The following is a 57,671-nucleotide window of genomic DNA, read 5'->3' as shown; positions in this document are numbered from 1 at the left end:
ATTGAGTGAGAGCCAATATAAGCACCATCAAGGACGATTGCTCCCATCCCGATCAGCACTTCGTCTTCAATCGTACATCCATGAACAATCGCTCCGTGCCCAACGGTAACCCGATCTTTGATTACAAGAGGATGCCCTACAGAACAATGCAGTGTACAATGATCTTGAATATTAGTTTGTTTACCAATCGTTATTTTTTCCTGATCCGCACGAACGACAGATCCAAACCAAATGCTGGATTCCTCAGCGATTTCAACATCCCCTATCACTTGCGCCGAGTCTGCTATAAAAGAAGAAAAAGAAGATGAAAGATCTTTGCACATCCAGATCACTCCATTCCATTGGCCACCTTTCCAACCACATTCTGGCAACTTCCCCATTTGGATATATCCATGTTTTTTGTGAAACGCAATGCTTCGATCATTCGAATCGGTAATACAGGAAATCATCCAGCGAAACGAGTTCTCCCGACACGCATTTTCTAATGTCTCCAGCAAATTAGAAGCCATTCCATAATGATTTCCTTCTCTAAAATAGATCGTTACTTCTACACAATACTGATATGCCTTTTTCTGAAAAGCCGGATGCACATAAGCATAACCTAGGACTTCATCTTTGTACGTTGCCACATAAAAAGGATATGTTCTCGCTATTGCTTTCATTTCTTGACAAAAAACTGTAAAAGGTTTCGGTTGATCATCAAAATTATAAGCCGTTGTGTTTACATAATGAGCGTAGATCTTATAAATCGCGTCTAAATCTGTTGTGTGAATTGGTCGGATCATGTCGTTTCTCCTTCATTGCCCTTACTCATCCTCTTCTTTCGAAAATTGAAGATGGTAGTATCGGGCATAAGTTCCATTCTTTTTCAAAAGTTCTTCGTGAGTTCCTTTTTCTTTCATCCCATCCTGATCGATCACAACGATCTCATCAGCATTCTGAATCGTCGATAGACGATGAGCGATCGTTATACACGTCCTTCCTTCACTCAAGCGATCCAAAGAACTTTGTATGATCCGTTCACTTTCATTATCCAAAGCGCTTGTTGCTTCATCCAAGATTAAAATCTTTGGATTTTTCAAAAAAACGCGAGCAATTGATATACGCTGTTTTTGCCCGCCGGATAAACGAGCGCCTCTTTCTCCAACATAAGTATCATAACCCTCAGGAAGAGATTGAATGAATTCGTGAATATTCGCTTTTTTAGCAGCCTCAACGATTTCTTTGGTTGTCGCATTCGGTTTGCCATAACGAATATTTTGCTCAATCGTGCCTGAAAATAAATAAACATCTTGAGAAACTAAGCCAATAGCCTGTCGCAAAGATTTCAATTTTAAATCCCGGACATCTTGTCCATCCACTAAAACACGTCCTTGGTCCACATCATAAAACCGGGGAATCAAAGAACAAAGTGTCGTTTTACCACTGCCGCTTGGCCCTACTAAAGCTAATTTTTGACCTGCAGGTATAGTCAGATTCACGTGTTCTAGAACCGATTCTTCTTTATTATATGTAAAAGAAACATCTTCAAAACAAATGTCTCCTCGAACATGTTCCAAATCCTTCGCATCTTTGGCATCCTGGATTTCTGGAATCTCCTTCATCACTTCTTCAAAACGCTTAAACCCCGAAAAACCTTTTTGGAACATTTCTGTAAATTCAACCAAAATATCAATTGGAGCTACAAAAATGTTGATATAAAGTGCAAACGTGGCCAGTGTCAAAGGACTCAGCTCTCCTTGAGCTACAAAGAGACCACCTGCCACGATCACAGTCAGATAAAGCATTCCTTGAAAAAAATTGTTAAAAGAATAATACGTTCCCATGACATGATAGTTACGCTTTTTAGACTCCAAGAATTCATCATTAGAATGTTCAAATTTTGTTTTTTCAATCTCCTCATTCGTAAAAGACTGAACGATGCGTATTCCCGCTAAAGAATCTTGTAAAGATGCATTCACTTCCCCAATCTTACGACGGTTATCCATAAAGGTCTCCTGCATCTTTTTGTTCTGAAAATAGCTGAAAACCAACATGATCATCGTTACCAAAAACAGAATTAAAGCCAGCGGCCAAAAAATAAAAGCTAAGATCACAAATGAACCTATAATCTTGACTAAAGAAATGAAAAGATTTTCAGGGCCATGATGTGCAAATTCGCAAATTTCAAATAAATCACTGACAACGCGCGACATCATGATTCCCGTATTATGACGATCATAATAAGAGAAGGACAATCTTTGATATTGATCAAAGAGATCCTTTCGCATATCGCGTTCCATATAACTTCCCATGATGTGTCCCTGGGCACTGACATAGTATCGGCAAACCGCACGAATCAAATACATGCCGAATAAAAATAGGCCGAGTATCAAAAGTCCGTCCAAAATTTCGGCCGATTTTTGAATGAATAAGACATCGGTACAATATGTCAAGATCAAAGGAAATGCTAAATCGATAACAGAAACTAAAAAGGCACAGAATAAGTCTAAGAAGAAAACGCCTAAATATGGTTTATAGTATGTCAAAAAATGTTGAAAAGTTTTCATAATCTCACCGCGCTTTATTATACCAAAACCAAGGAAAAAAAGAAGCCGCACAAGACGACTTCTATTTGAATCATTGTTCTTTTTGATGTGCTTGAACGATGCGGCTAGCCTGTGGTTCCGGCACCGGATCATAGCGATCCATTTCCATGGTATATCGTCCAAGCCCTTGTGTCATAGAGCGAAGTTCGATAGAATAACGTGCCATCTCGGCCATTGGTACCTGCGCTTCAATGATTTGGTCACCATCTTCTGGCGTCATCCCCATAATAGCCCCGCGACGTTTATTCAGATCTCCAATTACGGCTCCCGTATATTCATCCGGAACTGTAACAACGATATTCATGATCGGCTCTAACAAGATAGGATGACATTTGGTCATTGCATCTTTGAAAGCAAGACGCGCTGCCAATTTGAATGCCATCTCACTGGAGTCCACATCGTGATATTTTCCATCCGTCAACGTAGTTTTGATATTAACCATTTTATATCCGGCTAATGTGCCTTCGTTGCAGCATTCACGTAATCCATTTTCTACAGCTGGGAAATATTGTTTCGGAACTGCACCGCCGAAGACACGCTCATCAAATTCCATTTCCTCAACTCCCGGATTCGGTTCAAATTCAACGAATACATGTCCAAACTGTCCATGTCCTCCAGATTGCTTCTTATGGCGTCCTTCTCCCATGGCTTTTTTCGTAATCGTTTCCCGATATGTTACTTTTGGATCTTGAAGAATGACTTCGGCCTTATATTTATTCTTTAGTTTATTCAGCATGACATCCAAATGCTGGTCCCCAATTCCATAAATAACAGTTTCTTTGGTTTCAGCATTGTTAACGACTTTAAATGTTGGATCTTCCTCTACTAAACGGGCTAAACCATTTGAAAGCTTATCTTCGTCATTTTTCGATTTTGGAAAAATGGCTTGTCCAAACATCGGTTCATCAAATTGGATTGGATCGGCGATCAAGAGCTTTCCTTTTTCACACAAAGTATCATTTGTCTTTGTATTCTGCAGTTTGACCAAAGCTCCAATATCACCTGTGAATAATTTTCCTGCCGCAGTCTGGTGCTTTCCTTTGATCGTATAGATCGAACTTATTTTTTCTGGTTTTCCATTGTTGGCATTAACTAAAACAGAATCAGAACTCAGAACTCCACTCAAAACCTTTAAATAAGAGATGCGTCCTACAAATGGGTCTACGATCGTCTTAAAAACTTGGGCTGTTAATGTTTCTGTTTCAGAGGTCAAAAGTTCAACCTTTACACCATTTGGTGTAGTCGCCGTATACATTCCCTTCTCTGAATAGGTTGGGAAATAAGAGATGATCAAATCCATCAGACGTTGGATCCCTATGGATTGAATAGCACTTCCAGAGAATACTGGACATATTTCGCCATTACGGACACCGATACGGACACCTTTTGTCAATTCTGCATCCGTGAATTCTTCACCTGAGAAGAACTTTTCCATCAACTCGTCATCACCCATTGCCACGGCTTCTGCAATTTGGTCTTTATACATACTGACTTCATCAACCATATCTTCTGGAACCGGCTGAGCCATTTCGGAATTCGCTTTAGGGCCCTTATAGTACCATGCTTTGTTTTTGATGATATTGACGGAACCTACTACTTCACCGTTTTCAACAATCGGAACTTCAAATGGGATGATCGATTTTCCAAACTCTTCATGAAGCTGTCCATAAGCATCTGCAAAGTTTGTATTTTCTTCATCCAATTTATTGATAAAGAAAATCGTTGGTTTTTTGGCTTCGATTGCTTGTTTAAACGCTATTTTTGTCCCTGATTCTAAGACATCTTTCGCATTGACAACAATCAGGCAGCTGTCTCCTACCGCAAAACCTGCTTGTTTCTCACCCACGAAATCTAAATAGCCTGGCGTATCGATAAAATTGATTTTGCACTCTTCCCACTCAATCGGAACAATCGATGTATAAACTGAGATTCCACGTTTGATTTCTTCTGAATCAAAGTCGATCATGCTGCTACCATCCGATGTTTTCCCAAAGCGATCCGTAGCTTTTGTATAGTAGAGCATAGCTTCCAAAACACTCGTTTTACCGGCTCCACTATGTCCGATCACGCTTACATTGCGGACTTCAGAACTTAAATAATCTCTCATGTCTGCATCCTCCTACTTTAAGATCGGCTCTAGTTGAGCGCGGCAATGTTCGCGTACATAATCTAGTGCAACGTTCCCTTGTTTATCTTGCATATCTTTGTCAGCTCCATAAGACAATAATTTTTCAACAAGGCTTGGATATCCTCCATAAGCGGCACGCATCAGAGCTGTACATCCATTATTATCAAATAAATTCACGTTGGCATTTCTTTCTAACAAAATTGAAATCGTATCCCGCTTAAAAGCTATACAAGCTTCCATTAAAGCAGTACGCCCTACTTCATCCTGAGCATTGATATCCGCTCCGGCATCCAAAAGAACTTGTACACAACGATCTTGCCCTAATAAGGCAGCACGCATCAAAGCGGTACGGCCGCGATCGTCTTTTGCATTCACGTCTGCTCCGGCATCTAATAAAGCTTTACAAATCGTTTTATTTCCTTTTTTGGCAGCACCCATCAAAGCCGTTTTTCCTTTATTATCCACTAGATTCACGTCCGCGCCATTATCAATGAGCACTTGCACTACATCTTTCCGATCACGTTTTGCGGCACGCATCAGGGCCGTTCTTCCATCTCCGTTTTGATAGTTTACATCAGCACCTGCTTTGATCTGTCCGCAGACCATTGGGAAATCTCCATTGGCACAAGCATCCCAGAATACCTTGTTGAAATTTTGATCCATTTTAATTCCTCCTCTTTATTGTATGATCAAAAAACAGAAAAACTGGAATGAATCTAACATCCCAGCTTTATCCTCTATAAAAGAAGTATATGACTTGATTGACATTTTTTACATCTTGAACTGTTGCCATCGTCACCACTTCCTCTTCTTGTCTGCATTATAACAAAGCGTGATCAAAAGACAAATCAAGAGCCAATCTAGACAAATTATGAACCAAACAAGACATCATTTTCGAAAAATAGCATCCAACTCATCCATGGAAGTAATAAAATAAACCCTATTGATCATCTCGGCACTTAAAAACCCACATTCTATCATGCGGTCTAACTGATCTTTCAACGGCTGATAATATCCATCCAAATTCCATAGAACACAAGATCCAGAAATACGATTGAGCCGAATTAAAGAAATGATCTCTGTTACTTCTTCCAAAGTCCCAGGTCCACCAGGCAAAGCAATAAAGCTTTCTGCCTCATCGATCATCTTTTGTTTTCGTTTAGACATCGTATCGACCATATACAACTCATCGATCGCCGGATAAAGTTTTTCTTGTTCCAATAAAAATTCAGGCATAACACCGATGATCATCCCGCCTTTTTGATGAACTGTATCGGCCAAAACACCCATTAATCCTTTGCTTCCAGCTCCATAAACCAAGGTATGCTTGTGTTCGACCAGCCAATTTCCGATCTCTTTTGTCAATTTCGAATATTTTTCATCTATTCCCGAACTGGATCCGAGATATACTGCAATTTTCATAAATTCCTCACTCTTCCTTACATGCAAAGGAAACTTGTCCTTTGAGTTTATCAGCACCGACACAGATTACATCGATTTTCTGCCCCAATTGATATTTTTTCTTGGTCGCCTCTCCTGTCAAACAAGAAGCCATTTCATCATAATTATAAAAATCATCAACTAGACTATGTAAAGGAACTAAGCCTTCTATGGTATTGGGCAACTCTACAAAGAAACCAAATGCTTGTACACTGACGATCTTTCCGGTAAATGTCTGACCAATCTTATCCTCCATATATTCCGCTTTTTTACAATCAGTCACTTCTCTTTCGGTCAAAACAGCCTCATTTTCTCTTTCAGAGACAAAGTAAGCTTGCCGCTCACATTTTCCATAGTCTTTTTCACGCAAAGTGGAATACTTTCTAAAGAGATATCTTCTGAGCATCCGATGGACGATAAGGTCCGGGTATCGACGAATCGGTGACGTAAAGTGACAATACTCTTTCAAAGCCAAACCATAATGTCCTAAACAGGAAGCGTCATAACGCGCTCTTTGCATTGATCGTAAGGCCAATGTACTCATAATCTGCGAAAGATCCAGATCTTTGATAGAATCCAAAAATACTTGTAATTGTTTAGGTGTGACATCATCTGGATAAAATGAAGACTTTATGCCTAATGACTGTGCCAACTGCAATAAAGAAGATAATTTTTCCGGATCGGGTTTTTCGTGAACCCGATAGATTCCAGGAATCTGTAATGAATTCAATGTATGGGCCACGCATACATTTGCACTGATCATCGCCTGTTCGATCATCTCCTGCGCAAATCCTCTTTCTTTACAGCGAACATCAATACATTTTCCTTTATCGTCCAAGATCAGATCCGATTCAACGGTATTAAAATCGACCGTGCCTCGTTCTACAGCACGTTTTTGTAACTGTCGGGAACAAGCTTCAAAATCTTTTAACAACTTACCAATCGATTCATATTCTTTACAAACATCCGGATCTCCTTCTAAAAACGCATTAACTTTTGTATATGTGCATCGCATATCCGAATGAATCACAGAAGGAACGATTCGACTGGAAATAATATGACCATTTAAATCTATATCCATAATACAAGTAAGCGTACAGCGATCAACATGCGGATTCAAAGAACAGATTCCATTACTTAAAGAAAACGGCAACATCGGAACAACACGATCTGCGACATAAATACTCGTTGATCGAGCAAATGCTTCCTGATCGATAAAACTGCCTTCCTTGACATAATAAGATACATCCGCAATATGAACATAAAGACGATATCCGCTCGAAAGACTTTCAATTGAGATCGCATCATCAAAATCACGTGCATCATCCCCGTCGATCGTAACCGTCAACAGATTGCGAAAGTCTTCACGACCAACCAAATCATGTTTGTTGACTTCTTTTTCTAAAGCATTGGCTTGATCCATAACTGGTTCCGAGAAATACTGGCGTACATGATGGCGAGATAAGATAGCCGTAATATCCATTCCTTTCTCATATTCATACCCCAGCAGGCGATCAATTGAGCACACTAAAGGATCCCCATATTTTTCGATCTTGAGAACAGCTTTCATGCGATGAGACAGAGAGTAGTCATCAAGATTACGAATCAAAAAACGAGTATGCATATCTAAATCGCTATAAAAGATAAAATGATCTTTTTTCCAATAAAAGGTGCCTGTAACCCAAGTGATGCCTCGAGAATAGACATGGATAATCTCATTGAATTTTTTTCCTTTATGTACTAAAACCTCATCTTTGTCAAAAATGTTACGAGCATATTTTTTTGGTACATACACTTTTCGATCCTTCTGAATCACCGCAAATTCCCATTTTGAAACATCTTTGACCTTGCCGATCATATATTCGTCATCGTCAATCAAAAAATAAACATTATGGTTGTTACAAAGGAAACGTTCCTGTTCCAAAGCATTGAGATTTTGAATCAAACTTGTAAAATCTTTAGAAGACTGGCACTGGAATTTTCGTTCTAATTCTTTGATCGTCCATTGTTTCTTTTTTCGAAAAGCTTCTATTAATTGTTCTTTTTCCATAAAATCACCACCAAAAAAAGACCTTAACGGTCTTCCTTAAACGATTTGTAATGCAATCACTAAAGCAAAAAATAAGATACCACAAATCAAAGTCATACGAGAAATGACTTTCTCGGGTCCTCTCTCTTTCTGTACTGCAAACAGGTTCAAATCCCCGCTCCCTGTGAACGCAGCACTCAAACCATCGGATTTACCGCTTTGTAATAAAACTAATATAATAATGATCCCTGAAAGAATCATCAAAATCACATTCAAAATATCTGCCATATCCCTCACTCTTTCTAGACGCTACAATTATAACATAAACGATCCAAAAGAAAAGTCCAAACAATCTCTCAGATCCGTAACAATATGATCCGGTTCGATTCCTAAACGCGAGATGTCTTTCACCATATGTACACCTGTCTGTACGAATACCGTTTCTACACCAGCGTTCTTTCCTAAAAGTATATCCGTTTCTAAATTATCTCCAATCAAAATCACATCTTCTTTTTGAAGATCATAGTGCCGTAAACACAGGTCCAGAATTGGTGTATGAGGTTTTGCGATATCCGGTGATTTTTGATTGGATGCATATTCAAACATCGCGACAACACTTCCATTGCCAATTTCGAACCCGTCTGGTTTAGCCAAAATCCGATCCTGGTTCGTTCCAATCAATTTTGCTCCCTGTAAAAGAAAGGTCAACGCTTTTGAATACTCAGCATAAGTCGCCTCTTTATTCAAGCCGACAAAAACGAAATCGGGATCTTGATCCGTAATACGATAGCCTTCTTCCGTCAACGCCTGCCATAGCCCTGCTTTCCCTAAATAATATGCCTTGTTTCCTGTATAATGTGTTTTTACATATTGGACACTCGCCATGGCGCTGTTATAAAACTGTTCGGGTTTTATGCCTCGATAGCCCATTTTTTCCATATGAGAAACATTTTCTTCGCGTGTTCGCATAGAATTATTAGTCAAAAAAATATAAGGGATCTTATGTTTTTGACAAGCTTCCAAAAAAATCTTGGCACTCTCAATGACCGCATCCCCTCGATACATTGTGCCATCCAGATCCAATAATAAGGTTTTCATGTTCATCTCCTTGAAAAAAAGAAAGTCTAGTCGACTTTCTTTAGATCCATATAAGGAATTTCTGTTGGTGTCTCTCTTCCAAACAATATCAACAGCACGGTTGCTTCTTGTTTTTCTTCATCCATCGCTTCAACAACACCTTCAGAATTTTTAAAGGCTCCACTCAAGATCTCCACAGTATCGCCCACTTGGAAATCCACCTGGACATTGACATCCTGACGTCCTAAACGACGCAATACAGAATCAATTTCCTCTTGAGCCACCGGGAATGGTTTTGCCCCTTTTCCGGATGATCCGATAAACCCAGTAACCCCTGGCGTATTACGAACAACATACCAAGCCTCGTCCGTCATGATCATTTGAACTAAAACATAACCGGAGAAGAGGTTTCGAGTCTTTTCAACCGGTTTACCATTTTTATATTCGATTTCTTTTTCTTCAGCAACTACGATTTGAAAAAGATAATCTTCCAGCCCCATCGTGCTGATACGGCGTTCCAAATTTTCTTTTACCCGGTTTTCCTGCCCTGCATACGTATTAACAACATACCATTCTTTTTTTAATTCTTCTGCCATATGCGATCCTCCTCACTAGCCTACGATCACTTGAATCAATCCGCTGGCCAAAATCTCACAGATAAAGAAGTAAAGGCCAAACAAAAGCGTAAACAAGATAACCAGACCGCTAGATTTCATCAACCCTTTAAATCCTGGCCATTGAACTTGTTTTAATTCACGAATAATTCCTTTCGGGGAATATGTACGATATTTTTTTTCTTTCTTTTCTTTATTCTTTGCCATATAGACTCCTTTACTTTGTTTCTTTATGCAGAGTATGTTTTCCACATTTTGGACAATATTTTTTTACTTCTAATCGCTGGGTATTGGTTTTTTTGTTTTTGGTCGTTACATAATTCCTTGAAAGACATTCTGTGCAAGTCAATATTACTTTATCGGCCATATTTCAACACCCCCATAACTTAATCAATTTAACATTTAAACTACTCTTAGTCAATTGAGACTCGATAATTTTTCACTTTTTCTAGGATACGAGCAACTTCATAGACACGAAGATTGAGAATTTGACAAATCTCTTTTCGTTTATATCCCTGCAACCATAACTTCAGTACATTTTGGGCAGTTTCATCCATTTGTAAAAAAAGCTTCTGGATCAATTCATCATACAAAAGCTTATTTACCACTGTTTCATGAAGAGAAAAACGCTGTGCATCGATCTTTTCTACGGCATATTGTGATCTTTCTTCCGAAACCAAATAATCCAGATGAACGATTTCCATGTCTTGCGGAATGGAATTTCTTCGATTTGTTCGACAGATATCTTTGATCTTATTGTTCAAAGAAAACTTATAAAAAGATGCAAAATTATATCTTGTATGAATTCGAAAATAATAAAGACATTTCAATAAGACCATATCTGCTACCATGAAGAAATCACTTTGATTCCATGAGCAATCTGTGGAGTGAACATGAAATGTTCCAATAGTATGATAGATCAGAGGTCTGAAAATTTCTTTTAAGATTAAAAACGCTTCTTCATCTTTCAGAAAAAACAAATAAATATAAAGATTGATATTTTTATTCATTCTTTTGCCCTTTCCAGAGCGAAAAGAAATTACAGAGGATGTCGAGCTTGATAAATCTGATACAACAACACGGCACAAGCCACACTGGCGTTCAATGATGTGATTTTTCCTTCCATAGGAAGTTTGATCATATAATCACACTGTTTTTTCACAAGAGGAGAGATTCCTTTCCCCTCTGAGCCGATAACTAAGACCAACGGTACATCATAGATCCCTTCACGATAATCTCTTGCACCTTCCATATCGCTGCCAATGACCCAATACCCGTTTTCCTTGCATTGATTCAAAGCATTCTTGAGATTGGTCACCGTACAAACAGGGATCGTATAAGCAGCTCCGGTACTCGCCTTAACAGCAGTTGGTGTCAAAGAAACACTGTTGTGTCGACATAGAATCACTCCATCGGCTCCCACGCAATCACAAGTTCTTAAAATGGCACCTAAATTATGGGGGTCCTGGATTCCGTCCAGGGCCACCAGCAATCCCGGACGATCTGCTTTTTGAATCAGTTCCTCTAAACTCAATTCCGGGATCGGACAAACCTTTAAAGCGATTCCGTTATGATGACGATCTTTGACCAGCTGATCCAACTGATTGCGGTCCATATACTGAATATCGCATTTCAGTCTTTGCACTCGATCAATCAGCTTTCGATCACGGATTCCTTTTTGAAGATAGATCCGTTCAATCGAATCAGGATCTTGTTCCAGCTGTGTGAATACATTTTTTCCATATACGATCATAAAGAATCTCCCTTTTTTAGAATAGCCTGCAGACAAACTTCCAATCGATCAGCATGTCCATAAAGATACAAATAGCCTAAAAGGGCTTCCAAAGCTGTCGCTTCTAAATAAGTCTTGCCATCGGCATTCTTGGCTTTTGAATGAATTGTGGCGTTTCGGCCTCTTTGAAGAATTTGCTGCTCCCTTTCCGTGAAAAAAGCTTCTTCCTTCAATGCCTCTAAGATTCTTGCCTGCGCTTTGGCGCTGCAGATTCTTGCGCTTTTCTTTTGCAGAATATCTGGTTTTTGATATCCCTGATTCAAAAGATGTTCACGAACCCGCAATGTCATTAAAGCATCTCCCATCCAAGCCAAGCTGGTTGCGTTATGTGTGACAACCTCCATTAGAGGATTCCCTTCTCCTGAAGCTTGGAACGATAAGAATCAGCTACCGAAAATTCTTTTTCTTTGACTGCTTTGCGCCAATCACGATACATTTTTTTATCTTCTTCACTAAGAAGGATCGCATCCAATTCAATGCCCAATACCGAAAGCATCGTTTCTAGCGCTTTTGTGCTGGAAGCCAGTTTTTCCGTTGGCATTGGACGAGAACGCAATGTTTGATTGATCGTTTTTACCACTTCATACACCACAGAAATCGCATTCGGTGTATTTAGATCATCATTCAATGCATCGATAAATTCTTGCATCATTTGCGGATCCGCTTCAACTTTCGGAGCATTTTCTAACTGCAGCTTTACAATAGCTTGTTTATATGCCGTCTGAATCTTTTGAAGTTCTTTTTTAGATGTTTCAATGGCTTCTGCGCTTAAATTTAAAGGAGCGCGATAATGTACTGAGATCATCATCCAACGAATGACATTCCCACCATGATCACGAATCAGATCCTTAGCCCACCAAACGTTGCCTAAAGACTTAGACATCTTTTCATTTTGAATATTGATCATCCCATTATGTACCCACATATTTGCGAGTGGTGTAGATGAGCACATACGACATTGCGCCATTTCATTTTCATGATGAGGGAATTTCAAATCCAATCCCCCGCCATGGATATCGATCAATGATTTTTGGAAAACATCTTGGATCATGACCACACATTCAGTGTGCCATCCTGGGCGTCCCTTTGACCAAGGAGAATCCCATTGGATGCCTTGATCTGTCTTCTTCCATAAAGTAAAATCCAGAGGATTCTCTTTTTTCGTATTTTCATCAATACGAGCACCAACCATCAAGTCTTCCATTTTTTGATGAGATAATTCTCCATATGTATGATCGCTCATGACCCGGAAGTAAACATCCCCATCCACTTGATAAGCTGCTCCACGGTCGATCAATTTTTGAATAAAAGAAATGATTTCATCCATTGTTTCTGTAACACGAGGAGCTATATCTGGCAAATCTGCGTGCAAATCCCTTCGAACGCGATTATAAGCCTCGATATATCGATCTGTAATTTCTTTTTCACTCACGTTTTGTTCAATTGCTGTTTTGATGATCTTGTCATCCACATCTGTATAATTACTGACAAACATCACTTCCATTCCCTGCAGTTGCAGAGCTTTCTTCAATGTGTCAAAAACCACAATGGGCCGGGCATTCCCAACATGAGGCTCATTATATACGGTTGGTCCGCAGACATACATGGATACCTTTCCTGGTTCAATAGGCTTTAAAGGTTCGATAGTCTGAGTATAACTGTTATAAAGATTCATTTTTTTCCTTCTTTCTCTGTAAAAAAACATAGACGCGGGTCTATGTCAGTCTTCTGTTTTGTTCTCGAGAGTCAGATCACGAAATTGTTCCAATAAATCACGGTCTACTCCTAAATCTTTCAAAGTTTGGATATAGGCAGCATCCAGATCGTCTACATCTTCTGTAAGTTCGTCTCGATCATCTTCTACTAACCGTTGTTTGATTGGCATACTCTTTCCCTCCAGTGTACATTTAGAATACCTTAAAACTACCTATATTTCAAGGAAAGCAAATTCACAAAAAAAAGGATCCCGAAGGATCCTGTAATGAGTTTCTTAAATCAAATCTTATCCTAATTCAGAGAAGTATTTGATTGTACGAACCATCTGGCTCGTGTAAGAATTTTCATTGTCATACCAAGAAACAACCTGAACTTGAGTATCACCATTTTCCATTTCATGAGCCATTGTTTGAGTAGCATCGAACAATGAACCATAACGCATACCGATGATATCACTAGATACTAATTGTTCTTCCGTATAACCGAAAGATTCAGTGGCTGCAGCTTTCATAGCAGCATTGATTTCGTCAACTGTAACTTTTCCTTTACATACAGCTACTAAGATCGTAGTTGATCCTGTAGGAGTTGGAACACGCTGAGCAGAACCAATCAGTTTTCCGTTCAATTCAGGGATAACCAAACCGATAGCTTTAGCAGCGCCTGTAGAGTTAGGAACAATGTTAACAGCAGCAGCACGGCTACGACGAAGGTCACCTTTACGCTGAGGACCATCCAAAGTCATCTGGTCACCAGTGTATGCATGAACTGTAGTCATGATACCAGATTCGATTGGTGCTAATTTGTTCAATGCGTTAGCCATAGGAGCCAAGCAGTTTGTTGTACAGCTAGCTGCAGAGATAACTGTATCTTCTGGAGTCAATGTTTCATGGTTTACATTGTAAACGATCGTTGGAAGATCATTTCCGGCTGGAGCAGAGATAACAACTTTACGAGCACCAGCTTTGATATGAGCTTCAGCTTTTGCTTTTGAAGTATAGAATCCTGTACATTCCAAAACAACATCTACGCCCAGTTCTCCCCAAGGCAGTTTAGAAGCATCTGCTTCTGCATAAATTGTGATTTCTTTTCCATCAACAGTGATAGAGTTTTCACCAGCTTTAACTGTATCAGCTTTTGCATAAGTACCCTGAGTAGAGTCATACTTTAACAAATGAGCTAACATTTTAGGGCTGGTCAAGTCGTTGATAGCAACAACTTCATACCCTTCGGCACCGAACATCTGACGGAATGCTAAACGTCCGATACGTCCAAAACCGTTGATTGCAACTTTTACTGTCATATCAGTAAATCCTCCTTTAAATTAACAACATCATTATAAAAACTAAAGTCTTTTTTGTCAATCAGTGACCCTTTTGTTTCAGACTGATTTTACGCCCATTTTTCATTCGATCCCTGTCCATTTAAAAGGATGGAAAGGAAGTGCCAATCTTTTGATTCTGTGCTAGAATAGTGATTATACTTCAGGAGGTGTACGTATGAATCAAGGAACCATTTTAGATTTATTAGAAAACAATGCCCGCCTGACCAGTCAGGATCTGGCCGACATTCTCAACGAGGATAAAGATTATATCGCGCAGCAGATCGAACAATTAGAAAAAGATAAGATCATTTGTGGCTATCACACGGTCATCAATTACAACAAAGCACAAAAAGATCAAAAAGTGATGGCTTATATCGAAGTCAACTGTACTCCACAAAGAAATCAGGGCTATGACAAAACCGCACTTTTAATTGCGAAATATCCCGAAGTGGAAACGATGTATCTTTTAAGTGGCGATTGCGATTTCTTATGCTTAGTCTCAGGAAAAACCATGTTTGAGGTAGCCCGCTTTGTCTCCGACAAAATTGCCTGCGTAGAAAATGTGCAATCCACTAAAACCCTTTTTGTTTTAAAGCAATATAAACAAAGTGGTATTTTAATGCAAGATGAAGTCCAGCCGGAAGAACCTAGACTGGTGGTGACACCATGATCAAATCCATCAATCCTACCGTTAAGGCAATGAAACCTAGCGGTATCCGAAAATTTTTTGATTTGGCAAATACTATGAAAGGCGTTATTTCTCTGGGGGTCGGCGAACCCGATTTTGATACCCCGTGGCATATCTGTGAAAACGCCATTCATTCCATGTCGGTAGGAAAAACACACTATACCGCCAATCGAGGTCTTTTAGAACTGCGTCAAGCAATATGTCAATTCCATGCCATCCGCTATCATCAAAACTATGATCCCAAGACCGAAACGCTAGTGACCGTGGGCGGTAGCGAAGCCATTGACTTAGCTATGCGAACACTAGTGGAGCCAGGCGATGAAGTCATTGTTCTAGATCCGAATTATGTAGCATATGCACCAACCATTGAATTAGCCGGCGGAATACCGGTTCCTATCGTTCTAAAAGAAGAAACGGAGTTTAAATGTTTGCCGGAAGATTTAAAAAAGGCCATTACTCCAAAAACCAAGGCCATGATCATCAACTACCCAAGCAACCCAACGGGCGGTGTCATGACAAAGGAAGACTATGAAAAGCTTGTTCCCATCATCAAAGAAACCGGCATCTACGTTGTCAGTGATGAAATCTATGCAGAACTTAGTTTTGACCAAGAATTTGCTTCTTTAGCTCAATTTGATGAAGTTCGTGACCAAATCATTGTAGTCAACGGATTTTCAAAAGCTTTTGCGATGACAGGATGGCGTCTGGGCTATGCTTTAGCAAACCGAGATGTCTCTGATGCCATGACAAAAATTCATCAGTATGTGATCATGTCTGCCCCAACACAGGCACAGTATGCTGCGATTGAAGCCATGACTCACGGATTGGATGATGTCATCCGCATGCGCAACGATTATTTGAATCGTAGAAATTTGTTAGTCAACCGATTAAATCGCATGGGATTGGATACGAATATGCCTCATGGAACATTCTATGTTTTCCCAAACATCCAAAAGACCGGAATGACCTGTGAAGAATTCTGTGAAAAGCTCTTGGAAAAAGAAAAAGTTGCCTGTGTCCCAGGCAACGCATTCGGCGAACACGGTGAAGGTTTTATTCGAATTTCTTATGCATATAGTATAGACCACCTCAAAGAAGCATGTGATCGCATTGAGCATTTCCTTCAAAATTTGGATTGATACTAAATATAAAAGTACCGCCAATTCATTTCACTGGCGGTACTTTTTGTTTTAACTGTTTGTCAATTCTTTCATTGCCTGCTGATAAGCAACGGTCTTTTCATGGGCATCTTCTTTTGAGTTCCCCTTGATACAATAATAGAACTTACATTTTGGTTCTGTTCCACTCGGGCGGACCGCAATCCAACTTCCATCTTCCAAATAATATTTTAAGACATCCGATTTTGTAAATCCGGTCAATTCAGTAACTGTATCTCCTTCTTTGATCGTACATTCTTTATAGTCTTCGCTGCGAACGACCTTAACCCCGTTAATCTGTGATGGAGCATCTTTACGCAGATTCGCTAAAATCTCTTTAATTCGATTGGCTCCTGCTTCTCCAGACAATGTCAAAGCAACTTGACTTTCTTCGTATGTTCCATGGCGTTCATACAAACCATCAAGAACATCCACAAGATCTTTCCCTTGTTGTTTATAGTAGCTGGCAGCCTCTGCCAACATCAAACAAGCCTGAGGGGCATCTTTATCACGAACAAAAGGTTTAATCAAAGATCCGTAAGATTCTTCATAGCCAAATACATAATTCTTTTCATGAGTAACTTCATATTTGGCAACTTTTTCTCCAATGAACTTGAAGCCGGTCAATGTTTTTTCAGTTGAAACCCCATAATCCGCAGCTACTTTTTCACCAAGATCACTTGTAACTACTGTATTGAACATCACCGGATTTTCAGGCATTAATCCTTTTTCCTTCAGTTGAGAACAAATATATTCAATTTCTACCGAACCTGACTGGTTACCGGTCAATACGACATACTCGCCATTATGTTTAACACCGACTCCCATACGGTCAGCATCCGGGTCACACACCAAGATCACATCTGCATCGTTTTCCTTGGCATATTTCAAAGCCAATTCATATGCTCCAGGTTGTTCTGGATTTGGTGTTGGAGTGTTCGAAAAATCTGGATCTGGCGTGCATTGTTCTACAACAGGTATGCAAGTATATCCGGCACGTTTATAAACTTCCTGGACCGGAATATTGGCTGTCCCATGTTCTGGCGAGAAAACAATCTTGATATCCTTTTTGACATCCGGATTCAATTGGATACTCAAAACATTTTTATAGTATTCTTCATCCACATCTTTGCCGATAACCGTAACCAACTTCTTCTGTTCGTCGGTACATTTAGCATCAATAGCAAGTTCATCCTCAATGGCGTTGACCTCTCCAATCACCTGACTGGCTAAAGCCGGAACCAGCTGACAGCCTTTATCATCATAAAGCTTGTAACCATTATATTCTTTTGGATTATGACTGGCTGTGATCATAATGCCGCCAAAGCAATGCAGATGACGAACCGCAAAACTCAATTCCGGTGTTGGGCGCAAAGATTCAAATACATAAGAACGAATATTATTTTTTGCGAGCAAATCAGCACAATCAAAAGCTAATTCCTTGGACATATGTCGATTATCATATCCGATCGCGATTCCTGCCTGGCATGCCTCCGGTCCTGCTTTTTGAATATAGTTGGCATATCCCTGCGTTGCTTTACGGATCGTATGAATGTTGATACGATTGGTTCCCGGCCCTAAAAGACCTCTCATCCCGGCGGTTCCAAATTCGATCAACGTATAAAATGCATCATTTTTTTCTTCTTCGGTCATATTTGCCAAATCATCCTTATAACGAGGATCTAAATTTGGATGGTTGACCCATTTTTCATATCTTTCTTGTACAAGTGACATAAAGAAATCCTCCTAAATCTACGAGCTTATTATAGCATTTTTTCAATGAAATGAAATCGTTTTCATAAAGAAAAAGAAACATTCCATTCAGAATGTCTCTACATCACACTATCACGAGCCCGCTCAAGATCCGATACATCAAAACCATAATCTTCAAAGCCTTGCTTGATTGTCTTCCAATATGTTTCCGAAGGATATTTCTGATCTGTATATGGCTGCATGACATAAACCAAGGCCTCAACATCCCCCAGATCTTCAGTATGGATCATTAACGGAATCCGATCATATAGTTCAGGATACTCTTCATATTCATCCAATGCCGCTAGATCTGTCATAGATACCGAATAGACACCAACTTGGACGCGATCTCCTTGAGAAGGTACGACGTCCAAGAATCCTTTAGCTCCAAACACAAGTTTATAATCTTTAAGGATCCCTTTCGAAAGCCGTTTCGCATCGGGACATCGCTTTGCCATAGCCTTTAAATCCAGGTTGCTGCCATATGCGGCATAAATAATAGCGGATTGTGGATCAATTGTCATTTTTTTCACTCTTTTCAATCAAAAACCATAATTCCATGATCATTTTACGTGATTTTCGAAAATAACGTCGACGATAATGATAAACTTCCAGATCTTTCCATTCCGGAAAAGACCGATAACCACTGGACGGTAACCATTCATCATAAAAACGTTTTCGAATCTTTGCGACTTTTGCCGGCAAAGTCAACTGAGAATGAACAGGAATATTCACCTTAACTGCTTCAATACCTTTTGAGATATAAAGATTTTTAAACTCTTTATTTTTCTTCAAAACAAAATCACCCATAAAAACTTTATTGGGTCCCGAAGCCACACAAGTAGTTAAAGGCTTGATCTGAAATTGAATATGCGGGCGAATCTTAGCATACTTTTTGGAAAGAGCTGGAAGATCTTCAAAAAGCGTAGACTCGCTCGTTTTCAATTCAACACCAGAAACTAAAATATCTTCATTCAACGCAACAGGAGAAAAGATCAATGAGTTTCTCCCCCAACCGTTTGGATATCTGTTTCATTTTCTACTATGGCCTTTACGGCTAATTCAATTCCTTTTGCGATATCAGAAAGATTCATTCCCGGAGTTCCAGCCGGTTGATTCACAGTTTGTTCTGTGGCATATGGAACATGCATAAATCCGCCTTTAATCGTAGGATGTTTTGTTGCCAAAGCATGCATAACACAATATAACATCGCATTGCACACATAGGTTCCTGCCGTAAAAGAAACCGATGCCGGAATACCAGCCTTTTTCATCTCTTCTACCATCGCATGAACCGGAATCGTCGCAAAGTAAGCAGCCGGAGCTCCTTCTACTAATGGCTGATTCATTGGTTGATTGCCTTCATTATCCGGAATACGGGCTTGCACATAATTGATACCGACAAACTCAGGTGTTATCTGCGAACGTCCACCCGCTTGCCCAATGCACAATACATAATCAGGATGAAATTCTTCAATAGCGTCGACTGTCTTCTGTGGACCTTTTCCAAATACGGTTGGTACTTCCAGCTTAATCACTTCAGCGTCTGCAATTTGATCCGGCAAAAGCTTTACAGCTTCATAAGCCGGATTGATTTTTTCGCCGCCAAAAGGATCAAAGCCAGTAATCAGTATTTTTTTCATAAGAAAGCCTCTCTAGATCGTATTCTAAGATAAAACGATCATCATTATAATTTGTATAACAAGCATAATAGCCGCAATCAATACTTGGTTTTTGATAACCCCATAATCGTCTTTCATCTCCAAAACCGCTACAGGAACGATATTGAAGTTGGCCGCCATCGGCGTACACAAGGTACCACAATAACCACAAGTCAGAGCTAAAGAACCGATAATGACCGGATCAGCACCATAAGCCAATACAAATGGAGCCCCAATACCAACTGTCATTACCGTAATTGCCGCAAAAGCATTTCCCATGACCATTGTGAACAATGCCATGCCAACCGCATAAACAATGATACCAAAAGCTACATTTCCTTCTGGAATGATATTTGTGACTAAACCAGAAATCACATCTCCGACACCGGCTGTAGTGAAGACGGCTCCCAAAGCAGCCAACAAAGTCGGTAACATACTCAGCGGTCCCACGATATCTAACATACGCCGACCATCATTTAAAAACACCTTAGGCGTGTTTTCTTTGGAAAAGAGCATCAATAAGATGATTCCGAAAACAACACCGACTCCCATACCAAAGATTGGTGAAATCGTTGTAAACAGAGCCGCAATTAGTGCAAATGCACCAATGGAAAGGGCCGGCACAAAAACTTTATATCCAATTTTTTTATAATTATTCTGCATTTCTTCCGGCGTTGGACTAGGCTCATTTCCAGCCTTCACTTGTTTAAAGATTGGACTCAAGACCATCAATACCATTAATACACCTGTAGCCATCGGCGGAATCCATTTTCCGATCAAAAACATCAGTCCTAACAAGAACCAGAAAATAAATGTACCAAATCTTTTTTCGTTGGTCTTATCATTCAGATTGCGAATTGCGACATAGATGGCGATCAAGCCAATCACGAAATACAAAATTTCTAACAGTTTATCTGAAAGTGAAACATCAACACTCATGAAAAATTCCATAGGGTTCGTCATGATTTAGCACCTCCTGCATATTTCTTGGCCAGACGTCTATCTTTCAAGAAATAATAAATGATAGCAACAGCAGTTGCGATCAAAGCTACCGGGATCTGAACGCTGGCCAGATCGATCAGCGCTACTTCATAACCAAGATCAGCCAATGTAGATTGCACTAACAACATTCCACTCGTTCCAACAAACAAAACTTGGCCAAAGAACCATGCCACGTTATCCATAGCACTGGACATACCTTTTAACTGTTCCAAATACTCATCAGCAATTGGATGTCCATCCTTTTCGACGATCGCTTGTGCCATAGGCATAACAATAGGACGAATAAAGCTGGCCGCTCCACCTACACTGATATTAAACGCACCAAAAATCAGACGGATAATTCCATAAATACCAACAATCAGACCAGCAGAAGCGTTTTTGAATTTTCCCATAAACTCTGCCGCCGCTTGTTTCAAACCGTTTCGTTCCAGGGTTCCGGTAAGTACCAGAACAATAATAAATGTACACATGCTTCGGTTCGATACAAAGCTCGATCCTAATGTTTCTAAAAAAGTGACAAGGTCGATGCCAGATACAAGTGCTGTTACAACCGCAGCAACCATGATTATCAAGATGGAATCCAGCTTGAGGATAAATCCAATGATGACAATCAGGATACCCAACAATTTCAAAATTTCCATGATTCTCTCTCCTTACTACTCGTTTTTGAAATTTTTGACTTGCTTTAATTATACGACGATGAAAATTTCTTTCAAGATAAAATGTTTGATTTTTCATTAGGAAAAATCAAAAAAAAAGCCCGAAGGCTTTTCTTTTTGATTCAATTAAGCAATGATTTTTTGTGCGCGAAGTACTTCTTCGATAGCTGCAATAGCTTCTTCTTCGTCTTCTCCAGAGCAGCTGATTGTAATTTCAGACTGTGTAGGAATTCCTAAAGACATAACGCCCATGATTGATTTCATGTTTACTTCACGTCCTTTGAATGCAACATTGATTTCGCTCTTAAATTTGCTGGCGGCATTTACCGCAACAGTTGCAGGACGAGCATGTAATCCTACTGGATCAACTACAGTAACAGTCACTTGTTTCATTATAAATTTCCTCCTAAAGTAAATCTAAAAATATTTTAGTCCATTTCTATCAATAAATCAATATAATTTCAGTCAACTTCCAAGATTCGAATTCCTCGATCTGCAAGGACTTTCGCAAACATTCCATATCCATAAATCAGACGATTTTTGAAGTTTCCATCAAAGATCCATCCATAACCGCAAGTCGGTGAACGAGCTTTCAAGATCGCTAAATCAACCGATTCCAAATGAACTTCATTCAGTATTTTCGTTATGGATTCCTGCATACTCTCTGTCAGATCTTCCCCATTTTTATCAATCAATCGGCCATTCAAGATCTCACAAGGTGCTCTCGGGATTCCTAAATAAGCTTCAGGACAAACTGGTACGATTTCATGTCCGGCGATCAGATCCATGACCTCTTTGCGAAAACAATCCCTTCCATCGTATCGACAACGCTCCTTACAAAGGCAAGCGCTAATCAAGATCTTCATGAATTTGACATCAATTCATCATAAAGCAAAGAATAGGTCTTTGCACTATTTGCCCAACTTACATCGGTATTCAATGCGTTAGTCTGCAACATCTTCCAATCATCTTTGCGATTATAGAAGACATCGATTGCATAATAAAGCGTATTGATCAACTCATTTGAATTGTAGTTCTCAAAGCTGAAGCCGTTTCCACTCTTATCGTATTCATTATATGGATTGACTGTATCTTTTAAACCACCCGTCTCACGAACCAGAGGAAGCGTTCCATAACGCATTGAGCAAAGTTGCGAAATACCACAAGGTTCGAAAAGACTCGGCATTAAAAATAAATCACTGGCAGCATAGATGCGATGAGCCAAGCTCTCGTTATAGCCATAATAGAAACAGATCTTTCCTTTATTTCCATTCTCTAGTTCGCGGAATTTATTTTCGATCTGATTCTCTCCGCTGCCTAAGATCGCGATTTGGATCGGAGCCGCACATAAAGCATCTAACTGTTCCATCAATAGATAGAATCCTTTTTGCCATGTTAAACGGCTAACACAACCTACAAGCAATACGTCCGGGTTCTCTTCAAGTCCTAACTCTCTTTGAAGTGCAAGTTTATTCTCTTTCTTTTGTTTGTCCATATTCACTTTGTCGAAATGATACGGAATCTCTGGATCGGTCTTTGGATTCCACAAATCAATGTCGATTCCGTTAACGATTCCCCAAAGATCATATTTTCGCATATTCAAGATTGCTTCTAAATGTTCCCCATACTGTGGAGTTAAGATTTCTTGCGCATAAGTGGGAGAAACGGTCGTGACTTTATCAGAATATAAAATTCCAGATTTCATAAAGGAAATACCGCCATCAAAACGTACATTTCCATTATCCAGCAGGTAATATGGAAGTCCCAGACAAGAATCCAACATCTCTGGTCCAAAATTTCCTTGGTAAGCTAAGTTATGGATCGTGTATACAAAACGAATACTGCGATAACGCGCATCATTATCGTGAGTTTCTTTTACCATGCATGGAATCATACCAGTATGCCAATCATGACAATGAATAATGTTAGGCCAGTAATTCAACTGATTCAGCATCTCGATCACAGCTTTTTGGAAATACGCGAAACGCTCTCCATCATCATCGTAACCATAAAGCGTATCTCTTTCAAAATATCCTTGATGTTGAATGAAGAAAAAACACACATCGCCTTCCATTTTCGAATACACCCTTACAGGAACTTCATGATAAGCGATCGACACCGAATATTCGCAATCAAAATATAGATCATCCATATATTTTTCCGCGATTTTCTTGTATAAAGGCATAACGACCTTCACTTCATGTCCCTGGTCTGTCAACGCCTTGGGCAAAGAACCAATTACATCGGCAAGGCCCCCTGTTTTGATAAAAGGAAGCCCTTCACCAGCAACCATTAAAATCGAAGCCATTAAATATTCTCCCTTCTACCAATATAAAGCGGATCTTCCGGAGTTCCTGTCAAATCGATCTTTTTATAGATCTTCGTATGTTTGTCAACAATCACATTTTTCAAGACCGCATTGTCTCCGATCTCAACATCTGGCAAGATCAAGCAGTTTTCAATATGAGCGCCTTTTCCTACCTTGCAAGCTCGGCCAATGATCGAATTGACCACTTCTCCATGAATCTCACTGCTGTTGGATACTAAAGAGCCAATAGCACTTCCGCCATCCAAATAAATGGCTGGTGCACTGTCATTTGTCCGTGTATATGCCGGCCATTTTGGATTTGAGAATTCACGCATATTCGCCTCATTCAAAATTGCCATGTTGCTATCATAATACGATTTTAAATCATTGATGCAGTAAACGCTGCCTCTAAAATTGACACCGCGAATATCCATATCTTTACAATGATCATTGACAATGTCTTTGAACCAATACATGCTGCTGACCTTACGTGCTTCTTCAACTAAAGAAACAAAGATCTCTTTTGACATGATATAAGTCTGTAAAGAAAGCTGGCGATTCTTATAGTTGCCAAGATTGCTCTCAATGCTCAGAACCCCTTTTTGGCGATTCATCTGCAATACATCGCAATTGATGTAATGTGTTTTGGCATCATCCACATTCTGATATAACATTGTGATTTCAGCACCGCTTTGGATATGCTGATCCAAATAATCGGCATAATTGACCATATAAACCATATTGACTGGCGCAATGACCACATAATCATTTTTATTTTCCTGGATTGAATCGATCTGATCATAATAGCTTTGAACATCCGAAACATACTGAATGGCTCCATCTTCACGATATAAAGGAATCAAATCAATACGTCCATGTTTCGAGTTGATATTATAATGACGGCCACTGCCAACATGTTCAATCAATGGCTGAGGGTTGCCATTTACAAAAACCTTGATATCATGGATTCCTGAATTGGCCATGTTAGAGAGTGGAAAATCGATCAATCGATATCTTCCAATAAAACTAAATGCCGCAATCGGACGATATTTCTGCAAGCCTCTCACATAAACGCTCGGGTCATTATAAGTTACGATTCCTAATGCATCACACATTGTCGGTTACTCCCCTTTCTTTACGCGTTTTGAAATCAACGCGATCTCTTCACTGTCCAAGGAGCCTACAACAGCACCTGGATCGATCTTGACACCATCCGCAACGATAGCGCGATAGACCTTAGCTCCTTCACCTACGGTAACCCCCGGCATCAATACAGCTTGTTCTACAGTAGCATCTTTATCGATCGTCACATCATTGAAAAGAACAGAGCTTTCCACATGTCCGCGAATGATAGCACCTTGATTGATGTAACTATTCTTGACCGATCCTTCCGGTCCTACATAATGCGGCAGTGCCGGAACATCTTCGGTGTAGATCTTCCATTCTGGATCGTCCAGATTTAACTCACTGGTCTTGTCCAAAAGATCCATATTGGCTTCCCACAGAGAATCAATAGTTCCTACATCTTTCCAATAACCTTCAAATTTATAAGCCTGCAGTTTCTTTCCTTGATTCAAGAAAGAAGGAATGATGTCTTTTCCAAAATCATGATGACTGCCTTCTACACTCATATCCGCAATCAATTCTTTACGAAGGTCCTTCCAATTGAAAATGTAAATACCCATACTTGCCAGATTTGATTTTGGATGTGCTGGTTTTTCTTCGAATTCTACGATGCGTCCTTCCTCATCTGTATTCATGATTCCAAAACGACTCGCTTCTTTCATAGGAACCGGCAACACGGCAATCGTACAGGCAGCTTCTGTTTCTTTGTGTAATGAAAGCATATCTGCATAGTCCATTTTGTAGATATGGTCACCCGAAAGAATCAAAACATATTCAGGATCAAAGGTATCAATAAAATCGATATTTTGAGTGATGGCATCAGCAGTTCCTTGATACACATCAAATTTTGTTCCGTCTTTTTCTCGTGGCGGCAATACATAAACACCGCTTCCTCGGGTATCTAATCCCCAACGCTGTCCGGCTCCGGCGTATGCATTCAACATAACGGACTCATATTGTGTCAGTACACCGACGACTTTGATTCCTGAATTGGCACAGTTGCTCAACGGGAAGTCAATGATTCGATATTTCCCGCCAAAGTAAACGGCTGGTTTTGCGTTTTTCTTGGTCAAATCCAGTAAACGCGTTCCACGCCCGCCCGCCAGGATCATTGCGAGCATATTATTTTGTTCCATAACCATCCTCCTATACTACATAGTGATTACTCATTTCCAAGTATACCACTTTTTTATGAAATTAAAACGATTTTTCAGTAAAATGTATGCGTTTTCATTCTTGAAACAAAAATGTCGGATCTTTCGACCCGACACGATACTATTCACTTCTCAAAGCTTCTACAGGATCCTTTTTCGAGGCATAACGGCTTGGTATCAGCCCGGCAATCACCGTTAAGATCAAGCTGATCAAAATCAGAATCAGCCCTCCTTGCCATGGCAAACGAGCAATATGCGAAACTCCCGTTAGATGTTCCACAATCAAACTGATAGGAAGATTCAATAACAAAGTAATCAAGATCCCCATGCAGCCGCTGCATAGACCGATGATAAAAGTCTCGGCATTAAAGACATGCGATATATCTTTTTTTGAAGCTCCGATGGAACGCAAGATTCCGATTTCTTTGGTTCTTTCCAGAACGGAAATATAGGTGATGATTCCAATCATTATACTGGAAACGATCAAAGATACAGAAACAAATCCAATCAAAACATAAGAGATCATATTGATCACACTGGTCACGCTCGACAACATCATCCCAATAAAATCGTTATATGTGATCACATTGTTGATGTCACCGTTCGCTTTTTGTTCTTCATTATACGCATTGATCTGATCGCTGATCATTTCTTTGTCTTCGAAGTTGGAAGCATAGATCTGAATTGCGGTAGGATTATTCAAATCAATATAGCCCAGTTTCTGAAGATTCGTCTCGTAAGTGGCATTCAAATTATCATTATATGTCTGGATATAAGCCATCAGCTCTTCTTGAGACATACTTGCCAGAGCCATTTGCTGTTCTGTGCTCAGATCCGACATCTGAATTTTTTCTGCATTTGAAAACTCGGCCCCTGTAAAGACATTGATATCTGGATGGGCAATCTGTTCTTGAACGATCTCAGATTGCGAACAAACATCGATCATATGATCCTGCATCGCACTAGTATAGTAAACTCCACCCATGGTCGTAGAAGACACCGTCGAATCAGTCGGCTTGATTATTCCGACGATTTTGATCTCTTCGGCATCGGCCATCAATTTGTCAACGTAAGCTTCATCATCGCTTTTATCGATCCATACCCCATTGATTTTCTGATAAAGATCCGAATTGGGAATCAATTTAAATGTCGTATCCATCAATTCATCCATTGTATAGGTTACGCTTTCACTTGTCTGGATCTTATCGCGATTGCCCGCCAGCAGTTCCTCATAGTTTTCAACCAGCTCATCCTGATTCATCAATCCCAAAGAATATAGGACATAATCGGAGATCTCGTTGTTTTCATCGACCTCGATCACAACCTCATTATAATCATCGGCCCATTCTCCGGCCACCAGTTGATACTCATCATCACGAAGCTCCTGACTATCCGGCAAAGGAAGCCAAACCTCATTGTTCATCATCGAACTCGAAGACGGCATAAATTGCGAAGACAGATTCATCATATCCGAGTAACCCAAGCGTTCTAATAATCCATTAGGGCTGACTTGCACCAAGCCTTGATCTCCCAAGTCATTGTACACATGAAGACTCAGGCCATAGCTATACTCAATTGCCTTCGCATGATCACGCAAATCCTTCCCTCCATCGCTTTCAATGTAAGACTTAAAAGCAGTAAGATTATTTTCCGATGAGCTCGAAATCGAATTGAGAATATCATTGATATATGGCGAAGATGTGATCTCATCCTCATTTTTTTGTTGCTCTTCTTTGGATTCAGTCATATTCATCATGGTTTCCATCATGGTCGACATATCCATTGTATTATCCTGAATCTCAATGGGATAACTTGCCATCGTATCGTTTTCTACACGATCGATATAGTTCTGCACTCCATTAGATAACGACAAGATCAGCGCAATCCCGATAATCCCGATGCTTCCCGCAAAGCTGGTTAGAATCGTCCTGCCTTTTTTTGTCATTAAATTGTTCAAGCTCAGCGAAAGAGCCGTTTTAAAAGACATTCCCGGTTTCTTGAGCTCTTCTGAAGAGGGCTGGATCTCTTGAGGACTGACCGGATCTGTATCGCCTTTGACTTCACCGTCAAAAAGTTGAATGATTCGAGTCGAATATTGTTTGGCCAGTTCAGGATTGTGAGTCACCATAACAACCAGCCGGTCTTTAGAAATCTCTTTCAAAAGTTCCATGATCTGAACACTCGTTTTAGAATCCAAAGCTCCTGTTGGTTCATCTGCCAATAAAATATCCGGGGCATTGACCATTGCCCGAGCAATAGCTACCCTCTGCATTTGCCCTCCCGACATTTGAGTCGGCTTCTTATGGATCTGATCTTCCAAACCAACCTTTTTCAGAACTTCGATTGCCCGTTTTCGGCGCTCTTCTTTTCCAACACCCGTTAAAGTCAATGCCAATTCCACATTGCTCAACACCGTTTGGTGCATGATCAGGTTATAGCTCTGAAACACAAACCCCACTCGATGATTGCGATAAGTATCCCAGTCTTTATCTGTATAATTCTTTGTCGATCGGCCATTAATAATCAAATCTCCAGAGGTGTAATGATCTAAACCACCAATTATATTCAAAAAAGTAGTTTTACCACATCCGCTTTGTCCCAAGATGGAAACAAACTCACTATCACGAAAAGTAATTGTGATGTCCTTCAGCGCATGAACAACATCAGTTGATGTCGAATAATCTTTCACAAGATGCCTTACTTCTAACATGAAATCCCTCCTGACTGAGGTATTATACCATTACTTAAGTATCTTAACAATAAGTAGCTTTCATTTTGAGTTCAGCCGATATACACTCCATTTTCCTTTAGTAAGACAGGATGCCAAACCAGCCGTCAAAGAAAGCGGAACAAACCACAGTCCAAAAATCTCAATGCCAAAAAAAGCCGTTCCCCATATAGAATGCGTCCCTGCTCCAAAAACACAAAGCATGCCGATTGCAGCACAAACCAACGGATCCAGACCAACCAAGGGACCGCAAACGACTCCTAAACTAGCGCCAACCGAAAACATGGGCGTCATTTCTCCGCCTACAAAACCACAAGCCGATGTCAATATTGTCAAAACCGCTTTCCAAATCCAATCTGACAAAAACACCTGTTCTCCTTCAAAGACCGCTTGCAGAAGAATTTCACCTGTTCCAATATATCGAAAGTTACGAATGAACATCAGCAAAAGCATCAAAATCAAACTCAGGACGATAATTAAAACAATTGCATGTTCACTTTTTTGTATCTGAGATCGAGCCCACTGAAGACTTCTCGCAAAAAGATTTCCTATAACTCCAAACAATACTGCACACAAAAAGATTTTGAACAAAACACCCCACGAAAAGCTGGGCAACTCCAAAACAGATAGACGCAAAGATGGAATTTGAAAAATAAGATGTACGCTATAAGACATCAAAGAAGCCAATAAAGCATAAGGAAGCTCTTTCCATCGCCGCGAAAAGATTTCCACCGCAAAAAAAGCAGCCGCAATCGGGCAGCCAAATAAACACGACAGCGCTGCTGCGATTCCGCAAGTCAAAGAACACCCCATCGAAAAGACAGGAATTCTTTTTTGAAGGAAGCTTCCTATCGCCGACCCCAGCTGCAGACTGGCCCCCGCGCGGCCTGTACAAGCCCCCAAAAGATGTGAAATCCAAGCTTCTGATATCGCTAAAGGTGCATTCCTCAAAGGGATATGAACCGCAGATTCTTCTGCTTGAAAAATCTGTTCTATATTCTGTTTATCGTGTCCTATATTTTTGATTAGCCATCGTGTCAACAAAGCTCCAACCGGTAATCCCCATAAAAAAAGGCTGCCCATTTTCAAATGAAGATCCGTTAAAAGCCGAACGCCTGAAACAAAGATACTTTCAACCATGCCGACAACTAGGCCCAAAAACAGACAAAAGACAATGAACCGTCCCTTTTTTCTTCCAAATTCGATCAATGATTCCATGAACTCATCTTACGAAAAAAAGACATGGAAGTCCATGTCTTTATTCTGCGCTGATCGTGAATTCTGTTTTCCAAAGCCCGTGCAGATTGCAGTATTCGTAAACAGTCACTTTACCAGAACGATGTTTTACACAAAAATGAACTTGTGGTTCCTGTCCGGGATTCAACGTTTTCTTTTCCACTGTACCATCTTCAAATTCTGCCCATACGGCTGTAATATAATGTTCTTCCAACATTGGATGTGGAACGCTGCCCACTTTTACGATCAATTTATGTCCATTCTGTTCTACAACTGGTACATGTTTTTCTAAAGCTCCATCCGTGGTACCGGCTTTAACTTCGTGGAATCCTTCTGGCAACTGTCCGCCTTTTGGTTCTACGACCATTTCAAACACTGCACCACATTCATTGCATTTTACGATTTTCATTTTTGAAATCCTCCTCTATATTGACATTATATCGATAAAAACTTAAATTATCTATGAATATGACCGCATCTTACAATATTTTACAATGCACTCCCTATCAGTTGCGATTTCAAGTCATGAAACCAATCCGTCTGGATGAACTTCGAAATCATTTTTTTTGTTCTAAAAAACATTGGAATCGATGCACCGATTTTTCGATCCCAACTTTAGAACCTAAAAAAAACTATACGATTTCTTTTAAAATGCAGGCAAAATCTTGCGAATACTCGAATCAACCAGTTTCTGTTGTCTACGAAGATTCCTTTTGTATTGTTGCCTTCAAACCGGCTTTTTTACTCGTTCATGATGATGGTCATCACACAGACACCTTACAAGGGCGCATCAATGCCTATTTAGATTCACAAAAATGGCCTTACAACGCTCAAGCGATCCATCGAATCGATACCGAAGCGAGCGGCTTGGTTCTCTTTTGTAAATTTCCTTTCTTCCAGCCCTTCTTTGATCATCAAATGGGAACCCATCTGATTCAAAAAGAATATCTTTGCATCGTAAAAGGGATCTTGTCCTCTAAGCACGGTATCCTTCAGAACCCGATCGCAAAAGACCGGCATGATGCCAACAAAATGCGAATTTCAAAAACGGGAAAGCCTTGCAGTACCTTGTATACAGTTTTGGAAGAAAAATCTAACACTTCGTTGATTCAGGTACAGATCCAGACAGGACGGCGCCATCAGATTCGTGTTCATATGAAAAATCTGGGCCATCCTATTTACAATGATCCTTTATATGGAAAAATCGAGGACAGCCGCGGCATGCTTCTACAAAGCAAGCAGCTGCGTTTCCACGTTCCTTTTCAGAAGGATCCTGTCACAGTGATCAGCCCAAAAGATCCGCGAATGATATTAGAATAGTATACCCCTTAAGATAAGCGATCCATACTCCTATACTTAAACATGAGCAAAAAGGAAGGATCGTTTTTTTCATGCCAAGCATCCAAAAAAAACCAATCCCAATCGCAATCAAACAAGCGACAATCATACGTTCCAGCCCCAATAAAGCACCAAAATAAAAAAAGTAAACAACATCCGCCAAACCGATCCATTCCGGTTTAAAACGATGCATTGCGAATGAAGGAAGACCATATAGCAAAGCTCCGCTCACAGAAGAAAGCCAGTTTTGTGGAAATCCCAGATAAAGAATCAAAAATAACGAAGGCACGATCCATTTCTTGGAAATATAATAAGTTTTTAAATCTTGCCAAAACAAACAATAAATATAAATCAACAAGACCATTCCTTCGGTCATAGATTCTTGCGGAAGCGATCGAATCGTTATGATCTGACCGCAAAGAAAACAAAGCTTTCCCATCCAAGGCAATTCTGTTTTTAGTCCATATCTTTCGAAAAGTAGAATTCCCAAAAAACTCAATCCAATAAAAAAGATCTCCATACAAGAAAGTATAGAGATCGTTTCTTACAAAAGTGTGACCAAAGATCATTTTTGGACAGTCTGCAGATAATCAGGATCATCCCCTTTTGGATTATAAACCAGTTTCAATAAAACAGGCGTGATGATCGTTGTAAAGACTACACACAATAAAATAGGGGTCACAAAAATCGAAGGCAAGATGCCCAATGCCATCCCGCGATTGGCAACGATCAAAGCAACTTCTCCGCGTGAAACCATACCGCATCCGATCCGAATCGACTGTGTCTTTGAATACCGGCAAAGCAAGCCTCCCAATCCGCAGCCGACCACTTTGCTGACAACCGATACAACGCAAAGTAAAACAATCAAGATCAATAAGCTGGTTGACAGTTGTAGCGGTTCCAATTTCAGTCCAATGCTTGCGAAAAATACTGGCGAAATCAACAGATACGACAAAGTACCAATACGTTTTTCAACATAAGCACATTGACTGGTTCCTGAAATAATCAAGCCGGCCACAAAAGATCCCGTAATGTCCGCAACCCCAAAGAATGCTTCCGAAGCATAGGCCATCAATAGGGCAAAGGCAAAGCTGACAATTGAATACCGCTGCAAACCTCCGCGAGAGTCATGATCAAACCACCAGGCAAACGCCTTATGTAATACGATTCCCACCACAACTGCAAAGATAAAGAACAATACGATCTTCAACAGCACCATTCCTACATCGATGCTGCTGTCGGCCAAGCCAGAAACGATCGTCAAAGCAATGATTCCCAAAACATCATCAATTACGGCAGCCGCCAAAATCGCATTCCCGCTCTCGGTTTTCATAGCGCCCATCTCTTTCAAGGTTTCAACCGTGATTCCTACCGAAGTTGCGGTTAAAATAACACCTAAGAATAAATTCTCGATCCAGGCTTCTGGTCCAACGTTATACATCATGCCGATTGCATATCCCATAGCCAGAGGAACCAAAACACCTAATACCGCAATCACAAACGCCTTCAAACCGGCTTTTTTCAGATCCGTAATGCTGGTTTCCAAACCGGCCCCGAACATCAATACGATCACACCAATCTCAGATAAAGTCGAGATCAGGTTGCTTGGCTGCACCAAACCAAAGACGGCAGGTCCTAGCAAGATTCCTGCCAACAAAGCTCCGACAACGGCTGGCATACGCAGTTTCCGAGAAAACAATCCGAACACTTTCGTACCCAATAAAATCAGAGCCAGATCTAATAGATAACGATAACTATCCATATTTCAATCTCCTTAAAATCAAAACACAATGAATTATAGTCTTTTGATTAGGATACATCAAGAAAAATAAGTGTTAATTTTTCATTAATATGAAAGCATAAAAACATGTTGATTTAGATCTAATCCCAGATCCTCGAACTCCAATTTATATGCACACAATGAATATTGACTTTGTTTACCGGCATATCCATATTTTCGATCCCCTACTAAAGGATACCCATAATGAGCCATCCCCGCCCGAATCTGATGAAAACGTCCCGTATGCAGTTGAACCTCTACCCAAGTATTATTTCCTTCACTAGCTGTTCTAGATACATCCATCTGCGCTTTTTTATAACCAGCACAAGGATGATCTAAGACAATCGCCTTCGTCTGCTCTTTTTTGATATAAAATGTATACGATTGAAACGATCCCTGAAACGTGCCTTGGACCAGTGCTTTATACGATTTATGAATCTTATGCTTTGCCATGGCCGCATTTAGGATCCGTAACGCTTTCGCATTTTTTGCCGCGATCACAAGTCCGCTGGTGTTTCGATCCAAACGATTGCAAAGAGCAGGCGAAAAACTATTTTCATTTTCCGGATCATACTCCTTCTTTTTCCACAAATAATATCGAACTCGTTCTACTAAAGTATCTTGCCAGGTTGGCTGATCGCTTTGAGACAGCAATCCATAGGGTTTATTGACAATCAATAGATCATGATTTTCATAAACCACCTCGATGGGCTTCGTTTCCCGAATCTGTTTTTTGGATCGTTCCGTTAAGACTTCGGGCGGAAGAAACAATAAGATCACATCTCCCGAACATAAGATTTGTTTGGGTTCGCAGCGTTTTCGATTTACTTTGATCTTCTTATTACGAATTCCTTTGTACATCATGGAAGCCGGTAAAGAAATAAATGTTTTTTGTAAAAAGCGATCCAAACGCTGCCCGGCATCATTTTCTTTGACAAGGACCTCAACCATAAACAACCTCCAGACATTCTTTTAAAGAATCCAAAACTGGTACTCCCGACTGCACAAGACGTTTTCTGGATTGATGCCCCGTTGTAACCAAAAGACAATGTGCTCCCAAAGCATCTGCCACTTCATGATCATGCAGGCTATCTCCAATAAACCAAATTTCATCATCAGGCCGGCATGTTTTCTGATATTCTCTTGCTAAAGCCAGTTTGCTGCGAGCATAGATGTCCTGAATCCCATACACATCCAAAGAAGAAGTTGACAGACCAACCGCCTGGATCTGGCGGTCCAGATACTCTTTCTTGCTGGCAGATAAGACAGTCTGATGAATCTTATCCTTTTGTACCTGTGACAACACTTGTTGAGCATCTTCGACCAGGCAACACTGATAACTCTTCTTTTGATACAATTCCATATATTCTTTGGCTAACTGAGAAAAAGGCGTCACTGAAAAATCAAATCCTAATTCTCGGTAATAATCTTCAATGGGAAATCCAAAGACGTTCCGATATGCTTCTACATCAGGCAGCGGTTGACAATGATGAGAAGTCAAAACAGAATTGATGCAGTGAAAACAAAGTTCTACATCATCAAATAGGGTTCCATTCCAATCCCATACGATTCGTTTCATGTCTGATCACCTTCCTGATTATAGCATGTTCTTTGATTCGAAACCGTATTGTGAATTTGTTATCAATTTTTCTTTTTTTTATTCCATTTGTCCGATATAATGAAAAAGGTATAGAAAAGAAATCTAATAAGGAGGAACTATGCGCGGTATATATAATTCTGTCACTGATCTTCGCCGAAAAGTCTTTGCGGCCATCGCCAGCATGGCTTATGAAGATTGTGATGACTTGGCAAAACGAATCGAACAGATTCCTTACGAGCTGTTGCCTGGCGACAAAGCCACCTATCGTAACAGCATCTTCCTGGAACGAGCCATCATTGGTGAACGTCTTCGTTTGGGAATGGGACTTCCTACTCGTGATGCCGGTGAATTCAAAGCTCTTTCCGATGGTATTGAAGAAAGTGCTATTGGCGAAAAATATTACGATGATCCTTTGATCAACATTATTAAATTCGCATGTAACGCTTGTCCAGAAAAGAAAGTTTTTGTCACAAATGCTTGTCAAGGCTGTTTATCTCATCAATGTACTGAGGTTTGTCCTAAAGATGCGATCCATATCGTAGACGGAAGAAGTTACATTGATCAGGATAAATGTATTAAATGTGGTCGCTGTATGGAAGCTTGCCCTTACAAAGCCATCACCAAAATCGAACGTCCTTGTGCCGCAAGCTGCGGAATGGATGCGATCAGCAGCGATGAAGACGGAAAAGCCGTAATCGACTACGATAAATGTGTCAGCTGCGGAATGTGCCTTGTCAATTGTCCGTTTGGCGCCATCGTTGACAAAGGTCAGATCTTCCAGACGATCTATGCGATGAAAGAAGGTCATCGTGTCGTAGCTGCCGTTGCCCCGGCTTTTGTCGGCCAGTTTGGTCCTAGTGTAACTCCAGAAAAATTAACAGCGGCTTTAAAGCAGTTAGGTTTCTCAGATGTTGTAGAGGTTGCGATCGGTGCTGACCTCTGTACGATCGAAGAAGCGGAGGACTTCCTAGACAAAGTGCCTGAAAAACAGCCTTGGATGGGAACTTCTTGTTGTCCTGCATGGTCTGTCATGGCCAAGAAGCAATTCCCTCAATTCGCGCCTTACATCTCTATGGCATTGACTCCAATGGTCTTGACCGCTCGTATGATCAAAAAAGATGATCCTGATTGTAAGGTTGTCTTCATCGGACCTTGTGCTGCCAAGAAATTGGAAGCCAGCCGTAAATCTGTACGAAGCGATGTCGACTTCGTCTTGACATTTGAAGAAGTCATGGGAATGTTCGTTGCCAAAGATGTTAAACTTGAAGAGATAGAAGCTGACGATCCATTAAATAAAGGATCCAACCGCGGTCGTGAATTTGCGGTTAGCGGCGGTGTCGCAAAAGCCGTTAAATCTTTGATCAACAAAGAACATCCAGAAGTCGAGGTCAAAGTACAGGCGGCTGAAGGGCTTAAAAACTGTAAGACCATGTTGATGATGGCGAAAGCCGGACGACTCAACGGTTATCTGTTAGAAGGTATGGCTTGCCCTGGCGGTTGTGTTGCAGGAGCTGGTACATTACAGCCAATCGCAAAATCTAGTGCAGCAGTCAAAAAATACGCAAAAGAAAACACTTTAGAAAATTCCGATGAAAGCGAATACGGATATCGCCTTCAAGAATTAACTGAATAAATAAACATCAAATAGCCGATCACACGCAAAAGATCGGCTATTTTTCTTGCTCTATGAATTGAATATCTACGATATGTTCTAATAAGATTTTCTGTTTTACCAGCTGAAACCGCCGATTCTCTAAATCGATACAAGATACCTTTCCTGTCATCTGAAAATACGCACCTTGATCCCAATACTCGATTTGAAGCATATCCCCTGTCCGAACCTGGTGAATCTTGCGATTCAATTCTTCCAGATCATCTTCAGAAAGAATCCTTGGCGCCACTTGAATCTGTTCTTTTTCGTTCAACATCTCACGAAACCCTTTTAAGGCATCAAAAGATTGAAAAATATAAGCTCGCTGTTTCCGATCCATCATGCCCGATGTCCTCCAATCGTATTATTTCGATAACGAGCTGTGGCTGCTTCAAGCATATTCATTCCTTTTAAAACCGAATTTTTCCCATACCGGTCTTTGATTTGAATCAATGTCTGCTGCAGTTTTCGTTCCTTTTCTAAAAATGATCTATCCGCAAACAGGTCCCACTGCTCATATATTTCGTCTTGCAGATGCCCAAACGTGATGGCGATTTGTCGAATAGGATACCTGGAATCACAGATTCGCTGAAATAAAAGACGATACTCCTCCATCAAAATTTGATACGAATTCGTGCGATTCGTGATCGTGCACGACCCTCGGCTTGGTTTCCGAATGTTTTTTGAATATCCAATGAATAAGGAAATATGGTCCGTAACCAAATGATTTCGTACCAGTCGCAATGTATGGATATCAACCATTTCTTTTAAAATCAAGTAAGCGTCTTCACAGCTATAATCTGAAAACAAAATCTGGGAATTTGAAATAGAGTTTCCTTTAGGATGATACGCTTTGATATCTTGAATCTGCACTGGTTCTTTGCCCCAGGCATGATCGATCAAAATCTCTGCATTGATTCCAAATTCCCGGTATAAAATTTCTTCAGGGAACCGCGTAATGCCCCATAAATCACAAATTCCCAAGCGAGCTAAATGCTGTGCTGTTCCTCTGGCAATCATCCAAAAATCCGTGATAGGCTGATGATGCCACAATTTTTGTCGAAAGAGTCCCTCATCTAAAAAGCCTATATGATCATCGGATTGCTTGGCCAAAATATCCAAAGCAACCTTGGCCAAAAACAAATTAGTTCCCATTCCGATCGAAGCCGTGATTCCAGTTTGATCAAACACATCCTGCACAATACGAAGGGCCAACTCTTTCGGTGTTGTATGATAGAGCGATAAATAGGAAGTAATATCAAAAAAAGATTCGTCAATCGAATAGACATGAATATCTTCTTTCGCAATATATTTTAAAAATATCCCATAGATCTTCGCTGCATATTTCATATAAAGATGCATTCTGGGCATCGCAATGATATAATCAATAGTTTCTGGAATCTCATAGATTCGTCCCCGGCTTTTGACCCCTTGTTTTTTGATAGCTGGTGTTGCGGCTAGAGTGATTGCTCCCTTTCCTCTTGTCGGGTCGGCAACGACAAGATTGACCTCAAAAGGGTCTAAACCTCTTTCTACACATTCGACAGAAGCATAAAAAGATTTCAGGTCAATGCATATATAAATTCTTGATGTTTCCATTTCCTTCTCCCTTCTATCTTGAAGTTTAATTTGATGTTTTCTCATATACAAGATAGATTTGGGAATTTTTTATAATTTTATATTTATATTTTCTCAAATTTAGTTTTTTTTGATATTATAGACACAAGGAAGTGAAAGTATGAAACTAAAAGAACTGTTGATTCGGTATGAAATTGAGAATGATCTCAACCATACACAACTAGCCAAGATCATCGGGGTTTCTACCTCGACCCTATATCGCTGGATCAGCGGAGAAAGTACAGATCTTAAGAAAAGTACTCTTCAAAAGTTATCTCACGTTTTAGGATATGATGTAGAAAAACTTCTTCATGAAGAAACATCCTCTTTAAAGCCCATTCTTGGAACTGTCAAGGCCGGCTATGATCTTTTTGCCCAAGAATCGATTGAAGGTTATGTGGAAGTCAATGGAAAAGATGCTCCTCGTGGCGATTACTTCTTACGAATTCAAGGAGACTCCATGGAAGGATCTCATATTTACGATGGAGATCTTGTGTTTGTCCGCCAATGCGATACGGTTGAAGATGGAAAAATTGCTGTTGTCTTAATTGGGGAAGAAGCCACTGTCAAAAAGGTCCGTTACAAAAACAATCTGATGATCTTGGAAGCTTCCAATCCTAAATATGAACCAAAATATTTTACTCCGCAGGAGGTCGCAGACCTCCCGGTTCGGATTTTAGGACAAGTCCGCTTTGTCCGTACAGATTTTGATTAAGACTCTCTTTTTAGAAATCTTGATTTTTTGTATACTATAGTTACTGAACAATAAACAGGTTATAAAGAAGAAAGGAACACAACGATTTCAAACCTGGATCGCTGTATATTATACGATGAAACGTTTTTCTTATTATAAAGTAGCAGCCTGCACCCCGCCTGTATCCATCGGAAATCCTAAAGCCAATGCCCAAGCAATCATTGACTTGCTTTACAAGTTGCCTGAGGATACTCAATGTGCAGTTTTTCCTGAATTGAGTTTGAGCGGTTATACATGCCAGGATCTATTCTATGAACAGATTCTGCTGAAAGGATGTCAACAGGCGCTAGAAGATATTCTTCTTCATATGCCGACCAATCGAGTCGTGATCGTGGGCCTCCCGTTAGTGATTGAAAACAAGCTCTATAACTGTGCTGCCGTTTGCTTTGATCGCGAGGTATTAGGTATTTATGCCAAGACTTATATTCCGATGTATAACGAATACTATGAGAAACGTTGGTTTTCTTCCGGTAAAGAGCTTCCTGAAAACACGACGATCAACCTCTGTGGAAAAGAGGTTCCGGTCTCAAATCAAATTCTTTTTCAAGATAAGACGACATCGGCCTGCATTGGAGTTGAGATTTGTGAGGACCTTTGGGTGACAATTCCGGTCAGCTCGCGTCTGTCATTAAAAGGCGCCAACATCTTATGCAACTGCAGTGCTTCTAATGAGATTATCGCTAAAGAAAACTATCGTCGTGATCTCGTTATCCAACAAAGTGCCAAGACTTATGGAGCCTATATTTATGCCAGTGCCGGTCCGGACGAAAGTTCCAGCGATCTTGTTTTCAGCGGCCATGACATAATTGCGGAAAATGGAAAACTTCTAGCTCAATCGACTTTCCAAGATCCGTCTGATTACATCGTGGCAGAGATCGATCTGCAGCACTTAGAGCAAGACCGCATCCACATCAAAACAAGCCAAGAGGAAGCCGCAGGCCCCACTCAAAGAATAGAATTCTACAGCCGTCCTATTGAATCCATCGAATTGAAGCGATCTATCGATGCCTACCCTTTTGTCCCGACACAAAAAGAAAAAAGGCTGGAGCGCTGTCAGGCTATCTTGCAAATTCAGGCACAAGGTCTTGCAACACGTCTAAAAAAAATTCACGGTACCAGCGTCGTATTAGGAATCAGCGGAGGCTTAGATTCTACCTTAGCCTTGTTGGTGTGTCATAAAGCATTTGAAATGTTGCACTTAGATCCCAAAGGGATCCATGCGATTACCATGCCGGGTTTTGGAACGACCAAACGCACCAAATCCAATTCTCATGCTTTAATGGACCTGCTGCATGTTTCAAGCGAAGAGATCAGTATCGTGCCTAGCGTAAACATGCACTTCAAGGATATCCACCAGGATCCGCAAAAACACGATATCACATATGAAAACTCACAGGCTCGACAGCGAACGATGATCTTAATGGATCTAGCCAATCAATATAACGGTTTTGTCGTAGGAACGGGAGACCTGAGTGAACTGGCCTTAGGATGGTGTACTTATAATGGAGATCATATGAGCATGTATGCCGTCAATGTCAGCGTACCGAAAACATTAGTTCGCTACATTGTGGAAAGTGCCGCTCTGCAAGCCCGGAAGAATGGTCAAGAAGATCTCTGGCGGGTTTTGATCGATATTTGTGAGACGCCCGTATCTCCGGAGCTCTTACCGCCGGACCCGGATGGAAAAATCGCCCAAAAAACAGAAGAAGTGCTGGGATCTTATGATCTGCATGACTTTTTTCTCTATCATATGTTGCGCTTCCACGAATCTCCAGAAAAAATCTTTGCACTTTGCCAGATTGCCTTTCCAGCCACAAATAAGGAAACGATACTAAAGGCTTTAGAAACGTTTTATTCGCGATTCTTTACACAACAATTCAAAAGAAACTGCATGCCAGATGGTGTCAAAGTGGGTTCAATCTGCTTTTCTCCGCGAGGAGATTGGCGAATGCCAAGTGATGCCTGCCGTGATTTATGGCTAGCACAAATAGAAGAAATCCGGGAATCACAGTGATCCCGGATTTCTTTTTAAATCTTAATCGTTTGGATTGCGATGCACCCAGGCCCTCCTTGAGTAATAAAGGTCGGAGACAAAGGATAGATGACGATCTTGGCTTCCGGATATTTTTCTCGCAACATTTTTTGGGCCGCAAAAGCCAATTCATCATTAAAGGCATGGGTAATATAAAATGTATATGCGTCGGTGACATTGCGTTTATCAAATTCTTCTAAAATAGAACGAAGAGCTTTTTTAAATGTACGCGTCACAGTAAACTTCACAAGAACAGTTCCATCCTCTTGACGTTTCATAACAGGGAGCAGCTTCAATAATCCGCCTAAACCTGCCTCTATCTGGCGAACTCGGCCGCCACGTAATAAAAACTGAAAATCAAAAGGGATCAAGAAAGAAATGTCGGTCTCTCTGGCTTTCTCCAGTTCGGTTTTGATTTCTTCTAATGAAGCTCCAGCTTCTTTCATTTTGATGGCCCGATCAACCAATGAACGGTGAGGTCCGCATAATGTCTTTGAGTTCAAGATATGGATTTTTTCCGGATGATCGCATTGGCTTTTTGCCAACAGGGCATTATCATATGTTCCACTCAACCCTTGTGCCATTGTGATATCTAAAACTTCCCCTTCTTCTGAAAGACGATTGTAAGTATCGATTTTTTCACCAATCGAAGGTTGCGATGTGCTTGGAACTTTCTTTTCCTGAATAAACTTCAATAATTTTGTGCTTGTGAGATCTTCAAAATCTCGATAACTTTTCCCATCAATATTGACATGGAGCGGACACACAGTGATTCCCTTTTCTTCCCCTTCACGAATGGAATATAAGGTCGATGAATCCGTAACGATCTGTAACATTCGATATCCTCCTCGGTTTCTCTATTTCTAAAGTACCATTAAGAGTTTTTAAAGTCAATATATCTAGTTTTAAAATCTAGTTTGATTGGTTTTTATCTTTATGTTAAACTTATGTCATGAAAACAACCCGACAGATCAAAGAAGAACTGCTTCATTTTACTTGCCCCCGATGGAGTGATCTCCCTGACTTTGAGCTCTATATGGATCAGCTGATCGCATGCATCACAAAATACCTGGAGCCTCTTTATTTTCAGGAAGAAAAGATTCTAACCAACAGTATGGTCAATAATTATGTTAAGCACAGCATTTTGGAACCTCCGATCAAAAAACACTATAATGCCAAACACATGGCTTATCTAATCGTGGTCTGTATCTTAAAACGCGTCTTTACTTTGACAGAGATCGCTCAGTTAATCGAAGTTCAAAGCCGCATGCAGAACTCAAATTATGTAGAAGCTTATGACAAGTTTTCCTCTTATCTTGAAATCTATTTGCACGAAGTCATGGAAAAAGGTAATTTGAATGAATTAAGTCCTCGTTATCGTTCCAAAGAAGAAGAACTCTTATGTAATGTTGTTTCCAGTATAGCGTTAAAAATTTATACTGAATACTATCTCTTATCCACTAAAAAATAAGGCTTTTTCAAAGCCTTATTATTTTTTGATCATTCCATTTGTTTTTTATGATTTCTTTTTCATCGGGTTGCCCGATTGCGATAACCCAAAGAGGCATGAGCCATTCAGGTAGATCGATCCATTCGCGAATCTTATCAATACGTTCAGGATTCGGATATCCTCCTAACCAGCAACTCCCCAATCCCATCGCTTTAGCTTGGATCAAAATATTTTCCGTAGCCGCCGCACAATCCTGCTGGCAATAATCTAAGCTTGGATTAACATGCTGATCCGCACAAACAAGAATTGCCAACGGCGCACTCTCTAACGGACCCGCATAGGGAGAAAAGCTTCGCAGATTTTGGATCTTGATAGAATCTTCGATCACAACAAACACCCAAGGCTGGAGATTTCTTGCCGAAGGTGCACTAAATCCCGCTCTTAATAACGCTTGAATCTCCTCTTCAGTAAGCTTTCGGTCTTTAAAGTGGCGAATACTGCAGCGATCCAAAATGGGATCCATTACTCCTCACCATCCCAACAGTAGGTGCATAATTTACATTTTGGCAAACCGATCGATTTAATCATATCGTCCAGGCGATGATAACGAAGAGTCGTAAATTTCGAACGACGACGGATCTCTTCACACATCTTCTGATATCTTTCACTGTCTGGATTCGCGTATTCTTTTAAGACTTCTTCACTGACAGGATCTCCTTCCAAATCTTTGATCACACGACGCGTGATCAAATCCATTTCGGAACTCGAACGCGAGAAGTTCAAATATTTACATCCGAAGAGAATTGGAGGACAAGCCGGACGAACATGCACTTCTTTGGCCCCCGACTGATACAGAAAATCCGTTGTCTCTCCTAATTGTGTTCCTCGTACGATCGAATCATCAATCAATAACAGACGTTTATCTTTGATCAGTTCCTGTACCGGAATCAGTTTCATTTTCGCAATCATATTGCGCTGAGCTTGGCTTGTCGGCATAAAGCTTCTAGGCCAAGTAGGCGTATATTTGATAAACGGACGAGAGAATGGAATCTTCGTCGCATTGGAATATCCAACCGCATGAGCAATCCCGCTATCGGGAACACCCGCTACACTATCAATATCGGTATGCTCATCGCGAGTGGACAAGATCTCACCGCATCGGTTTCGCATACATTCGACGTTGATTCCTTCATATGTACTCGTAGGATAGCCGTAGTAGACCCACAAGAAAGAACAAATCTTCATCTTCTCTCCTGGCTCCTGCAAAACTTCGACCCCTTCCGGTGACATAAAAACGATTTCTGCCGGGCCAAGATCCTTATAATGATGATATCCCAGATTCAAAAATGCACTGCTTTCAAATGTAGCACAATAACCAGAATCTTTTTCTCCAATAATGATTGGTGTACGACCTACTTTATCACGAGCACAATAAATTCCCGTCGGTGTCAAAATGAGAAGACTCATACTTCCGTCAACTACATCTTGAACATAGCGTATTCCTTCCAAAATGCTCGTTTTTTGATTGATCAAAGCAGCAATCAGTTCGGTAGGATTGATTCCTCCAGAACTCATCTCAAAGAAATGAGTCATTCCGTTTTTGAAACAAAGCTCTTTCAAATCTTCAAGATTGTTGATTCGGCCAACTGTTGTCAAAGCAAAACTTCCTAAGTGAGAGTGCACCAACAAAGGCTGAGCCTCAAAATCTGAAATACATCCAATTCCAAGATTTCCTTCAAACTTTTCCAAATCTTTATCAAATTTCGTACGGAAAGGACTGTTTTCAATGTTATGGATTGCACGGCTGAACCCAGTCTCTCCATAAGTCGTCATCCCGGCTCGTCGAGTCCCTAGATGAGAATGATAATCCGTACCAAAAAACAAATCTAAAACACAACTCTTTTTTGAAGCTACACCAAAAAATCCGCTCATGTTAATCTCCTTTTGTTTTTAAAAAAACATATTAACAGTGTAACACAAGAGTTGTTTAAAAAAAAGGCCTCTCTCAAAGAGGACCTTACAATATTTTCGCTTGTATCGCATGGTAGACATCGTCCAAACCAAGCTTCTCCGTACTGCTGATACCATAGATCTCAGAAAGTGGCAGTTGCAGTTTTGTCGATAGATTTTTCAGTGCTTTGATTCGTTTTGTCTTAGGAACCTTGTCAATTTTTGTCGCTACCAACAAGATAGGAATCCCCAAGGCCTTAAAATAATCGATCATATCCATATCATCGTGCGTTGGATCATGGCGTGCATCAACCAATTGAATCGCCAATGCCAAGACACTTCGCTCAGAAAAATATTCTTCCATGAGCTCCCCCATCTTCTTTAACATCGTTTTGGACATCTTGGCATAACCATAGCCAGGAACATCGACTAACATCCAGGCATCATCGATCGCAAAGAAATTGATCAATCGGGTTTTCCCCGGTGTATTTCCGACATAAGCCAACCGTTTCCGGTTCGTCAAAGCATTGATAAAAGAACTTTTCCCGACGTTACTGCGTCCTACGACCACGACTTCTGGCAATGTAGAATCAGGCCACTGGTCTTTGCCAGCGGCACTGATCACAAACTCAGCTTTCATGTTATTGAACCAAAGCGTGACTCAAAACTTGTTTCACATTGGAAACAGGAATAAAAGTCACCGCATCTTTCACTTCTTGAGGAAGTTCTTCAAGATCTTTGACATTTCCCTTCGGAATTAAGATCGTATCAATACCGCTTCGATAAGCTGCCAGAGACTTTTCTTTCAATCCGCCTATCGGCAATACATTGCCTCGTAAAGTGACTTCTCCAGTCATCGCAAGATTGGCTTTAACTGGAATATTGGAAAAGCATGACACAAGAGCTGTTGTCATCGTCACCCCGGCGCTAGGACCGTCTTTCGGAACAGCTCCTTCCGGCACATGAACATGAACATCCAATTTTTCAAAATCGCTTGAATCAATATGGTATTCTTTAGCATGCGCACGGATATAGTCCAGTGCAATGCTGGCACTTTCCTTCATGACATCCCCAAGCTGACCCGTTAAGATCAATTTCCCATGACCATCAAATTTATTGGCTTCGATTTGTAAGATATCGCCGCCAAAGCTGGTATAGGCAAGCCCTGTCACAGTGCCAACCTGGTTTTTCTTCTCTTTTTTCCCATAGTCTACTTTTTCATTGCCTAACCACTCATGAACTAGCTTCTTATTCAAAGAAACTGAGCGTTTACCGTCTTTTAAAATCGCTAAGACGGTTTTTCGGCAAATGGTAGCAATCGTACGTTCAAGCTGACGGACTCCAGCTTCTCGAGTATAGTAGCGGATCAGATACAACAACATCTTATCGCTGATCTTTAATTGAGAAGGTTTTAGTCCATTTTCCTCTAATTGTTTTGTCAACAAATGACCCTTAGCAATATTGATCTTTTCAATATCCGTATAACTGCTTAATTCAATAATCTCTAAGCGGTCACGCAAAGCCGGCGGAATGTTCTCCAAGTAATTAGCTGTCGCAATAAAGAGAACTTTTGACAAATCATAGTTTTCTTCAATGTAGTGATCTGAAAAGAAAGAATTCTGTTCCGGATCCAATACTTCCAACATGGCCGAAGAAGGATCTCCTTTATAATCGGAGGCCATTTTATCGATCTCATCAATCAAAAAGACGGGATTGATAACTTCTGCTTTTTTCATTCCTTGAATGATACGCCCAGGCAGAGCCCCTAAATAAGTTCTTCGATGTCCGCGAATCTCTGCTTCATCTCGAACACCGCCTAATGAGATTTTGACAAAATGGCGGTCCAAGGCACGAGCTACACTCTTTGCCAAAGAAGTCTTTCCGACTCCTGGAGGACCGACCAAACACAAGATCGGCGCTTTTAAAGAATTGGTCATTTGTTTGACAGCCAAATACTCTAAGATTCTTTCTTTGACTTTTTCTAATCCATAATGGTCTTCATCCAAAATCTTTTGTGCAGCATTGAGATCTTCGTTATCTTTGGTTTCTTGCCACCAGGGAAGATCCATCAGCCAATCGATATACGTTTTGATCACTCCGGTTTCTCCCGAAGCCATTGGTAAGATTTCATAACGGCGCAGTTCTTCCAAAACCTTCTCCTTGATATACTCTGGATATGGGTTCTCTTCCAAACGCTGACGAATCTTTTCCGCATCCTGGTCTTGGGCAGCTACATCTCCTAATTCTTCACGAATCGCATTCATCTTTTCGCGAAGGTAATAATCTTTCTGCCCTTGGTCGATACGTTCTTTGACAGTCTGGTTGATCTTCTGTTCAACTTCTGACATCTCTTTTTCTTTTTTCATATCTTGCAGAAGCATTTCCAAGCGATCATTGATGCCGAGAGTTTCCAAATATTTTTGTTTTCTTTCTGTAGAGATTGGGAAAACTTGAATGGCTTTGTCACTGAGCATATCGGCTCCCACGCCTTTTGATAATTCAATGACCAATTCTTTTGAGAAGAATTTTTCCGCATTGCCCATCTCTTCAAACTCACTGGCAATCATGCGGACCAGTGCCACTTCTTCCATTTCATCTTGGCGGAAACTGTTCAAGATATCGATTTGTGCAATGTCGCTCAAACTGCCCTTTTCCCATTGATTCAAACGAACTCGATCCAAGCCCTTGAATTTGATGCGTAAAAAGTTATCAAATCGACGTATATGGCGGATCTCACACAGTGTCCCCACCTTATAGATGTCGTCCCAAGTAGGATCATTGGTCTGCATATCGATCTGTGATATCAAAACCACTTTATCTTCATAATTGTCTTGTGCATTCTCAATTGACTTCAAGGAAGCTTCTCTTCCTACATCAATGACGATCTCCTGATCCGGAAAAAGTATTACTCCCCGAGTACAAATCAAAGGATATGTTTGACTCATTTTTAAAACCTCCTTTAACTTTTAAAAAAGACGCTACGCGCCTTTTTTGTGAATTCATTATACTATTTTACAGAAGCTTTAATCAAGTCGACCGCTTTTTGTTGCGCTAAGTCATAACGGATGTTGTCTGCAGAGACGATCTGTTTGATGCGGTCTACATCCATGCCGTAAGTCTTAGACATGTTTTCATATTCTTTATTGATGTCTTCTTCTGTAACTTCAATACCTTCTTGTTTTACAACAGCTTCTAATACAAGCATCGTTTTGACATTATGTTGAGCATCTGGTTTCAACATGTTTTTCAAATCTGCTTCTGTCTGACCTGTTGCTTCATAATACTGTTTTGCGGTAAAGCCAGACTGACTCATCTGATTTTCGAAGTTGCGGAACAAACGATTGATCTCATTTTCAATCATAACTTCAGGAATCTCCACTTCCGCATCTTCTGAAACTTTGGCGATCAAAGCTTCTTCAAAAGCACGTTCCGCCTGCTCTTCACGGCGTTTTGTAAGATCTTCCTTTGTCGTTTCTTTGAATTTTTCCAAAGTCTCAACTCCTTCGCGTTTTAACTTCTGGATCAATTCGTCATTTGCTTCTGGAAGCTCTTTATATTTAATGTCGTGAACTGTACATTTGAAGACAGCTTCTTTACCTGCTAAATCAGCTGCGTTGTAATCTTCCGGGAAAGTAACTACAACGTCTTTCTCATCTCCCGTTTTTACACCCACTAACTGATCTTCAAATCCTGGGATGAACGTATTTGAACCCAGTTCTAATGGATAATTTTCAGCGGATCCGCCTTCAAAAGGAACTCCATCGATCGTACCGGCATAATCGATTACGACCTGATCACCGTTTTGTGCAGCTTCTTCCTCTTCTCGAAGAACCCAATCTGCATAACGATTTTGGATGCGTTTTACTTCTTCTTCGACATCCTCATCTGTTACGTTAACTTCTTCTTTATGGATATCTAATCCTTTATATTCTTTTAAAGTAACTTCAGGAATGACAGTACAATGGAATACTAAAACAGCCTTTTCGTCATCGGCTTCTTTCAATTCCATCGTAGGACGAGCTACTAATTCGATCTTAGTTTCTTCGATTCCTTTAGCCAAGGCTTCATTCGCAACTTCTTCTGCAGCGAATTCATGTAAACCGGCTTTAGAAATTTGTTTGCGAATCAAAGCTTCCGGAACATGTCCCTGACGGAACCCTTTCAAATTCATTTGTTTTTTCAAATTGTTTAGAACTTTCTTTTGAGCTTTCTGCCAGCTTTCTTTGTCTACTACAACTTCTAGCTCTCCTGTTGAATGCTCATTCAATGTCCATTTCGTTTCCATTTGAATTCTCCTTTTCTTCAATACATAATACCAAATCTGGAACTTTGTCTAACTGATGTGCTTGTACAAAGCATTGATATTCATCCATTCGCATCATTGCCTGCGCTACTAAACGTACAATGGCTTTTGCCAAAGGAAGTGGTTCCTCTTCAGTAAAATCAAACGGCCGACGCAATATAACCTCTTGTTCCATCAACGAAAAACAAAAGGCTTGAAAACTCGGGTCCTCATTTGCAAACCAAGTTTCAAAATACTGCATTACCTCCTGAATCACCAAATCCTCATCTTGCGACAAGATCACACTGGGAACAAACTGAATCAGCAAGCCATCTTTTTCCATTGTGAATGCAACGTCGATCTTTTGTTCCATCAGATATTCAATCAATTCTCCTTTGCGCTGCTGACTGATCTTAGAATTCAAAAGATCTTGTACCTCATCCAAATACTGGCGAAGGTTCAATGAACGCAAATAAGGAATTGCGTTTTCCTGTTGCGAAAGACTTCCATGGATCCAGTTGACGATTTTTTCTGTATTCATCGATGAAGTCGATGAGCACAAATGATCCAGACACATTTCTCTATACGTTTCCAAGAGCTCTAAACAATCCTTAGGAACATAAGGAAGTGCGATCTCCTGATGAATCATATCGTACGCTTCCTGATACTGATTCCTTTCGATTCTTTTTTTGATTTCCTCAAAGAAAGACTGATAATAGGAATTCATCATACCTCCTAGCGAAACATATAAAGTTTACCATAACTGAATCTAAGAATCAATCTAAGGAAATGGCAAAAAAGGAGCATTTTACACTGGTTTTTAACAGCACTGTTTCTATGTTATAATCCAAGCAGAAGGAAATCATTATGAACATACGAAATACCCTTGCACTGGTTCCTTTTTTATTCTTCCTTTTGTGCCCGCTTTCCGTCCGAGCGCAAGAATCGATCTTGACCATTGACAATTACATTACAGATCACGCGAATGTGATCGATGATTCCACTGAACAAGAACTCAACGAAATGGGAGCTCGTTTTGAAGAAGAAACAGGAAGTCAAGTTGTTTTTATTATTGAATCCAATCTGGAAAATCCCGATATCCGAAAAGTGGCTTATGAGACTTTCAACCACTATGAGTTAGGCGACAAAGATCTCGATAATGGCGTACTTTTTATAGCCAGCATCGATGACCGTTTACGTTATATGGAAGTAGGCAGAGGCTTAGAAGCTGTCTTGACCGATATCACCAGCCAACATTTACAAACCGATTATCTTGTGCCTAGTTTCCAGGACGAAAACTATACCGAAGGGATAGAATCTCTCTATACCCACACAATTGAAACCATTGAATCAGGAATCTCAGAAGGCAGTTTAAAGACAGAACGAAATCAAGATGCATCCGCAGCAGCGATTGATTGGAGCGCCTTGATTCCGATCGGCATGATTTTAGTCTTGATCGCCTTCGTCGCATATCAAAAACGCATCCAACCCTCTTCTACGATCGTTTTGCAGCCAGAAGAAACAACAGAGCTTCGTGTTCGCGGTTATGACTTTTCCCAAGAGAACATCTTGATTTCCAGTCAGGATTCTCGTATTGTCAGTGTAGAACCTTCCGGCAAGATCCATGCCCATAAAGTTGGAAGAACTAAAATCTTTTTACAGAGGTTAGAGTCAACAAAAAAAGATTACATTAACGTAGTCGTCCGTAAAAACCACGCATCCACATCACGGGATGACGATGCTGTTTTAGAAGCTATGTTATGGGGTTCCCTTCTGTCATCCGGACGAAGAAGGCGCTATATGGGCGGTTTTCCTCGTTCTGGCGGATTTGGAGGTTTCCGTGGCGGGGGCGGTGGATCCAGCCGCGGCGGAGGAGCTGGCGGAAGCTGGTAAATAAAAAAGAAAAGAGGTATGAAGCATGCAGAATAGAAAATTTCCAAAATGGAGTATTGCTCTGGTCGTCATCGGTGTCATCGTTGTCTTGATCGGAGGCTTGTTTATCGCTCCCTACAATAACATGATCTCATTAGAAGAAAATGTAACCACAAAAGAAGCCAACATCCAAAGTTCTTTACAGTCGCGTTTAGATAAGATCAACGAATTGATGCCCAGTGTTCAAGGGTCCATGGACCATGAAAGTGAAGTCTACCAGGAGATCACTGCTTTGCGGAGCGGTATTCAAGGAGTATCGATCGATGAAGAGGGCAATATGACCATCGATTCCAACGCTTCTGCCAGTGAACTTGAACAAGCAGATCAAGCTTCCTCGCAACTCTTAGATGATATTCGAATTGCGATCGAAGCCTATCCTGATTTGGGAAGTACTCAATTGATGTCGGATTTTATGACGAGTGTGGAAGGAATTGAAAACCGTCTCAGTGTTGCGCGTGAAGAATATAACGAAGCTGTACAAGAATACAATACGACCATTCGTAAATTTCCAAATAATCTGATTGCGGGAATAATGGGATTCGAATCGATCGATCCTTACGAAGCTTCTGATGAAGCCCAAGAGGCTCCGCAAGTTTCTTTTGAGTAAACGTTCAAAACAAACCAAAATTATTTTTGATAATAAGGCTTAATATCTGTCCAGACGAATTAAGCCTTTTTTATTTGATTACGAACATCGTTCTTTCGGCATTGTAATACGGGAAGCAGATACAATATCTCTCGTACTCTGTATATATGGGACCATCTCTTTTTAGACCTTCATCAAAAAAAGTCCCTCCTAGCCGGATGGCCCAGTTTCGAGGGACAGGATGAATTCTCCTTTTACTTTTAATGAAAAACATCTTATGGTTGTTTAAGATCCATAATAGGAATCGATATGTCTTTGAGTAACATCAAAACTGGCAGCACCAGCTTCTAGCAGCACTGTATGAAAATCATATTCTGAAAAATCTTTTCCTTCTTTATCTTTAGCTTGTGATCGATACAATGCGATTTCTTCATAGCCAACGTAATAAGGCTGAAAAGCACATGGTGTATACAATAGCTGATCATACTGCTCTTGAGTCATTGTCAAGCCATAAGTCTCCATTTGGGCAGCACAAGTGGCGTAATCCCAGTTTTCATAATGGATTCCAATATCCGCCAAGATCAAGGCATCGTATATGGAAAGCATATATTCACTATAAAACTTCAATGTTCGAGCATCATTATCCAAATAGCGCAATACAAAATGTTCCACATAGGTCGCATAGCCTTCCTGATAAGCTGTGTTCGTCAACAAAGACCAGCGAACGGGTTCGTTTAAATTTTCGCGAGTATAGTTATACTGGTACATATGCCCAGGCATACCCTCATGACAAACTGTCATATAAGTATCGATACTAGAAATACCATCATTAAGAGGATTGACACGCAACTGACCTGTCTGATCTCCATCTAAGGTCGGAATCTGATAATATGCTGCTACGCCATTATCAGTAGCAATATCTTCTTTCATATCCTGAATCTGGTATTCTTTAGCAGAAATCTCCGGAAAATCGTCTTTCATCTTATTTTGTACATCTTCTATGATCTCTTCATAATCTTGATATACGGTATCTAAAAAATAAACTCCCATAGCGGCATCGGAAAGTTCCATTGCTGAACTAAGATGATCCAGACAGGCAGATGACATCATTTCCTGCACCTCTTCAACAGATCGCATAGATCCGATTTGAGAATGCATCAAAGCAGAATAATACTCTTTTCCCGCTGCAAATGAGGCCAAACCCGCGCTGTGGTTTTCTCCATTTTTTTCTAAATCATCCATCGCATTCATAATCAGTTGATAGCCTTTTAAATATGAATCTTGAAATGCCATTTCTAATTCACTTTGAATGTCTTCCGATTCTTGCTTGGAAAGATTCAGATCTTCTACTTCTTCTTTCAAAGAATCTAGAACAGAACTCTCTATTCCCTGAGAAAGAATCTGTTCACAATAAGATCGGATCTCTTCGAATGAAAGGCAAAGCATCCCCTGTTCTTCTTGGATGTATGTGTAGTCCAATGCACTTTGAATATAATCATCTACATCTTCCATCATCAAGATGAGGTCTTGTGCATCCTGTTTTGTATACAGTTCCCAATCCGAAAAGATCGTGGGCAAAGAGACTTGAATCCCTGTCATCGGAGAAAACAAAGATGCGATATAATCAAATCGCTCATCACTGAGTTCTTGCGAAGTCCTCATCTGGTAAACAAATGTGTCATACGTATCTTGTTGAGAAGTCGTCAGCTCTTCATAAGAAAAGCTCTCTAATTCCTCCAAAGTCTCTGCAATCTCTGCACGATCTTCTTCCATCGTCTTTTCATCAAAACGACCCCATGTCTTTTCGATTGAAGAAGGATCGATTCCCAAGGAAGATGGATCTTGCACAAGTGAATGCATCGTATAATAATCCCCTTCCAAAGTTTCAACCAACTGATCTTCTAAGTAAGCATCAAATTCTTTTTGTTCAGCACTCAAAGCCTGGTCTTCTGCCATTCCTTTTGGTTCGGCAAAGGAGCATCCACACAATGCCAAAGACAAACAAAATCCAACTATAACAAAACTCTTATATTTATTCATAATTCTCCGCTTTCTGTAAATGATTTAAATGTCGCCATTCACGAACCACAAAAATGGTAGATACAATAAATGCTACAAAATCCGCTATAGGTCCGCTGTACATGATACCGTCTAACCCCAAGAAATGCGGCAGGATCAAAACCAACGGAATGAAAAAGATTACTTGTCGGGTTAAAGACAAGATCATCCCTTTTACTGGTTTTCCTACAGCCGAAAAATATCCAGACGACACGATTTGGATTCCGATTACACAAGTCATAATCAAAAACGTTTTCATAAATCGTATCGCAAACTCAAAATACAAAGCTTCTCCTGTTCCAAATAAAGAAAGGATCGGCTGTGTAAACAATTGGAAAGAGGCCCATCCTATTACCGATACACTCAAAGCACAAGTTAATGACAATTTCAATGTTTGACAAACCCGGCCATATTGTTTAGCGCCATAGTTAAATCCAACAATAGGCTGCGTCCCCTGCGATATGCCGATGATCACAGCCAGCAAAATCGCATTGACCTTCATTACAATTCCACAGGCAGCCAAGGGAATCTCCTGCCCATACTCAGTAAACTGACCATAATAAACAAGAGAGTTGTTCAGAATCACCTGTACTAAAAGAATCGAACATTGATTGATGCAGGCGCTGATTCCAATTGCTGCTGTCTGTAAGGTCTGAGAAAAAGAAAAGCGAAAATCCTTAATATGCATGTGGACTTGTTTAAAGTTTTTAAAATAGAAGGCTCCCATCACAAATGATGCAACTTGTCCAATCACGGTTGCCCAGGCAGCCCCGGCAACACCCATATCAAAAACAAAAATAAATGCAGGATCCAAAACAGTGTTGATCAAGGCACCAATGACCATGCAGAACATTGAATATTTGGGGCTTCCATCTGCTCGAATCATATTGCTGAAAACATTGGTTCCAATCAGAAAAGGAGCGCCAAGTGTCGTGATCGATGTATATTCCAGAGCATATGGTAATATCTGTTCAGTCGCACCGAATGCTTTCATCAATGGCTGAAGAAACAAAAAAACCAAAACAAGATAGAGAAATCCGCTAATCAGCATCGCTACAACACCATTTCCAATTACATGGCGTGCCTTTTGCTCTTCTTTAGCTCCCAAATACAAGGAATAGCGAGAGGCAGAACCAATCCCAATCAACAAAGAAATAGCCAAGGTGATCGTCGTCAAAGGATATGCGACATTGGTAGCCGCATTTCCTAAATAACCGACTCCTTGCCCGATAAAAATTTGATCGACGATATTATAAAGCGAACTGACCAACATGGAGATAATACTCGGGATGGCAAAGCTTTTTAGTAATTTAGATGGTTTTTCATACCCTAATACATTTTGCATGAGCACACTCTTCTTTCTTTTTCTTATTATACAAATCCTAAAAATTCAGTGTCAATTTTACTTTCTGCTTTTCAAATTGGGTTTCTAGATCTTGTGATGTATAATAAAAAGTGAGCACACAAACACCGATGTTGTGTGAATAAAAAAACCTCTTACCAGATACCCTTATAGAAGGAATACTCAAGAGGTTTTATCAACGATTCAAAATAAAAATGGCGTCCTCGGAGGCGTAAAGAGTACATAAATATCATAATAGTTACAAGTTGATACAAGCTTATATAAAGGACTTATTAAAAAATACATAAGTTATAAACTGCTATAAGTCGAGACAAAAATATACAAATGGCGTTGCGAATGGCGTTGCGAATTCAGGAGGTATATTATGAACACCAATCAAAAAATTGAATATGGAAGAACTAGAATCAAAAACAGACAACAATTATCTATGACAGAGGTATTCGAAATCATTGATAGTGCCAAAGAAAAAAGCAAAGACAGTAATACTTCAATCAATGATTTACTCTTTTATGCTATTGGTAATGCATATCTGTTAGGGTACGCAAAGGGCATCAGAACCAAATAACATACAATATATTAGTAAATATAATGCGAGGCAGTTTTGTCTCGCTTTTTAATTAAATCTGGTCGAATAACTGAATAACTCATATAAGCTCGTTCAGAAGTTATGATAAGCCATTATCGAGTCTTTAGTATGGTTATACTAGCAAATCAAAATCGCTCTCAAATGGACCTGTAGACACCTATAAAACAATCTGTATATTATTTCAAAAACGCAACAGACTTTCTAGGCTCTCAAATTTCTAAATACCCCTCTTATACAGTTCAATATGATGAAAACTGAAAGAAAGCCAAGAAACCATATAGGGGTATCCCCTTTTTTTTGATTAATGCTTTTAAAATATCAAAAAATAATCCAAAAAAATATATGGAAAAATATTACAAAAGTCCGTCATGATTTCATAACGGACTGATAACCTTATTTGATTTGTTCTCCATCTAGAGCGATTCTTGATACACCTTTTATCTCATTATTCTCTACTGCAACATATACAACTAAAGAATGTCTTGTTTCTTCTCCAAATACGTTTTCAATCTTACATGGAAATTGTACAACATATTCATCTCCCATATTTGTAGTGTATGATTGCAACATTTCATCCACGCCAAACGAAATATCAGGATAATATAAAGCTATATAATCATAAGCCGCGTTCTCCGCATCATCCGCCAATTCTTCTTCACGTGCCGCTCTTTCTTCCTCTGCTTTTTTCTGTTCTTCTGCTTGTTTGGCTGCCTCTTCTGCCTTATAATCACGAACTCTTATATCAAAATCTGAATTAGTTTTGTTCCCCTCACTATCTTCTGCTTTTACTGTAATAGTATATGTTCCAGTTTTAGCAAAGTCCACATTCCCTTCGACAGAGTATTCTACAGAATTCTCATCTTTTACAGTAAATAGAGATTTCAAATCAATCTGTTTGTTAATCTCAATGTCAGATGTGTTTTGTGTTATTGTGGGAGCTTTGGTATCAGAGACTTCAATACTATGGTCTAACGATACATCATCATATTCAATAGTTAGAGTATAATTTCCTATATCATAAATTTTATTATGATCAATATCTTTCCCATCTAGTTTTACTGCATACTTTTCAGGCAATACTTCAGGATTAGCCAACATCCCTTTTATATCATCATTATTAATTTTTTCTCCATATTCGACATGAGATGTTTCATCTTTAAATTCTATCGTTCTGGCACATCCCAACAAAGAAGATGCAATTAGTACAGAAAAGAATAAATTCACTTTTTTCATAAATATCCTCCAAAACCTAAATGCCTTTTTGTGAAAACTCTATTAATATTCTAGAACATATTCAAAAGTCAATTCAATATAATTTCGATATAAAAATTTTGTCCTTCCTAAAAAAGGACAAGACAAGCTACTTGCGATATCTTATATAAACTCAAGTCTAATTATTAAATTATTTAATTCTTATATTCTCTATTATTATATAGTGGATTAAATAATAGCCCATACATAGGGTTAATAATACACTTTAATTGAGGATTAAAAAGCACCCTTTGAATCAATGGTTAAAAAAACAACCTTTGATGTGTTTTATAATACAAAAAGAGGCCGTTTCACACTGAACCTCTTTTTAAAATTCTATATGCTGTTACCTTCTTTTTTGAACGAGTTTTTGTGGCAACTTTCTGAAAATGAATTGGAAATGTTTTCACATACTTTTTTTCCACTAATTCTTTTTTTGCCCTTTTCACAGTTGAAATATTTAACCCTGTATCTTCGGCAAGGTCTTCATTTGTCCTAAAAAAATAATTGCTGTCATCAGTACAAAAGCGGTGTTCTAGTTCACATAACATGAAATAGACTTTACACGCACTTGGCGTAAGGTCTTTATAATCTGAATCAAATACACCTCTATCAACTTGTAAAAAGTATCTTTCTTTATACTTAGCCAAAACTCAACCCTACAAATTTTTGATTTCATTTCTCATAAATTTTCCTCATTCTCGAAAATCAGGCTTTCATAAGCTTTCTTAGACTTTTCGTAAGAACTTAAATCATAACCTTGATAATCGTTTTGAAATCGTTCAACTTCCGTTTGAGAAAACATGATATTTCTTCCAGTTTTAATCCCGTGAAGTATGCCTAATTCATTCCAAACAGATACCATTTCAGGCGTTGCCTTTAATAAATATCCAACATCTTCTCTAGTAAGCATAATTAAGTTTTTAGGAAAATCTATCCGTCTGTCTTGATTCATATTTATCTACGCTCCCTTACAATCTCATCAATGATAGATAAAATCTTTTCTTTTTCTTCTTCTGGCAGTTCATAACGCATTTTGCGGACAAAGTGAGTTTCGCTTATCCCTAATTTGTCTGCTACCTCCCAAAGATAGATTTCTGTCTCCTTTAATTTGTTTCTAATATCCAAGTTACGTTTTTCTTTCATTATATTCCTTGTATGATACAAATGCACCTTGTCACACATTTATATCAATTTCCTTTCTAACCTTTTGTACTATATAGATGAAACCTTAATACTCTGATTGATTTATGTGGTTTTATCTAC

At 39.9% G+C, this 57,671-nt stretch carries 60 protein-coding genes (1 of these 60 running past the window's edge); 10 read left to right on the top strand and 50 right to left on the bottom strand.

What is annotated here, in order from left to right:
• The 17 genes from HNQ43_RS07580 to gap form a co-directional block, all read right to left on the bottom strand.
• Window positions 1-785, bottom strand: the 5' portion of a protein-coding gene (locus tag HNQ43_RS07580) for a GNAT family N-acetyltransferase (RefSeq protein ID WP_183376451.1). Its footprint begins 166 nt before the window's first position; the window shows 785 of its 951 coding nt (coding positions 1-785); its start codon is at window positions 783-785; the stop codon falls past the left edge of the window.
• A gap of 21 nt (window positions 786-806) precedes the next feature.
• Window positions 807-2,549 carry an ABC transporter ATP-binding protein gene (locus HNQ43_RS07575; RefSeq protein WP_183376449.1) on the bottom strand — a complete coding sequence of 581 codons (1,743 nt, stop codon included), beginning with the start codon at window positions 2,547-2,549 and terminating at the stop codon, window positions 807-809.
• A gap of 70 nt (window positions 2,550-2,619) precedes the next feature.
• Window positions 2,620-4,695, bottom strand: a complete 2,076-nt coding sequence (gene fusA, locus HNQ43_RS07570; RefSeq protein ID WP_183376447.1) for an elongation factor G — start codon at window positions 4,693-4,695, stop codon at window positions 2,620-2,622.
• A gap of 12 nt (window positions 4,696-4,707) precedes the next feature.
• The gene (locus HNQ43_RS07565; RefSeq protein ID WP_183376445.1) at window positions 4,708-5,379 is read right to left on the bottom strand and encodes an ankyrin repeat domain-containing protein; all 672 of its coding nucleotides are present in this window, start codon (window positions 5,377-5,379) and stop codon (window positions 4,708-4,710) included.
• Between the two features lie 225 nt (window positions 5,380-5,604).
• Complete coding sequence (locus tag HNQ43_RS07560) at window positions 5,605-6,138, bottom strand: LOG family protein (RefSeq protein WP_183376443.1); 534 nt, start codon at window positions 6,136-6,138, stop codon at window positions 5,605-5,607.
• Between the two features lie 7 nt (window positions 6,139-6,145).
• The gene (gene rnr, locus HNQ43_RS07555; protein ID WP_183376441.1) at window positions 6,146-8,206 is read right to left on the bottom strand and encodes a ribonuclease R; all 2,061 of its coding nucleotides are present in this window, start codon (window positions 8,204-8,206) and stop codon (window positions 6,146-6,148) included.
• Window positions 8,207-8,242: 36 nt separating this feature from the next.
• Window positions 8,243-8,473, bottom strand: coding sequence for a preprotein translocase subunit SecG (secG, locus tag HNQ43_RS07550; protein WP_183376439.1), 231 nt, complete (start codon window positions 8,471-8,473; stop codon window positions 8,243-8,245).
• Between the two features lie 27 nt (window positions 8,474-8,500).
• Window positions 8,501-9,283: an HAD-IIA family hydrolase gene (locus HNQ43_RS07545; RefSeq protein WP_183376437.1), complete on the bottom strand. Its 783-nt coding sequence runs from the start codon at window positions 9,281-9,283 to the stop codon at window positions 8,501-8,503.
• Between the two features lie 26 nt (window positions 9,284-9,309).
• A complete protein-coding gene (gene nusG, locus HNQ43_RS07540; protein ID WP_183376427.1) occupies window positions 9,310-9,858 on the bottom strand; it encodes a transcription termination/antitermination protein NusG in 549 nt (182 codons plus the stop codon).
• A gap of 15 nt (window positions 9,859-9,873) precedes the next feature.
• On the bottom strand, window positions 9,874-10,083 hold the full coding sequence (secE, locus tag HNQ43_RS07535) for a preprotein translocase subunit SecE (protein WP_183376425.1): 210 nt from the start codon (window positions 10,081-10,083) through the stop codon (window positions 9,874-9,876).
• A 10-nt stretch (window positions 10,084-10,093) separates the two neighbouring features.
• Window positions 10,094-10,243, bottom strand: a complete 150-nt coding sequence (gene rpmG, locus HNQ43_RS07530; RefSeq protein ID WP_183376423.1) for a 50S ribosomal protein L33 — start codon at window positions 10,241-10,243, stop codon at window positions 10,094-10,096.
• A 46-nt stretch (window positions 10,244-10,289) separates the two neighbouring features.
• Window positions 10,290-10,886: a hypothetical protein gene (locus HNQ43_RS07525; RefSeq protein ID WP_183376421.1), complete on the bottom strand. Its 597-nt coding sequence runs from the start codon at window positions 10,884-10,886 to the stop codon at window positions 10,290-10,292.
• A gap of 29 nt (window positions 10,887-10,915) precedes the next feature.
• Complete coding sequence (rlmB, locus tag HNQ43_RS07520; protein ID WP_183376420.1) at window positions 10,916-11,629, bottom strand: 23S rRNA (guanosine(2251)-2'-O)-methyltransferase RlmB; 714 nt, start codon at window positions 11,627-11,629, stop codon at window positions 10,916-10,918.
• Window positions 11,626-12,012, bottom strand: a complete 387-nt coding sequence (locus tag HNQ43_RS07515; RefSeq protein WP_183376418.1) for a Mini-ribonuclease 3 — start codon at window positions 12,010-12,012, stop codon at window positions 11,626-11,628. The genes rlmB and HNQ43_RS07515 overlap by 4 nt, the downstream gene beginning before the upstream one ends.
• Window positions 12,012-13,343, bottom strand: coding sequence for a cysteine--tRNA ligase (gene cysS / locus HNQ43_RS07510; protein ID WP_183376416.1), 1,332 nt, complete (start codon window positions 13,341-13,343; stop codon window positions 12,012-12,014). Before cysS ends, HNQ43_RS07515 begins: the two co-directional genes overlap by 1 nt.
• 45 nt (window positions 13,344-13,388) lie before the next feature.
• The gene (locus HNQ43_RS07505) at window positions 13,389-13,553 is read right to left on the bottom strand and encodes a hypothetical protein (protein WP_183376414.1); all 165 of its coding nucleotides are present in this window, start codon (window positions 13,551-13,553) and stop codon (window positions 13,389-13,391) included.
• A gap of 117 nt (window positions 13,554-13,670) precedes the next feature.
• Window positions 13,671-14,684 carry a type I glyceraldehyde-3-phosphate dehydrogenase gene (gene gap / locus HNQ43_RS07500; protein WP_183376412.1) on the bottom strand — a complete coding sequence of 338 codons (1,014 nt, stop codon included), beginning with the start codon at window positions 14,682-14,684 and terminating at the stop codon, window positions 13,671-13,673.
• 196 nt (window positions 14,685-14,880) lie between these two features.
• Here gap and HNQ43_RS07495 point away from each other — a divergent pair, with 196 nt between their 5' ends.
• Window positions 14,881-15,375 carry an Lrp/AsnC family transcriptional regulator gene (locus HNQ43_RS07495; protein WP_183376402.1) on the top strand — a complete coding sequence of 165 codons (495 nt, stop codon included), beginning with the start codon at window positions 14,881-14,883 and terminating at the stop codon, window positions 15,373-15,375.
• Entirely contained in the window at window positions 15,372-16,532 is a 1,161-nt protein-coding gene (locus tag HNQ43_RS07490; RefSeq protein WP_183376400.1) for an aminotransferase class I/II-fold pyridoxal phosphate-dependent enzyme, read from the top strand. The genes HNQ43_RS07495 and HNQ43_RS07490 overlap by 4 nt, the downstream gene beginning before the upstream one ends.
• 51 nt (window positions 16,533-16,583) lie before the next feature.
• Here the strand turns inward: HNQ43_RS07490 and HNQ43_RS07485 are convergent, their stop codons facing one another.
• The 14 genes from HNQ43_RS07485 to HNQ43_RS07420 all read right to left on the bottom strand — a co-directional run bounded on the left by HNQ43_RS07485 (window position 16,584) and on the right by HNQ43_RS07420 (window position 30,584).
• Window positions 16,584-18,284, bottom strand: coding sequence for a phospho-sugar mutase (locus HNQ43_RS07485; RefSeq protein WP_183376398.1), 1,701 nt, complete (start codon window positions 18,282-18,284; stop codon window positions 16,584-16,586).
• A gap of 98 nt (window positions 18,285-18,382) precedes the next feature.
• Window positions 18,383-18,826, bottom strand: a complete 444-nt coding sequence (locus HNQ43_RS07480) for a gamma-glutamylcyclotransferase family protein (protein ID WP_183376396.1) — start codon at window positions 18,824-18,826, stop codon at window positions 18,383-18,385.
• Window positions 18,816-19,301: a hypothetical protein gene (locus tag HNQ43_RS07475; protein ID WP_183376394.1), complete on the bottom strand. Its 486-nt coding sequence runs from the start codon at window positions 19,299-19,301 to the stop codon at window positions 18,816-18,818. The genes HNQ43_RS07480 and HNQ43_RS07475 overlap by 11 nt, the downstream gene beginning before the upstream one ends.
• A complete protein-coding gene (gene pcp / locus HNQ43_RS07470) occupies window positions 19,298-19,945 on the bottom strand; it encodes a pyroglutamyl-peptidase I (RefSeq protein ID WP_183376392.1) in 648 nt (215 codons plus the stop codon). The genes HNQ43_RS07475 and pcp overlap by 4 nt, the downstream gene beginning before the upstream one ends.
• A gap of 24 nt (window positions 19,946-19,969) precedes the next feature.
• Complete coding sequence (locus HNQ43_RS07465; RefSeq protein WP_221248037.1) at window positions 19,970-20,926, bottom strand: DUF979 domain-containing protein; 957 nt, start codon at window positions 20,924-20,926, stop codon at window positions 19,970-19,972.
• Window positions 20,923-21,606: a DUF969 domain-containing protein gene (locus tag HNQ43_RS07460; RefSeq protein WP_183376391.1), complete on the bottom strand. Its 684-nt coding sequence runs from the start codon at window positions 21,604-21,606 to the stop codon at window positions 20,923-20,925. The genes HNQ43_RS07465 and HNQ43_RS07460 overlap by 4 nt, the downstream gene beginning before the upstream one ends.
• A gap of 144 nt (window positions 21,607-21,750) precedes the next feature.
• The gene (locus HNQ43_RS07455; RefSeq protein WP_022789300.1) at window positions 21,751-22,017 is read right to left on the bottom strand and encodes a phosphocarrier protein HPr; all 267 of its coding nucleotides are present in this window, start codon (window positions 22,015-22,017) and stop codon (window positions 21,751-21,753) included.
• Between the two features lie 68 nt (window positions 22,018-22,085).
• The gene (locus HNQ43_RS07450; RefSeq protein WP_183376390.1) at window positions 22,086-22,490 is read right to left on the bottom strand and encodes a 2-thiouracil desulfurase family protein; all 405 of its coding nucleotides are present in this window, start codon (window positions 22,488-22,490) and stop codon (window positions 22,086-22,088) included.
• Window positions 22,487-23,932: a glycogen synthase GlgA gene (gene glgA / locus HNQ43_RS07445; RefSeq protein ID WP_183376389.1), complete on the bottom strand. Its 1,446-nt coding sequence runs from the start codon at window positions 23,930-23,932 to the stop codon at window positions 22,487-22,489. The genes HNQ43_RS07450 and glgA overlap by 4 nt, the downstream gene beginning before the upstream one ends.
• Window positions 23,932-25,047 (bottom strand): glucose-1-phosphate adenylyltransferase subunit GlgD, encoded by a 1,116-nt coding sequence (glgD, locus tag HNQ43_RS07440; RefSeq protein WP_183376388.1) that lies wholly within the window; start codon window positions 25,045-25,047, stop codon window positions 23,932-23,934. The genes glgA and glgD overlap by 1 nt, the downstream gene beginning before the upstream one ends.
• Before the next feature lie 6 nt (window positions 25,048-25,053).
• Window positions 25,054-26,193: a glucose-1-phosphate adenylyltransferase gene (locus HNQ43_RS07435; RefSeq protein WP_183376387.1), complete on the bottom strand. Its 1,140-nt coding sequence runs from the start codon at window positions 26,191-26,193 to the stop codon at window positions 25,054-25,056.
• Window positions 26,194-26,332: 139 nt separating this feature from the next.
• The gene (locus tag HNQ43_RS07430; RefSeq protein ID WP_183376386.1) at window positions 26,333-28,921 is read right to left on the bottom strand and encodes an ABC transporter ATP-binding protein/permease; all 2,589 of its coding nucleotides are present in this window, start codon (window positions 28,919-28,921) and stop codon (window positions 26,333-26,335) included.
• Between the two features lie 60 nt (window positions 28,922-28,981).
• A complete protein-coding gene (locus tag HNQ43_RS07425; protein WP_183376384.1) occupies window positions 28,982-30,157 on the bottom strand; it encodes a chloride channel protein in 1,176 nt (391 codons plus the stop codon).
• 40 nt (window positions 30,158-30,197) lie between these two features.
• A complete protein-coding gene (locus HNQ43_RS07420; RefSeq protein ID WP_183376382.1) occupies window positions 30,198-30,584 on the bottom strand; it encodes a desulfoferrodoxin family protein in 387 nt (128 codons plus the stop codon).
• A gap of 53 nt (window positions 30,585-30,637) precedes the next feature.
• Between HNQ43_RS07420 and HNQ43_RS07415 the strand changes: the two genes are divergently transcribed.
• Window positions 30,638-31,495, top strand: a complete 858-nt coding sequence (locus HNQ43_RS07415; RefSeq protein WP_183376380.1) for an RluA family pseudouridine synthase — start codon at window positions 30,638-30,640, stop codon at window positions 31,493-31,495.
• On the opposite strand, the gene HNQ43_RS07410 is transcribed toward HNQ43_RS07415, so the two are convergent.
• The 4 genes from HNQ43_RS07410 to HNQ43_RS07395 form a co-directional block, all read right to left on the bottom strand.
• On the bottom strand, window positions 31,461-32,033 hold the full coding sequence (locus tag HNQ43_RS07410; protein ID WP_183376378.1) for a prepilin peptidase: 573 nt from the start codon (window positions 32,031-32,033) through the stop codon (window positions 31,461-31,463). The genes HNQ43_RS07415 and HNQ43_RS07410 overlap by 35 nt on opposite strands.
• Window positions 32,034-32,078: 45 nt before the next feature.
• A complete protein-coding gene (locus HNQ43_RS07405) occupies window positions 32,079-33,275 on the bottom strand; it encodes a cation:proton antiporter (RefSeq protein WP_183376376.1) in 1,197 nt (398 codons plus the stop codon).
• Window positions 33,276-33,359: 84 nt separating this feature from the next.
• Window positions 33,360-34,244: an RluA family pseudouridine synthase gene (locus HNQ43_RS07400; RefSeq protein ID WP_183376374.1), complete on the bottom strand. Its 885-nt coding sequence runs from the start codon at window positions 34,242-34,244 to the stop codon at window positions 33,360-33,362.
• On the bottom strand, window positions 34,237-34,872 hold the full coding sequence (locus HNQ43_RS07395) for an HAD family hydrolase (RefSeq protein ID WP_183376372.1): 636 nt from the start codon (window positions 34,870-34,872) through the stop codon (window positions 34,237-34,239). The genes HNQ43_RS07400 and HNQ43_RS07395 overlap by 8 nt, the downstream gene beginning before the upstream one ends.
• Window positions 34,873-35,011: 139 nt before the next feature.
• On the opposite strand from HNQ43_RS07395, the gene HNQ43_RS07390 reads away from it, so the two are divergent.
• On the top strand, window positions 35,012-36,526 hold the full coding sequence (locus tag HNQ43_RS07390) for a 4Fe-4S dicluster domain-containing protein (RefSeq protein WP_183376370.1): 1,515 nt from the start codon (window positions 35,012-35,014) through the stop codon (window positions 36,524-36,526).
• A gap of 37 nt (window positions 36,527-36,563) precedes the next feature.
• Here HNQ43_RS07390 and HNQ43_RS07385 read toward each other — a convergent pair whose 3' ends face one another.
• Together HNQ43_RS07385 and HNQ43_RS07380 are read right to left on the bottom strand one after the other, a co-directional pair.
• Complete coding sequence (locus HNQ43_RS07385; protein WP_183376368.1) at window positions 36,564-36,887, bottom strand: YolD-like family protein; 324 nt, start codon at window positions 36,885-36,887, stop codon at window positions 36,564-36,566.
• Window positions 36,884-38,143 (bottom strand): Y-family DNA polymerase, encoded by a 1,260-nt coding sequence (locus tag HNQ43_RS07380; RefSeq protein WP_183376366.1) that lies wholly within the window; start codon window positions 38,141-38,143, stop codon window positions 36,884-36,886. The genes HNQ43_RS07385 and HNQ43_RS07380 overlap by 4 nt, the downstream gene beginning before the upstream one ends.
• Before the next feature lie 139 nt (window positions 38,144-38,282).
• Between HNQ43_RS07380 and HNQ43_RS07375 the strand changes: the two genes are divergently transcribed.
• Entirely contained in the window at window positions 38,283-38,876 is a 594-nt protein-coding gene (locus tag HNQ43_RS07375; protein WP_183376364.1) for a LexA family protein, read from the top strand.
• Window positions 38,877-38,991: 115 nt separating this feature from the next.
• Window positions 38,992-40,929: an NAD(+) synthase gene (locus HNQ43_RS07370; protein WP_183376363.1), complete on the top strand. Its 1,938-nt coding sequence runs from the start codon at window positions 38,992-38,994 to the stop codon at window positions 40,927-40,929.
• Between the two features lie 14 nt (window positions 40,930-40,943).
• Here the strand turns inward: HNQ43_RS07370 and HNQ43_RS07365 are convergent, their stop codons facing one another.
• The gene (locus tag HNQ43_RS07365; protein WP_183376362.1) at window positions 40,944-41,783 is read right to left on the bottom strand and encodes a DegV family protein; all 840 of its coding nucleotides are present in this window, start codon (window positions 41,781-41,783) and stop codon (window positions 40,944-40,946) included.
• 116 nt (window positions 41,784-41,899) lie between these two features.
• Here HNQ43_RS07365 and HNQ43_RS07360 point away from each other — a divergent pair, with 116 nt between their 5' ends.
• Window positions 41,900-42,418 (top strand): DUF1836 domain-containing protein, encoded by a 519-nt coding sequence (locus tag HNQ43_RS07360; RefSeq protein ID WP_183376361.1) that lies wholly within the window; start codon window positions 41,900-41,902, stop codon window positions 42,416-42,418.
• Between the two features lie 7 nt (window positions 42,419-42,425).
• Here HNQ43_RS07360 and HNQ43_RS07355 read toward each other — a convergent pair whose 3' ends face one another.
• The 6 genes from HNQ43_RS07355 to HNQ43_RS07330 form a co-directional block, all read right to left on the bottom strand.
• Window positions 42,426-42,920 (bottom strand): nitroreductase family protein, encoded by a 495-nt coding sequence (locus HNQ43_RS07355; protein ID WP_183376360.1) that lies wholly within the window; start codon window positions 42,918-42,920, stop codon window positions 42,426-42,428.
• Window positions 42,920-44,329, bottom strand: a complete 1,410-nt coding sequence (locus HNQ43_RS07350; RefSeq protein ID WP_183376359.1) for an amidophosphoribosyltransferase — start codon at window positions 44,327-44,329, stop codon at window positions 42,920-42,922. The genes HNQ43_RS07355 and HNQ43_RS07350 overlap by 1 nt, the downstream gene beginning before the upstream one ends.
• A gap of 85 nt (window positions 44,330-44,414) precedes the next feature.
• A complete protein-coding gene (gene yihA, locus HNQ43_RS07345) occupies window positions 44,415-44,987 on the bottom strand; it encodes a ribosome biogenesis GTP-binding protein YihA/YsxC (RefSeq protein ID WP_183376358.1) in 573 nt (190 codons plus the stop codon).
• 1 nt (window position 44,988) lies between these two features.
• The gene (gene lon, locus HNQ43_RS07340) at window positions 44,989-47,292 is read right to left on the bottom strand and encodes an endopeptidase La (protein ID WP_183376357.1); all 2,304 of its coding nucleotides are present in this window, start codon (window positions 47,290-47,292) and stop codon (window positions 44,989-44,991) included.
• A gap of 62 nt (window positions 47,293-47,354) precedes the next feature.
• Window positions 47,355-48,632 carry a trigger factor gene (tig, locus tag HNQ43_RS07335; protein ID WP_183376356.1) on the bottom strand — a complete coding sequence of 426 codons (1,278 nt, stop codon included), beginning with the start codon at window positions 48,630-48,632 and terminating at the stop codon, window positions 47,355-47,357.
• Window positions 48,607-49,359 (bottom strand): DUF3196 family protein, encoded by a 753-nt coding sequence (locus tag HNQ43_RS07330; RefSeq protein ID WP_183376355.1) that lies wholly within the window; start codon window positions 49,357-49,359, stop codon window positions 48,607-48,609. Before HNQ43_RS07330 ends, tig begins: the two co-directional genes overlap by 26 nt.
• 137 nt (window positions 49,360-49,496) lie before the next feature.
• On the opposite strand from HNQ43_RS07330, the gene HNQ43_RS07325 reads away from it, so the two are divergent.
• Window positions 49,497-50,522: a TPM domain-containing protein gene (locus tag HNQ43_RS07325; RefSeq protein ID WP_183376354.1), complete on the top strand. Its 1,026-nt coding sequence runs from the start codon at window positions 49,497-49,499 to the stop codon at window positions 50,520-50,522.
• A 25-nt stretch (window positions 50,523-50,547) separates the two neighbouring features.
• On the top strand, window positions 50,548-51,168 hold the full coding sequence (locus HNQ43_RS07320) for a LemA family protein (RefSeq protein ID WP_183376353.1): 621 nt from the start codon (window positions 50,548-50,550) through the stop codon (window positions 51,166-51,168).
• Between the two features lie 264 nt (window positions 51,169-51,432).
• On the opposite strand, the gene HNQ43_RS07315 is transcribed toward HNQ43_RS07320, so the two are convergent.
• Together HNQ43_RS07315 and HNQ43_RS07310 are read right to left on the bottom strand one after the other, a co-directional pair.
• Window positions 51,433-53,187: a DUF885 family protein gene (locus tag HNQ43_RS07315; RefSeq protein WP_183376352.1), complete on the bottom strand. Its 1,755-nt coding sequence runs from the start codon at window positions 53,185-53,187 to the stop codon at window positions 51,433-51,435.
• A complete protein-coding gene (locus HNQ43_RS07310; RefSeq protein ID WP_183376351.1) occupies window positions 53,180-54,550 on the bottom strand; it encodes an MATE family efflux transporter in 1,371 nt (456 codons plus the stop codon). Before HNQ43_RS07310 ends, HNQ43_RS07315 begins: the two co-directional genes overlap by 8 nt.
• A 382-nt stretch (window positions 54,551-54,932) precedes the next feature.
• Here HNQ43_RS07310 and HNQ43_RS07305 point away from each other — a divergent pair, with 382 nt between their 5' ends.
• Window positions 54,933-55,133 (top strand): hypothetical protein, encoded by a 201-nt coding sequence (locus HNQ43_RS07305; protein ID WP_183376350.1) that lies wholly within the window; start codon window positions 54,933-54,935, stop codon window positions 55,131-55,133.
• Window positions 55,134-55,547: 414 nt separating this feature from the next.
• Here the strand turns inward: HNQ43_RS07305 and HNQ43_RS07300 are convergent, their stop codons facing one another.
• The 4 genes from HNQ43_RS07300 to HNQ43_RS07285 form a co-directional block, all read right to left on the bottom strand.
• The gene (locus tag HNQ43_RS07300; protein WP_183376349.1) at window positions 55,548-56,387 is read right to left on the bottom strand and encodes a DUF5011/hyalin repeat domain-containing protein; all 840 of its coding nucleotides are present in this window, start codon (window positions 56,385-56,387) and stop codon (window positions 55,548-55,550) included.
• A 329-nt stretch (window positions 56,388-56,716) separates the two neighbouring features.
• Window positions 56,717-57,055 carry a helix-turn-helix domain-containing protein gene (locus tag HNQ43_RS07295; RefSeq protein ID WP_183376347.1) on the bottom strand — a complete coding sequence of 113 codons (339 nt, stop codon included), beginning with the start codon at window positions 57,053-57,055 and terminating at the stop codon, window positions 56,717-56,719.
• A gap of 32 nt (window positions 57,056-57,087) precedes the next feature.
• Window positions 57,088-57,360: a DNA-binding protein gene (locus HNQ43_RS07290; RefSeq protein ID WP_183376345.1), complete on the bottom strand. Its 273-nt coding sequence runs from the start codon at window positions 57,358-57,360 to the stop codon at window positions 57,088-57,090.
• Window positions 57,361-57,362: 2 nt separating this feature from the next.
• Entirely contained in the window at window positions 57,363-57,551 is a 189-nt protein-coding gene (locus HNQ43_RS07285) for a hypothetical protein (RefSeq protein WP_183376343.1), read from the bottom strand.
• Window positions 57,552-57,671 lie beyond the last annotated feature (120 nt).

The organism is Faecalicoccus acidiformans, assembly GCF_014202635.1.
Lineage (GTDB): Bacteria > Bacillota_I > Bacilli_A > Erysipelotrichales > Erysipelotrichaceae > Faecalicoccus > Faecalicoccus acidiformans.
This window is presented reverse-complemented; position numbering and strand designations above follow the sequence as displayed.

Bases quoted from the DNA above. Each gene is read 5' to 3' on its own strand.
- HNQ43_RS07575 (WP_183376449.1), bottom strand. From the start codon at position 2,549: ATGAAAACTTTTCAACATTTTTTGACATACTATAAACCATATTTAGGC.
- fusA (WP_183376447.1), bottom strand. From the start codon at position 4,695: ATGAGAGATTATTTAAGTTCTGAAGTCCGCAATGTAAGCGTGATCGGA.
- HNQ43_RS07565 (WP_183376445.1), bottom strand. From the start codon at position 5,379: ATGGATCAAAATTTCAACAAGGTATTCTGGGATGCTTGTGCCAATGGA.
- HNQ43_RS07560 (WP_183376443.1), bottom strand. From the start codon at position 6,138: ATGAAAATTGCAGTATATCTCGGATCCAGTTCGGGAATAGATGAAAAA.
- rnr (WP_183376441.1), bottom strand. From the start codon at position 8,206: ATGGAAAAAGAACAATTAATAGAAGCTTTTCGAAAAAAGAAACAATGG.
- secG (WP_183376439.1), bottom strand. From the start codon at position 8,473: ATGGCAGATATTTTGAATGTGATTTTGATGATTCTTTCAGGGATCATT.
- HNQ43_RS07545 (WP_183376437.1), bottom strand. From the start codon at position 9,283: ATGAAAACCTTATTATTGGATCTGGATGGCACAATGTATCGAGGGGAT.
- nusG (WP_183376427.1), bottom strand. From the start codon at position 9,858: ATGGCAGAAGAATTAAAAAAAGAATGGTATGTTGTTAATACGTATGCA.
- secE (WP_183376425.1), bottom strand. From the start codon at position 10,083: ATGGCAAAGAATAAAGAAAAGAAAGAAAAAAAATATCGTACATATTCC.
- rpmG (WP_183376423.1), bottom strand. From the start codon at position 10,243: ATGGCCGATAAAGTAATATTGACTTGCACAGAATGTCTTTCAAGGAAT.
- HNQ43_RS07525 (WP_183376421.1), bottom strand. From the start codon at position 10,886: ATGAATAAAAATATCAATCTTTATATTTATTTGTTTTTTCTGAAAGAT.
- rlmB (WP_183376420.1), bottom strand. From the start codon at position 11,629: ATGATCGTATATGGAAAAAATGTATTCACACAGCTGGAACAAGATCCT.
- HNQ43_RS07515 (WP_183376418.1), bottom strand. From the start codon at position 12,012: ATGGAGGTTGTCACACATAACGCAACCAGCTTGGCTTGGATGGGAGAT.
- cysS (WP_183376416.1), bottom strand. From the start codon at position 13,343: ATGAATCTTTATAACAGTTATACTCAGACTATCGAACCTTTAAAGCCT.
- HNQ43_RS07505 (WP_183376414.1), bottom strand. From the start codon at position 13,553: ATGCCAATCAAACAACGGTTAGTAGAAGATGATCGAGACGAACTTACA.
- gap (WP_183376412.1), bottom strand. From the start codon at position 14,684: ATGACAGTAAAAGTTGCAATCAACGGTTTTGGACGTATCGGACGTTTA.
- HNQ43_RS07495 (WP_183376402.1), top strand. From the start codon at position 14,881: ATGAATCAAGGAACCATTTTAGATTTATTAGAAAACAATGCCCGCCTG.
- HNQ43_RS07490 (WP_183376400.1), top strand. From the start codon at position 15,372: ATGATCAAATCCATCAATCCTACCGTTAAGGCAATGAAACCTAGCGGT.
- HNQ43_RS07485 (WP_183376398.1), bottom strand. From the start codon at position 18,284: ATGTCACTTGTACAAGAAAGATATGAAAAATGGGTCAACCATCCAAAT.
- HNQ43_RS07480 (WP_183376396.1), bottom strand. From the start codon at position 18,826: ATGACAATTGATCCACAATCCGCTATTATTTATGCCGCATATGGCAGC.
- pcp (WP_183376392.1), bottom strand. From the start codon at position 19,945: ATGAAAAAAATACTGATTACTGGCTTTGATCCTTTTGGCGGCGAAAAA.
- HNQ43_RS07465 (WP_221248037.1), bottom strand. From the start codon at position 20,926: ATGACGAACCCTATGGAATTTTTCATGAGTGTTGATGTTTCACTTTCA.
- HNQ43_RS07460 (WP_183376391.1), bottom strand. From the start codon at position 21,606: ATGGAAATTTTGAAATTGTTGGGTATCCTGATTGTCATCATTGGATTT.
- HNQ43_RS07455 (WP_022789300.1), bottom strand. From the start codon at position 22,017: ATGAAACAAGTGACTGTTACTGTAGTTGATCCAGTAGGATTACATGCT.
- HNQ43_RS07450 (WP_183376390.1), bottom strand. From the start codon at position 22,490: ATGAAGATCTTGATTAGCGCTTGCCTTTGTAAGGAGCGTTGTCGATAC.
- glgA (WP_183376389.1), bottom strand. From the start codon at position 23,932: ATGGCTTCGATTTTAATGGTTGCTGGTGAAGGGCTTCCTTTTATCAAA.
- glgD (WP_183376388.1), bottom strand. From the start codon at position 25,047: ATGTGTGATGCATTAGGAATCGTAACTTATAATGACCCGAGCGTTTAT.
- HNQ43_RS07435 (WP_183376387.1), bottom strand. From the start codon at position 26,193: ATGGAACAAAATAATATGCTCGCAATGATCCTGGCGGGCGGGCGTGGA.
- HNQ43_RS07430 (WP_183376386.1), bottom strand. From the start codon at position 28,921: ATGTTAGAAGTAAGGCATCTTGTGAAAGATTATTCGACATCAACTGAT.
- HNQ43_RS07425 (WP_183376384.1), bottom strand. From the start codon at position 30,157: ATGGAATCATTGATCGAATTTGGAAGAAAAAAGGGACGGTTCATTGTC.
- HNQ43_RS07420 (WP_183376382.1), bottom strand. From the start codon at position 30,584: ATGAAAATCGTAAAATGCAATGAATGTGGTGCAGTGTTTGAAATGGTC.
- HNQ43_RS07415 (WP_183376380.1), top strand. From the start codon at position 30,638: ATGAATATGACCGCATCTTACAATATTTTACAATGCACTCCCTATCAG.
- HNQ43_RS07410 (WP_183376378.1), bottom strand. From the start codon at position 32,033: ATGGAGATCTTTTTTATTGGATTGAGTTTTTTGGGAATTCTACTTTTC.
- HNQ43_RS07405 (WP_183376376.1), bottom strand. From the start codon at position 33,275: ATGGATAGTTATCGTTATCTATTAGATCTGGCTCTGATTTTATTGGGT.
- HNQ43_RS07400 (WP_183376374.1), bottom strand. From the start codon at position 34,244: ATGGTTGAGGTCCTTGTCAAAGAAAATGATGCCGGGCAGCGTTTGGAT.
- HNQ43_RS07395 (WP_183376372.1), bottom strand. From the start codon at position 34,872: ATGAAACGAATCGTATGGGATTGGAATGGAACCCTATTTGATGATGTA.
- HNQ43_RS07390 (WP_183376370.1), top strand. From the start codon at position 35,012: ATGCGCGGTATATATAATTCTGTCACTGATCTTCGCCGAAAAGTCTTT.
- HNQ43_RS07385 (WP_183376368.1), bottom strand. From the start codon at position 36,887: ATGATGGATCGGAAACAGCGAGCTTATATTTTTCAATCTTTTGATGCC.
- HNQ43_RS07380 (WP_183376366.1), bottom strand. From the start codon at position 38,143: ATGGAAACATCAAGAATTTATATATGCATTGACCTGAAATCTTTTTAT.
- HNQ43_RS07375 (WP_183376364.1), top strand. From the start codon at position 38,283: ATGAAACTAAAAGAACTGTTGATTCGGTATGAAATTGAGAATGATCTC.
- HNQ43_RS07370 (WP_183376363.1), top strand. From the start codon at position 38,992: ATGAAACGTTTTTCTTATTATAAAGTAGCAGCCTGCACCCCGCCTGTA.
- HNQ43_RS07365 (WP_183376362.1), bottom strand. From the start codon at position 41,783: ATGTTACAGATCGTTACGGATTCATCGACCTTATATTCCATTCGTGAA.
- HNQ43_RS07360 (WP_183376361.1), top strand. From the start codon at position 41,900: ATGAAAACAACCCGACAGATCAAAGAAGAACTGCTTCATTTTACTTGC.
- HNQ43_RS07355 (WP_183376360.1), bottom strand. From the start codon at position 42,920: ATGGATCCCATTTTGGATCGCTGCAGTATTCGCCACTTTAAAGACCGA.
- HNQ43_RS07350 (WP_183376359.1), bottom strand. From the start codon at position 44,329: ATGAGCGGATTTTTTGGTGTAGCTTCAAAAAAGAGTTGTGTTTTAGAT.
- yihA (WP_183376358.1), bottom strand. From the start codon at position 44,987: ATGAAAGCTGAGTTTGTGATCAGTGCCGCTGGCAAAGACCAGTGGCCT.
- lon (WP_183376357.1), bottom strand. From the start codon at position 47,292: ATGAGTCAAACATATCCTTTGATTTGTACTCGGGGAGTAATACTTTTT.
- tig (WP_183376356.1), bottom strand. From the start codon at position 48,632: ATGGAAACGAAATGGACATTGAATGAGCATTCAACAGGAGAGCTAGAA.
- HNQ43_RS07330 (WP_183376355.1), bottom strand. From the start codon at position 49,359: ATGATGAATTCCTATTATCAGTCTTTCTTTGAGGAAATCAAAAAAAGA.
- HNQ43_RS07325 (WP_183376354.1), top strand. From the start codon at position 49,497: ATGAACATACGAAATACCCTTGCACTGGTTCCTTTTTTATTCTTCCTT.
- HNQ43_RS07320 (WP_183376353.1), top strand. From the start codon at position 50,548: ATGCAGAATAGAAAATTTCCAAAATGGAGTATTGCTCTGGTCGTCATC.
- HNQ43_RS07315 (WP_183376352.1), bottom strand. From the start codon at position 53,187: ATGAATAAATATAAGAGTTTTGTTATAGTTGGATTTTGTTTGTCTTTG.
- HNQ43_RS07310 (WP_183376351.1), bottom strand. From the start codon at position 54,550: ATGCAAAATGTATTAGGGTATGAAAAACCATCTAAATTACTAAAAAGC.
- HNQ43_RS07305 (WP_183376350.1), top strand. From the start codon at position 54,933: ATGAACACCAATCAAAAAATTGAATATGGAAGAACTAGAATCAAAAAC.
- HNQ43_RS07300 (WP_183376349.1), bottom strand. From the start codon at position 56,387: ATGAAAAAAGTGAATTTATTCTTTTCTGTACTAATTGCATCTTCTTTG.
- HNQ43_RS07290 (WP_183376345.1), bottom strand. From the start codon at position 57,360: ATGAATCAAGACAGACGGATAGATTTTCCTAAAAACTTAATTATGCTT.
- HNQ43_RS07285 (WP_183376343.1), bottom strand. From the start codon at position 57,551: ATGAAAGAAAAACGTAACTTGGATATTAGAAACAAATTAAAGGAGACA.